53 protein-coding genes, 3 tRNA genes and 1 other RNA gene (2 of these 57 running past the window's edge) are annotated in these 54,927 nt (G+C 62.1%); 32 read left to right on the forward strand and 25 right to left on the reverse strand.

Annotation, left to right across the window (positions count from 1 at the left end; translation table 11 throughout):
• The 3 genes from ABEA02_RS00285 to ABEA02_RS00295 all read left to right on the forward strand — a co-directional run.
• A protein-coding gene (locus ABEA02_RS00285; RefSeq protein WP_345530816.1) for an alpha-D-ribose 1-methylphosphonate 5-triphosphate diphosphatase crosses the window boundary here: on the forward strand, window positions 1-1,065 show its 3' portion. 84 nt of this gene lie to the left of the window's left edge; the window shows 1,065 of its 1,149 coding nt (coding positions 85-1,149); its start codon lies off the left edge, out of view; its stop codon occupies window positions 1,063-1,065.
• A 103-nt stretch (window positions 1,066-1,168) separates the two neighbouring features.
• Complete coding sequence (locus ABEA02_RS00290) at window positions 1,169-1,831, forward strand: pyridoxamine 5'-phosphate oxidase family protein (protein WP_345530817.1); 663 nt, start codon at window positions 1,169-1,171, stop codon at window positions 1,829-1,831.
• Window positions 1,832-2,086: 255 nt separating this feature from the next.
• Window positions 2,087-3,322 carry an MFS transporter gene (locus tag ABEA02_RS00295; protein ID WP_345530818.1) on the forward strand — a complete coding sequence of 412 codons (1,236 nt, stop codon included), beginning with the start codon at window positions 2,087-2,089 and terminating at the stop codon, window positions 3,320-3,322.
• Between the two features lie 212 nt (window positions 3,323-3,534).
• Here ABEA02_RS00295 and leuS read toward each other — a convergent pair whose 3' ends face one another.
• From leuS to ABEA02_RS00310, 3 genes are all read right to left on the reverse strand, one after another.
• Window positions 3,535-6,171, reverse strand: coding sequence for a leucine--tRNA ligase (leuS, locus tag ABEA02_RS00300; RefSeq protein ID WP_345530819.1), 2,637 nt, complete (start codon window positions 6,169-6,171; stop codon window positions 3,535-3,537).
• 67 nt (window positions 6,172-6,238) lie between these two features.
• On the reverse strand, window positions 6,239-8,785 hold the full coding sequence (locus ABEA02_RS00305; RefSeq protein WP_345530820.1) for a PAS domain-containing protein: 2,547 nt from the start codon (window positions 8,783-8,785) through the stop codon (window positions 6,239-6,241).
• A 127-nt stretch (window positions 8,786-8,912) separates the two neighbouring features.
• Window positions 8,913-11,726 carry an ATP-binding protein gene (locus ABEA02_RS00310; RefSeq protein WP_345530821.1) on the reverse strand — a complete coding sequence of 938 codons (2,814 nt, stop codon included), beginning with the start codon at window positions 11,724-11,726 and terminating at the stop codon, window positions 8,913-8,915.
• 161 nt (window positions 11,727-11,887) lie between these two features.
• On the opposite strand from ABEA02_RS00310, the gene ABEA02_RS00315 reads away from it, so the two are divergent.
• Window positions 11,888-14,080 (forward strand): 3'-5' exonuclease, encoded by a 2,193-nt coding sequence (locus ABEA02_RS00315; protein WP_345530822.1) that lies wholly within the window; start codon window positions 11,888-11,890, stop codon window positions 14,078-14,080.
• 7 nt (window positions 14,081-14,087) lie between these two features.
• Here the strand turns inward: ABEA02_RS00315 and ABEA02_RS00320 are convergent, their stop codons facing one another.
• The 5 genes from ABEA02_RS00320 to ABEA02_RS00340 form a co-directional block, all read right to left on the reverse strand.
• Complete coding sequence (locus ABEA02_RS00320) at window positions 14,088-16,382, reverse strand: sensor domain-containing diguanylate cyclase (RefSeq protein WP_345530823.1); 2,295 nt, start codon at window positions 16,380-16,382, stop codon at window positions 14,088-14,090.
• 67 nt (window positions 16,383-16,449) lie between these two features.
• A complete protein-coding gene (locus tag ABEA02_RS00325) occupies window positions 16,450-17,907 on the reverse strand; it encodes an NAD-dependent succinate-semialdehyde dehydrogenase (RefSeq protein ID WP_345530824.1) in 1,458 nt (485 codons plus the stop codon).
• A complete protein-coding gene (locus ABEA02_RS00330) occupies window positions 17,897-18,682 on the reverse strand; it encodes a FadR/GntR family transcriptional regulator (protein WP_345530825.1) in 786 nt (261 codons plus the stop codon). The genes ABEA02_RS00325 and ABEA02_RS00330 overlap by 11 nt, the downstream gene beginning before the upstream one ends.
• Window positions 18,683-18,772: 90 nt before the next feature.
• Window positions 18,773-18,973: a hypothetical protein gene (locus tag ABEA02_RS00335; RefSeq protein ID WP_345530826.1), complete on the reverse strand. Its 201-nt coding sequence runs from the start codon at window positions 18,971-18,973 to the stop codon at window positions 18,773-18,775.
• A 119-nt stretch (window positions 18,974-19,092) separates the two neighbouring features.
• Complete coding sequence (locus tag ABEA02_RS00340; RefSeq protein WP_345530827.1) at window positions 19,093-20,223, reverse strand: JmjC domain-containing protein; 1,131 nt, start codon at window positions 20,221-20,223, stop codon at window positions 19,093-19,095.
• A gap of 62 nt (window positions 20,224-20,285) precedes the next feature.
• Here ABEA02_RS00340 and rlmD point away from each other — a divergent pair, with 62 nt between their 5' ends.
• Complete coding sequence (gene rlmD / locus ABEA02_RS00345) at window positions 20,286-21,593, forward strand: 23S rRNA (uracil(1939)-C(5))-methyltransferase RlmD (RefSeq protein WP_345530828.1); 1,308 nt, start codon at window positions 20,286-20,288, stop codon at window positions 21,591-21,593.
• A 58-nt stretch (window positions 21,594-21,651) separates the two neighbouring features.
• Here rlmD and ABEA02_RS00350 read toward each other — a convergent pair whose 3' ends face one another.
• The gene (locus ABEA02_RS00350) at window positions 21,652-22,335 is read right to left on the reverse strand and encodes a Bax inhibitor-1 family protein (RefSeq protein WP_345530829.1); all 684 of its coding nucleotides are present in this window, start codon (window positions 22,333-22,335) and stop codon (window positions 21,652-21,654) included.
• Between the two features lie 163 nt (window positions 22,336-22,498).
• Between ABEA02_RS00350 and ABEA02_RS00355 the strand changes: the two genes are divergently transcribed.
• Window positions 22,499-22,588, forward strand: a tRNA-Ser gene (locus tag ABEA02_RS00355).
• A 98-nt stretch (window positions 22,589-22,686) separates the two neighbouring features.
• Here ABEA02_RS00355 and ABEA02_RS00360 read toward each other — a convergent pair.
• The 3 genes from ABEA02_RS00360 to ABEA02_RS00370 form a co-directional block, all read right to left on the reverse strand.
• Window positions 22,687-23,334 (reverse strand): DUF922 domain-containing protein, encoded by a 648-nt coding sequence (locus ABEA02_RS00360; protein ID WP_345530830.1) that lies wholly within the window; start codon window positions 23,332-23,334, stop codon window positions 22,687-22,689.
• The gene (queD, locus tag ABEA02_RS00365) at window positions 23,303-23,761 is read right to left on the reverse strand and encodes a 6-carboxytetrahydropterin synthase QueD (protein WP_345530831.1); all 459 of its coding nucleotides are present in this window, start codon (window positions 23,759-23,761) and stop codon (window positions 23,303-23,305) included. Before queD ends, ABEA02_RS00360 begins: the two co-directional genes overlap by 32 nt.
• Window positions 23,762-23,872: 111 nt before the next feature.
• The gene (locus ABEA02_RS00370; protein ID WP_345530832.1) at window positions 23,873-24,166 is read right to left on the reverse strand and encodes a helix-turn-helix domain-containing protein; all 294 of its coding nucleotides are present in this window, start codon (window positions 24,164-24,166) and stop codon (window positions 23,873-23,875) included.
• A 407-nt stretch (window positions 24,167-24,573) separates the two neighbouring features.
• Between ABEA02_RS00370 and ABEA02_RS00375 the strand changes: the two genes are divergently transcribed.
• The 4 genes from ABEA02_RS00375 (at window position 24,574) to ABEA02_RS00390 (ending at window position 26,891) form a co-directional block, all read left to right on the forward strand.
• Complete coding sequence (locus ABEA02_RS00375; RefSeq protein WP_345530833.1) at window positions 24,574-25,803, forward strand: aspartate kinase; 1,230 nt, start codon at window positions 24,574-24,576, stop codon at window positions 25,801-25,803.
• A gap of 80 nt (window positions 25,804-25,883) precedes the next feature.
• Window positions 25,884-25,976 (forward strand) — tRNA-Ser (locus tag ABEA02_RS00380).
• A 51-nt stretch (window positions 25,977-26,027) separates the two neighbouring features.
• Window positions 26,028-26,104, forward strand: a tRNA-Arg gene (locus ABEA02_RS00385).
• A 220-nt stretch (window positions 26,105-26,324) separates the two neighbouring features.
• Window positions 26,325-26,891, forward strand: a complete 567-nt coding sequence (locus ABEA02_RS00390; RefSeq protein ID WP_345530834.1) for a prepilin-type N-terminal cleavage/methylation domain-containing protein — start codon at window positions 26,325-26,327, stop codon at window positions 26,889-26,891.
• A gap of 53 nt (window positions 26,892-26,944) precedes the next feature.
• Here ABEA02_RS00390 and ABEA02_RS00395 read toward each other — a convergent pair whose 3' ends face one another.
• From ABEA02_RS00395 to ABEA02_RS00415, 5 genes are all read right to left on the reverse strand, one after another.
• Window positions 26,945-28,195, reverse strand: coding sequence for a pseudouridine synthase (locus ABEA02_RS00395; protein WP_345530835.1), 1,251 nt, complete (start codon window positions 28,193-28,195; stop codon window positions 26,945-26,947).
• A complete protein-coding gene (locus ABEA02_RS00400) occupies window positions 28,192-28,926 on the reverse strand; it encodes a pseudouridine synthase (protein WP_345530836.1) in 735 nt (244 codons plus the stop codon). Before ABEA02_RS00400 ends, ABEA02_RS00395 begins: the two co-directional genes overlap by 4 nt.
• Before the next feature lie 7 nt (window positions 28,927-28,933).
• Complete coding sequence (locus tag ABEA02_RS00405) at window positions 28,934-29,836, reverse strand: putative signal transducing protein (RefSeq protein WP_345530837.1); 903 nt, start codon at window positions 29,834-29,836, stop codon at window positions 28,934-28,936.
• Window positions 29,837-31,669 carry a DNA mismatch repair endonuclease MutL gene (gene mutL, locus ABEA02_RS00410; RefSeq protein WP_345530838.1) on the reverse strand — a complete coding sequence of 611 codons (1,833 nt, stop codon included), beginning with the start codon at window positions 31,667-31,669 and terminating at the stop codon, window positions 29,837-29,839.
• Window positions 31,670-31,753: 84 nt separating this feature from the next.
• On the reverse strand, window positions 31,754-32,194 hold the full coding sequence (locus ABEA02_RS00415; RefSeq protein WP_345530839.1) for a hypothetical protein: 441 nt from the start codon (window positions 32,192-32,194) through the stop codon (window positions 31,754-31,756).
• Window positions 32,195-32,347: 153 nt separating this feature from the next.
• Here ABEA02_RS00415 and ABEA02_RS00420 point away from each other — a divergent pair, with 153 nt between their 5' ends.
• Complete coding sequence (locus tag ABEA02_RS00420) at window positions 32,348-32,692, forward strand: hypothetical protein (RefSeq protein ID WP_345530840.1); 345 nt, start codon at window positions 32,348-32,350, stop codon at window positions 32,690-32,692.
• The gene (locus ABEA02_RS00425; protein ID WP_345530841.1) at window positions 32,692-33,060 is read left to right on the forward strand and encodes a hypothetical protein; all 369 of its coding nucleotides are present in this window, start codon (window positions 32,692-32,694) and stop codon (window positions 33,058-33,060) included. Before ABEA02_RS00420 ends, ABEA02_RS00425 begins: the two co-directional genes overlap by 1 nt.
• Before the next feature lie 52 nt (window positions 33,061-33,112).
• Here ABEA02_RS00425 and ABEA02_RS00430 read toward each other — a convergent pair whose 3' ends face one another.
• Window positions 33,113-34,438 carry an N-acetylmuramoyl-L-alanine amidase gene (locus tag ABEA02_RS00430; protein WP_345530842.1) on the reverse strand — a complete coding sequence of 442 codons (1,326 nt, stop codon included), beginning with the start codon at window positions 34,436-34,438 and terminating at the stop codon, window positions 33,113-33,115.
• 20 nt (window positions 34,439-34,458) lie between these two features.
• Complete coding sequence (gene tsaE, locus ABEA02_RS00435; RefSeq protein ID WP_425584644.1) at window positions 34,459-34,962, reverse strand: tRNA (adenosine(37)-N6)-threonylcarbamoyltransferase complex ATPase subunit type 1 TsaE; 504 nt, start codon at window positions 34,960-34,962, stop codon at window positions 34,459-34,461.
• Between the two features lie 12 nt (window positions 34,963-34,974).
• Here tsaE and queG point away from each other — a divergent pair, with 12 nt between their 5' ends.
• Together queG and ABEA02_RS00445 are read left to right on the forward strand one after the other, a co-directional pair.
• A complete protein-coding gene (queG, locus tag ABEA02_RS00440; protein ID WP_345530843.1) occupies window positions 34,975-36,051 on the forward strand; it encodes a tRNA epoxyqueuosine(34) reductase QueG in 1,077 nt (358 codons plus the stop codon).
• Window positions 36,052-36,185: 134 nt separating this feature from the next.
• Entirely contained in the window at window positions 36,186-36,638 is a 453-nt protein-coding gene (locus ABEA02_RS00445) for a c-type cytochrome (RefSeq protein ID WP_345530844.1), read from the forward strand.
• A gap of 67 nt (window positions 36,639-36,705) precedes the next feature.
• Here ABEA02_RS00445 and ABEA02_RS00450 read toward each other — a convergent pair whose 3' ends face one another.
• Window positions 36,706-37,377, reverse strand: coding sequence for a cytochrome b/b6 domain-containing protein (locus tag ABEA02_RS00450; RefSeq protein ID WP_345530845.1), 672 nt, complete (start codon window positions 37,375-37,377; stop codon window positions 36,706-36,708).
• Between the two features lie 75 nt (window positions 37,378-37,452).
• On the opposite strand from ABEA02_RS00450, the gene ABEA02_RS00455 reads away from it, so the two are divergent.
• The 9 genes from ABEA02_RS00455 to ABEA02_RS00495 all read left to right on the forward strand — a co-directional run bounded on the left by ABEA02_RS00455 (window position 37,453) and on the right by ABEA02_RS00495 (window position 43,835).
• A complete protein-coding gene (locus tag ABEA02_RS00455; RefSeq protein ID WP_345530846.1) occupies window positions 37,453-37,770 on the forward strand; it encodes a DUF2322 family protein in 318 nt (105 codons plus the stop codon).
• Window positions 37,771-37,797: 27 nt separating this feature from the next.
• The gene (gene ccoS, locus ABEA02_RS00460; protein WP_345530847.1) at window positions 37,798-38,004 is read left to right on the forward strand and encodes a cbb3-type cytochrome oxidase assembly protein CcoS; all 207 of its coding nucleotides are present in this window, start codon (window positions 37,798-37,800) and stop codon (window positions 38,002-38,004) included.
• A gap of 356 nt (window positions 38,005-38,360) precedes the next feature.
• On the forward strand, window positions 38,361-39,791 hold the full coding sequence (gene ccoN, locus ABEA02_RS00465; RefSeq protein WP_345530848.1) for a cytochrome-c oxidase, cbb3-type subunit I: 1,431 nt from the start codon (window positions 38,361-38,363) through the stop codon (window positions 39,789-39,791).
• A gap of 13 nt (window positions 39,792-39,804) precedes the next feature.
• On the forward strand, window positions 39,805-40,416 hold the full coding sequence (gene ccoO, locus ABEA02_RS00470) for a cytochrome-c oxidase, cbb3-type subunit II (protein WP_345530849.1): 612 nt from the start codon (window positions 39,805-39,807) through the stop codon (window positions 40,414-40,416).
• A 10-nt stretch (window positions 40,417-40,426) separates the two neighbouring features.
• Window positions 40,427-40,609 carry a cbb3-type cytochrome oxidase subunit 3 gene (locus ABEA02_RS00475; RefSeq protein WP_345530850.1) on the forward strand — a complete coding sequence of 61 codons (183 nt, stop codon included), beginning with the start codon at window positions 40,427-40,429 and terminating at the stop codon, window positions 40,607-40,609.
• Complete coding sequence (gene ccoP, locus ABEA02_RS00480; protein WP_345530851.1) at window positions 40,606-41,502, forward strand: cytochrome-c oxidase, cbb3-type subunit III; 897 nt, start codon at window positions 40,606-40,608, stop codon at window positions 41,500-41,502. Before ABEA02_RS00475 ends, ccoP begins: the two co-directional genes overlap by 4 nt.
• A 143-nt stretch (window positions 41,503-41,645) precedes the next feature.
• A complete protein-coding gene (gene ccoG / locus ABEA02_RS00485) occupies window positions 41,646-43,028 on the forward strand; it encodes a cytochrome c oxidase accessory protein CcoG (protein ID WP_425584645.1) in 1,383 nt (460 codons plus the stop codon).
• A gap of 10 nt (window positions 43,029-43,038) precedes the next feature.
• Window positions 43,039-43,584, forward strand: coding sequence for a FixH family protein (locus ABEA02_RS00490; protein WP_345530852.1), 546 nt, complete (start codon window positions 43,039-43,041; stop codon window positions 43,582-43,584).
• 14 nt (window positions 43,585-43,598) lie between these two features.
• A complete protein-coding gene (locus ABEA02_RS00495) occupies window positions 43,599-43,835 on the forward strand; it encodes a hypothetical protein (protein ID WP_345530853.1) in 237 nt (78 codons plus the stop codon).
• A 15-nt stretch (window positions 43,836-43,850) separates the two neighbouring features.
• Here ABEA02_RS00495 and ABEA02_RS00500 read toward each other — a convergent pair whose 3' ends face one another.
• Together ABEA02_RS00500 and fnr are read right to left on the reverse strand one after the other, a co-directional pair.
• Window positions 43,851-44,300: a universal stress protein gene (locus tag ABEA02_RS00500; protein WP_345530854.1), complete on the reverse strand. Its 450-nt coding sequence runs from the start codon at window positions 44,298-44,300 to the stop codon at window positions 43,851-43,853.
• A gap of 118 nt (window positions 44,301-44,418) precedes the next feature.
• Window positions 44,419-45,153 carry a fumarate/nitrate reduction transcriptional regulator Fnr gene (fnr, locus tag ABEA02_RS00505; protein ID WP_345530855.1) on the reverse strand — a complete coding sequence of 245 codons (735 nt, stop codon included), beginning with the start codon at window positions 45,151-45,153 and terminating at the stop codon, window positions 44,419-44,421.
• A 128-nt stretch (window positions 45,154-45,281) separates the two neighbouring features.
• On the opposite strand from fnr, the gene hemN reads away from it, so the two are divergent.
• The 4 genes from hemN (at window position 45,282) to ppa (ending at window position 48,316) form a co-directional block, all read left to right on the forward strand.
• Entirely contained in the window at window positions 45,282-46,679 is a 1,398-nt protein-coding gene (gene hemN, locus ABEA02_RS00510) for an oxygen-independent coproporphyrinogen III oxidase (protein ID WP_345530856.1), read from the forward strand.
• Between the two features lie 45 nt (window positions 46,680-46,724).
• Window positions 46,725-47,447 (forward strand): sulfite exporter TauE/SafE family protein, encoded by a 723-nt coding sequence (locus ABEA02_RS00515; protein ID WP_345530857.1) that lies wholly within the window; start codon window positions 46,725-46,727, stop codon window positions 47,445-47,447.
• A gap of 2 nt (window positions 47,448-47,449) precedes the next feature.
• Window positions 47,450-47,656, forward strand: coding sequence for a heavy-metal-associated domain-containing protein (locus ABEA02_RS00520; RefSeq protein ID WP_345530858.1), 207 nt, complete (start codon window positions 47,450-47,452; stop codon window positions 47,654-47,656).
• Between the two features lie 111 nt (window positions 47,657-47,767).
• Window positions 47,768-48,316: an inorganic diphosphatase gene (gene ppa, locus ABEA02_RS00525; RefSeq protein ID WP_345530859.1), complete on the forward strand. Its 549-nt coding sequence runs from the start codon at window positions 47,768-47,770 to the stop codon at window positions 48,314-48,316.
• A gap of 24 nt (window positions 48,317-48,340) precedes the next feature.
• On the opposite strand, the gene ybiB is transcribed toward ppa, so the two are convergent.
• Entirely contained in the window at window positions 48,341-49,252 is a 912-nt protein-coding gene (gene ybiB / locus ABEA02_RS00530) for a DNA-binding protein YbiB (protein WP_345530860.1), read from the reverse strand.
• A gap of 145 nt (window positions 49,253-49,397) precedes the next feature.
• Between ybiB and ABEA02_RS00535 the strand changes: the two genes are divergently transcribed.
• The 4 genes from ABEA02_RS00535 to ABEA02_RS00550 are packed head-to-tail and all read left to right on the forward strand — an operon-like array spanning window position 49,398 to window position 53,010.
• Window positions 49,398-49,814, forward strand: coding sequence for an LEA/WHy family protein (locus ABEA02_RS00535; RefSeq protein ID WP_345530861.1), 417 nt, complete (start codon window positions 49,398-49,400; stop codon window positions 49,812-49,814).
• Between the two features lie 30 nt (window positions 49,815-49,844).
• Window positions 49,845-50,087, forward strand: coding sequence for a PP0621 family protein (locus ABEA02_RS00540; protein ID WP_345530862.1), 243 nt, complete (start codon window positions 49,845-49,847; stop codon window positions 50,085-50,087).
• On the forward strand, window positions 50,084-51,628 hold the full coding sequence (locus ABEA02_RS00545) for a two-component system sensor histidine kinase NtrB (RefSeq protein ID WP_345530863.1): 1,545 nt from the start codon (window positions 50,084-50,086) through the stop codon (window positions 51,626-51,628). The genes ABEA02_RS00540 and ABEA02_RS00545 overlap by 4 nt, the downstream gene beginning before the upstream one ends.
• Entirely contained in the window at window positions 51,625-53,010 is a 1,386-nt protein-coding gene (locus tag ABEA02_RS00550) for a sigma-54-dependent transcriptional regulator (protein WP_345530865.1), read from the forward strand. The genes ABEA02_RS00545 and ABEA02_RS00550 overlap by 4 nt, the downstream gene beginning before the upstream one ends.
• Before the next feature lie 12 nt (window positions 53,011-53,022).
• Here ABEA02_RS00550 and ABEA02_RS00555 read toward each other — a convergent pair whose 3' ends face one another.
• Window positions 53,023-54,141, reverse strand: a complete 1,119-nt coding sequence (locus tag ABEA02_RS00555; RefSeq protein ID WP_345530866.1) for an ABC transporter substrate-binding protein — start codon at window positions 54,139-54,141, stop codon at window positions 53,023-53,025.
• Between the two features lie 152 nt (window positions 54,142-54,293).
• Between ABEA02_RS00555 and ffs the strand changes: the two genes are divergently transcribed.
• An RNA gene (gene ffs, locus ABEA02_RS00560) (signal recognition particle sRNA small type) lies at window positions 54,294-54,391 on the forward strand.
• A gap of 87 nt (window positions 54,392-54,478) precedes the next feature.
• Here the strand turns inward: ffs and katG are convergent.
• Window positions 54,479-54,927, reverse strand: the end of a protein-coding gene (gene katG / locus ABEA02_RS00565) for a catalase/peroxidase HPI (RefSeq protein ID WP_345530867.1). It continues 1,753 nt past the right edge of the window; only the last 449 of its 2,202 coding nucleotides appear in the window; its start codon lies off the right edge, out of view; the stop codon is at window positions 54,479-54,481.

Genomic DNA, 54,927 nt, shown 5'->3' on the forward strand with positions numbered 1-54,927 from the left:
ATCCGTGCCATCAATCCCGAACAGGTGTCGGGCGCGACCGAGATCAATCTCGCTGGCCAGTGGCTGATGCCCGGCATGGTCGACCTGCACTGCGATGCCATCGAGAAGGAAGCCGAGCCGCGTTCGCGCGTGCTTTTTCCGCAGGACTTCGCGTGTCTGAACATCGACCGCCGCAACGCCGCTGCAGGCATCACCACGCCGTACCACGCGATGTCTTTCGCGCATGCCGAGTGGGGCGTGCGCAACAACGATACGGCGGCTGATCTGGTGCGCGCGGTCAAGCGCTTCAAGGCGAACGAGCTGGTCGATAACCGCATCCACGTGCGCTACGAGATCACCGACATCACGGCCATGCCCTACATCCTCACGCTGCTCGACGAGGGCGGCGTGGACCTGCTGTCGATCATGGATCACACGCCGGGGCAGGGGCAGTTCAAGCATCTCGAAACCTATGTGGCCTACATGATGGGCAACCACGGCAGCAGTCGCGAGGCGGCCGAGCAGATTGCCGAAGAGAAGCGCCGCGCGCGTGAGACGGCTGATGAGCGTGTGCTGGCGGTTATGGCCAAGGCGCGTGAGCTGGGCGTGCCGACGGCGAGCCATGACGACGATGATCCGCTGCGTGTCGCGACCATGAAGGAGCTGGGGGCGACGATGAGCGAATTCCCGATCAATCTCGACACGGCGCGCGCCGCACACGAGGCGGGCCTCGCAACGATTCTCGGCGCCCCTAACGTGATGCGTGGCGGCAGCCAGAGCGGCAACATGCGCGCCTTCGAGGCGATTGCCGCCGGTGTCTGCGATTGCCTGTGTGCCGACTATGCGCCGGCCACCATGCTCGCCGCTGTCGCCAGCCTCGTGCAGCGCGACGGCCTGGCCCTGCACGATGCAGCACGCCTGGTAACACTTGGCCCGGCACGCGCCGCCGGCCTCACGGATCGCGGTGAGATCGCGGTGGGCAAGCGCGCCGACCTGATCAGTGTGGCGCATCCTGGCGGGCAGGCGGCGGTGAGTGGCACCTGGGTGGCGGGGCGGCAGGTGTTTGCGGCGAACTACCCGGCCTGACGCAGTGTGGGCACGTCGCCGTCATTCCCGCGAAGGCGGGAATCCAGCGACTTTACGAACGCCACTGGGTTCCCGCCTTCGCGGGAACGACGGTACAGAATGCATGATGGCTATTGGTCCGACAGCACGTGAGGCGGCGATGATGAACCAGACAGACGATCCCCACCGTATCCAGACCCTTGAGCAGTTGCTCGCCCTGTTCGACACGCCCGGCGAAGCCTCGCTGCGCAAGCAGATCGACTGGCTGCATCCGCTTTACCAGCAGCTCATTGCCGCTTCGTCTTTCGTGGCGCTGGCAACGAGCAACGGTGCCGAGCTGGATGTGTCGCCGCGTGGCGATCCGGCAGGTTTCGTTCAGGTACTCGACGAGCGCACCCTGCTGCTGCCGGAGCGACGCGGCAACAACCGCCTCGACACCTTGCGCAACCTGATCGCTGACCCGCGCTGTGCGCTGCTGTTCCTGATTCCTGGCCTCGGCGAGACGCTGCGTGTGAACGGCCGTGCCGAAATCAGCGTGGCGCCCGAGTTACTGGAGCGCTGTGCGATGCAGGGCAAGCTGCCCAAGTGCGTGCTGCGCATTCACGTTGAGAACGTCTATTTCCAGTGCGCGCGTGCCATCGCGCGTTCGCAGCTGTGGCAGCCTGCGAGCCTGCCTGCGGGTTTGCCCAGCGCTGGCCAGATTCTCGCTGCCATGGGTGAAGGCTCGTTCGATGGCGAGGCCTACGACCGCGCCTTGCCGGCGCGGCAGAAAGCCACGCTGTACTGACGCTCATGGGCAACCACTTTCCGAACGAGCCCCTTTACGTCCGATACCGTCATTCCCGCGAACGCGGGAATCCAGAGGCGAGCCGCAGGCGAGAGCTTTTACTCGACGCTGCATTCCGGGCCTCCAACGAAACTGCCTTCGCTCGCGCGAAGGCCCTGTGGATTCCCGCGTTCGCGGGAATGACGTCGATGAAAGCTGCGTCTTGTGGCAACGGCAGGGGCCCTGCCCGACGAAGCTTGCCAGGCAGATGACTGAATGAACGCAGTGCTGATCCGCATCGTCTGCGCGCTGGGCCTCACGCAGATCATCGGCTGGGGCAGCCTCTATTACAGTGTTGCCGTGCTCGCCAAGCCGATGGCAGACAGCCTGCAGTGCGATGTGAGCTGGGTGTTCGGTGCCTTCTCGGCGGCGCTCGTCGTATCCGGGCTGTGCGCGCCGCATGCGGGTCGCGCCATCGACCGCTTCGGCGGGCGTGCCGTGCTAGCAGCGGGCTCGGTGCTGGCGGCGGCGTCGCTGCTGATCATCGCGCTGGCGCCTGCGCTGCCCTTGTTCATCGTCGGCTGGCTGCTCGCCGGGGCGGCAATGTCGGCCACCCTGTATGACGCTGCGTTTCCCGCGCTCAGTCAGCTCTCGGGCACGCGCTACCGCAGTGCGCTGACGGCGCTCACGCTGTTCGGTGGTCTGGCCAGCACGGCTTTCTGGCCGCTGGCCTGGCGTCTGCATAGTGCGTTCGACTGGCGCGTGGCACTCATCAGCTTCGCAGCCCTGCAGTTGTTCATGTGCTTTCCGCTGCACCGCTGGGCACTGCCGCGTGCCCAGCTGCGCACACAAGCCGAGCGAGATTCGGCGGCCCTGCGTGCCCGCGTCGCCATGCCGCGCAGTCTGCTTTGGCTGGGCATCGCATTTGCACTCAATGCTTTCGTGTTCTCGGCGATTGGCGCGCACATCGTGGCGGCACTCAGCGAGGCGACAGCTTCGGTGGCCGACGCGGTGTGGATCGCTGCGCTCATCGGCCCCATGCAGGTGACCGGGCGCATCATGGAATTCGTTTTCGCGCGCCGCGTGGCTGCGACGCGAGTGGGCGTAGTCACCTTCATGCTCACCGCCGGGGCCATGCTGCTCTTGTGGCAGGCCGGCGCAGCGGGCTGGGTGCCCTGGGTGTTCGCGCTGGTCTATGGCGCGGCGAATGGGGTAACAACAATAGTGCGCGGCAACGTGCCCGCAGAGTTGTACGGGCGCGAGGATTACGGCGCGCTGATGGGGCGGCTGGCCCAGCCCTCGTTCTTCGCCAAGGCACTGGCACCGGTGATGGTCTCGCTGCTGCTCAGTGGCGGCCTCTCATACGCCGGCGTGGCCTTGCTGCTGGCCGTGCTGAGCCTGCTCGCACTAGTGACCTACCTTGCGGCTATCGGGCCCGACCGGCACGCGGGCGAGCAGTCTCAAGTGCTCGTGGATACACCGCAGCGCAGTCAGCATCGCGGAGCCGTTTGAGGCAAGCGCGAGCGTTTGCATCGTCATTCCCGCCAGCTTTACGGGTGGCGTAGCCGCACTGCGGTCCCCTCTCCCGCTAGCGGGAGAGGGGTTGGGGGAGAGGGGCGGCGGGAATCCAGTGACTTTCCGCACACCGTCAAAGCTGACAGCGATTTAACGCCGCTGGATTCCCGCCTTCGCGGGAATGACGGCGTTGGTGGTGGTAAATGGGCTCACACCACGATATTCACGAGTCGGCCCGGCACCACGATCACCTTCTTCGCGGGCTTGCCTTCCATGAACTTTTGCGCGGCTTCTGACGCAATTGCCAGCGCTTCGATGGCCTTGTTGTCGGCGCCGGCCGGCACCTTCACCGAGCCGCGTGTCTTGCCCAGCACCTGCACGACGAGTTCGATCTCGTCCTGCGCGAGCGCGGCGTCGAGCGGTTCGGGCCAGGCGGCTTGCAGGATGTCTTCGCCATAGCCCAGATCGGCCCACAGCGTGTGGGTGATGTGCGGGGTGATGGGCGAGAGGACGCGCAGCAGGATGCCGAAGCACTCTTCGATGACTTCCGCCGCGATGGCGGAATCGCGTGGCGCCTTTTCAAGCGCGTTGAGCATCTTCATGCACGACGAGGCCACGGTGTTGAACTGCTGCTTGCCGAGGTCGTAGTTGGCCTGCTTGAGGTTGAGGTGGATTTCGCGGCGCAGGCTGGCGAGCTTGTCGTCGAGCTTGGTGCTGGCGAGGGTGCGCGTGGTGGGCAGTTGCGGCCGGATCTGTGTTGCGAAGACATGGCCGAAAGCCCACACACGCTTGAGAAAGCGGTAGGAGCCTTCGATGCCGGCGTCTGACCACTCCAGCGTCTGCTCGGGCGGCGCGGTGAACATCATGAAGAAGCGCGCGGTGTCGGCACCGTATTGTTCAATCATGGCATTGGGGTCCACACCATTCAGCTTGGTCTTGGACATTGTGCCGTAGCCACCGTAGTCGACAGGCTGGCCGTCGCGCTTGGCGGTGGCGCCAGTGACGCGACCGCTTGCATCAAGGATCAGATCAACACTATCGGGAGAAAACCATTCGATGCCGGTCTTGTCGGAACGACGTGAAAATATGTGATTCAGCACCATGCCCTGCGTGAGCAGGCGCGAGAAGGGTTCGCGGTATTTCACGAGGCCGACGTCGCGCATCACCTTGGTCCAGAAGCGCGAGTAGAGCAGGTGGAGGATGGCGTGCTCGATGCCGCCGATGTACTGGTCGACGGTCATCCAGTAGTCGGCACGTTCATCCACCATGGCCTTGTCATTGCCGGGCGTGGCGAAGCGGGCGTAGTACCAGCTGGAATCCACGAAGGTGTCCATGGTGTCCGTCTCGCGACGCGCGGGCTTGCCGCACTTGGGGCAGGCGCAGTTGAGGAAGTCGGAACGCTTGTGCAGCGGGTTGCCCGAACCATCCGGCACGCAGTCTTCGGGCAGCACGACGGGCAGCTGATCGTCGGGCACGGGCACCGAGCCGCAGTCATCGCAATGGATGATGGGGATCGGACAGCCCCAGTAGCGCTGACGCGAGATGCCCCAATCGCGCAGGCGCCACTGGGTTTTCTTTTCGCCGATGTTCTTCGCGACGAGGTCGTCGGCGATGGCGTCGACGGCGGCTTTGTAGCCGAGACCGTCGTACTTGCCGGAGTGGATGGTGACGCCGTGTTCCTTGTCGCCGTACCACTCCTGCCAGGCATCGGTGGAGAAGATTTTGTCGCCGACGGCGATGACCTGTTTGATCGGCAAGTTGTATTTCTTCGCGAAGCCGAAGTCGCGTTCGTCATGCGCGGGCACGGCCATCACTGCGCCATCGCCGTAGCTCATCAGCACATAGTTGCCGACCCACACTTCAACCTGTTCGCCGGTGAGCGGGTGCGTGACGAAGAGGCCGGTCGGCAGGCCTTCCTTTTCCATGGTCGCCATGTCGGCTTCCATCACCGAACCGCTCTTGCACTTCTGGATGAAGGCGGCGAGTTCCGGATTGTTCTTCGCGGCGTGCGTGGCGAGCGGGTGCTCGGCGGCGACGGCGCAGAAGGTGACGCCCATGATGGTGTCGGCGCGGGTTGTGAACACCCACAGCTTGCCGTCGTTGATCAGCGAACCGCTCTCATCCTTGATGTCGTGCGGGAAGGCGAAGCGCACGCCGGTGCTCTTGCCGATCCAGTTGGCCTGCATGAGGCGCACGCGTTCGGGCCAGTTCTCCAGCGTATCGAGGTCGCCGAGCAGTTCTTCGGCGTATTGCGTGATGGCGAGGTAGTAGCCGGGAATCTCGCGCTTCTCGACCACCGCACCGGTGCGCCAGCCGCGGCCATCAATCACTTGCTCATTGGCGAGCACGGTCTGGTCGACCGGGTCCCAGTTCACGGTCTGGGTTTTCTTGTAGGCGATGCCTTTTTCGAGCATGCGCAGGAACAGCCACTGGTTCCACTTGTAGTAGTCGGGCTTGCAGGTGGCGAGCTCGCGGCTCCAGTCGATGGCGAAGCCCAGCGACTTGAGCTGGCCCTTCATGTATTCGATGTTGGAGTAGGTCCACTGCGCCGGCGGCACCTTGTTGGCGATGGCCGCGTTTTCGGCAGGCAGGCCGAAGGCATCCCAGCCCATGGGCTGCATGACGTTGTAGCCACGCATCTTGTGGAAGCGGGTGAGCACGTCGCCAATGGTGTAGTTACGCACGTGGCCCATGTGCAGCTTCCCGGACGGGTACGGGAACATGGACAGGCAGTAGTACTTGGGTTTTGCCGTGTCCTCGACGGCGCGGAACGCGTCGGTCTTGTCCCAGTACTGCTGGGCGGTTTTTTCGGTGGCGGTGTGGTCGTACTTCTCGGGCAAGGCCATGGCGGAATCGTGCGTGAAAATCGAAAGTCCGCCATTTTAGCAGGCCGCGAAGGCTTGCCCCGCAGGCTCAGTCGGGGCGTTCTGCGGAGGCGGCCGGGGCTTCGCTTTCGATGCGCGCGATGACACGTGCTATGACGGCGTGCAGATCGCGCTCCGACACGGGTTTGGTGAGGTATTCGTCCATTCCCGCAGCGAGGGTCTTCTGCTTGTCCTCTTCGCTGGCGTTCGCGGTCAGGGCCACGATGGGGATGCGCGGGTTGCGCACCCGGATGTCGTCGAGGCCGCCAGCGCGAATGGCGCGTACGGCTTCCGGGCCGTCCATGCGGGGCATGCGGCCGTCCATGAGCACGAGGTCATAGTCATCGCTGGCGAGAGCTTCGATGGCCGCCAGGCCGTCCTCGACGATATCAACGGGGTGGCCCATGTGGGCCAGCTGGGTGCGTACGATGAGCTGATTGACCGGCACGTCTTCGGCACACAGGATGCGGATCTTGCGCGGATGGGGGATCAGCGGTGCGTTGGCTTCCACGATCTTCTGGCCGGGCTCCAGCCAGAGCTCGACGCGGAAGGTGGTGCCCACGCCTTCCTGACTCTCGACGTGGATGAGGCCGCCCATGGCTTCGACAAGCTGCTTGCAGATGGCCAGCCCGAGGCCTGTGCCGCCGAAGCGGCGAGTGGTGGAGACGTCGGCCTGCTGGAATTTCTGGAACAGGCGTTCGAGCGCTTCCTTGGGGATGCCGATACCGGTGTCGCGGACTTCGCAGACGATGTGGTGGCGCCCGTTGTTGATGCCAGGTGACTGCAGCAGCACGCTGACAGAGCCTGTCTCGGTGAACTTGACGGCGTTGCCGACGAGGTTGCTGATCACCTGGCGGATGCGCGTGGGGTCGCCGCGCAGCACTTCGGGCGTGCCCGGGGCGAAGTCGAGGCGGAAAGCGAGGCTGCGGCTGGCCGCGTGCGCCTGGAAGATCTGTACGCAGTCGCGCACATGGGTGAAGAGGTTGAAATCGATGTGCTCGAGCTTGAGCTGGCCCGCTTCGATCTTCGAGAAATCGAGGATGTCGCTGATGATGGTCAGCAGCGACTCAGCATTCGAAAGGCTGGTCTCCAGGTAGTTGCGGGTCTCGGGGGCGAGGCTGTCATCCATCAGCGACAGGCGCAGGGTGCCGATCACGCCTGAGAGTGGCGTGCGGATCTCGTGACTCATGCTTGCGAGGAACTGCGACTTGGCGGCGCTGGCCTGCTCGGCTGCCTGTTCGGCGGTGCGCCAGGCCGTAATGTCGAAGTTGGCACCGACGATGACGGGGCGGCCTTCGGCATCGAGACAGGTGCCCTTGGAGATGAAGCGGTAGCGCATCTCGTTGGTGACAGGGTGCGGGCGGTGCTCTTCCTTGGAGATGACGACGCCGGCCAGGGCCTGGGCGTCTTCGGCCAGCACGGAGACGTGGTTTTCCTGACTGGAGCCGAGTTCGCGCGGCAGCTTGCCAACAAAGTGCTCGCGCGAGGCGCCGCGGTCTCTGGCGAAGGCGTCGTTCACCATGATGTAGCGGCTTTCGGCGTCCTTGACGTACACCGGTTGCGGGATCACATCGATGAGGCGCTGCATGTAGCGCTGCACGCGCAGGCGCAGTGCGACCTCCCGTTCGAGCGCGTTCTGCAGCGTACGCTCGGCGCGCCGCAGGTCGGTGATGTCGAAGTGGGCGCCAACGATGATGGGATTGCCTTCCGCGTCGAGGCAGAAGCGCTTGTGCACGAGGCGGTAACGCTCTTCGCCGGTGTCGGGTGTGTGAGCGAGGTATTCCTTGAAGATGCTCTTGCCGGTGGCGAGGATCTCGGCGTCTTCCTCGGCAACCATGTGTGCAGTCTCGGGATTCGGCGCCAGGTCAAACGATGTCAGGCCCAGCAGCTCGGCCGCACTGCGGCGGCGCTCGCGTGCGAAGGCTTCGTTGACCATCAGGAACCGGGCATTCGAATCCTTGATGTAGATGGGCTCGGGCATCACGTCGATAAGACGCTGCATGTAGGCCTGTGTGCGTTCGCGATGGCTGCGCTCACGGTCCAGGGTTTCGTTGAGGGCGCGTTCGGTCTGACGCCAGCGCGTTACATCGAGGTTGATGCCGATGATGATCGGGATGCCGCGGCTGTCGTTCGACAGGGTCTTGGTCACGAGCTGGTAACGCTCGACGCCCGTGATGGGGTTGGGCGAGTGTTCCTCCTTGGCGACCTGCAGGCCTTCGAGCACGCGACGGTCTTCCTGTCTGACCATGTTGGCGTAGACGGGATCGACGAAAACCTGTTCCGGGGTCAGCCCGATAACGTCTTCCGGCGTCAGGCCATGCCGCGCTGCGAAGGCGCGGTTGGCGACGATGTAGTGGCTATCCGCGTCCTTGATGTAGAAGGGCTCGGGCAGGGCATCGACGATGCGCTGGATGAAGGCTCGATGGGCGTCGTCTCGCTGCGACTGGCGACGCAGCCCCCACACCGCGGGCGTAATGGCGGCCAGCGCGGTCAATAGCAGGGCGGCTGGCCCGGACATGGCCAGGGCTTGCGACAGCAGCGCGGCCAACAGGGCCAGGATTGCAGCCGCAAGGAGTTCCTGGACACGGTCTTTCATGTGGTCGATGTGATGCGGGGCTGATCGCGCCTCGTGGGACGCGATTCGGAATGGAGGCACATTGTCGCGACATTCCCTGCTCTTTGCCAGGGTTTGTTCTGTCGCTCTGCAGCACGATCCGTCACGATCAGCCCCTGGAGATGAGGGCTTCGAGCCCGGCACGCAGGTTGGGCCATTCGCGCAGCACGGTATCTCGGTCGTTGGCCATCACTGCGGCCTCCAGTGCTGCAGCGCGGGGTGCCAGGGTGTCATCGCCGCCGAAACTCACGTTGCCTTTGAGTCCGTGAAACAGGTGCATCAGCCCCGTCATGTCGTTACAGGTCAGCGCATCGTCGATGGCGACGATGCGCCCTGGCAGGCTGCGAATGAGCATGCTGCGCAGCCGCTGCGCCATGTCGGGCCGGGCGGCTGGTGCGGCACTATCGATAGCGGGAGATGCTGCAGGTTCCTCGCTCGCAGACAGCCGAGCCATCAGCTCGGTGAGCTGCCGGTCGTCGACGGGTTTGGCGAGAAAGTGATTGGCACCGGCTGCGCGGAAGGCCGCCATGTCTTCGTCACTGACGTTGGCGGTGAGGGCGATGACGGGGATGCGGGGATTGCGGATGCGTAGTGTGCCGTGGCTGCCAGCGCGGATGGCACGCGTGGTCTGCAGCCCGTCGAGTTCGGGCATGCGGCCATCCATCATGACAGCGTCGAAATCCTGTTCGGCCAGCTGTTGCAAGGCCTGCAAGCCGTTGTCGGCAAAGTGGACGCGGTGCCCCAGGTCTTCAAGCAGGCTACGGATGATGATCTGGTTGGTGGCGTTGTCCTCGGCGCACAGCAGGTTGAGGCAGCGCATCTGGATCGGCAGGGCCTCCGTCTTGCCGCTGGTGTTGCGCGCTTCACCGGCGGGAAGTGGCAACACGAAGCGGAAGGTGGTGCCGATGCCGATGCTGCTGTGCACGCTGATCGTGCCCCCCATGGCTTCGACGAGCTGCTTGCAGATTGCCAGCCCCAGCCCTGTGCCCCCGTACTTGCGTGTCGTCGAGCTGTCGGCCTGCTGGAAGCGCTGGAACATGCGTGGCAGGGCCTCGGCCGGTATGCCGATACCCGTATCGATGACCTCGCAGGCAAAGCCTGGTTGCGCAGCTGCGAAGCGCACGGTCACCGTGCCCTGCCGGGTGAACTTGAGTGCATTGCCGATGAGGTTGACGAGGATCTGGCGCAGGCGCGTCGGATCGCCGCGGAAGAAGTGGCCCACAGAAGCGGGAAGGTCGAGCGCCAGCGCAACACCACGCTCGCGGGCGTTGAGGGCAAAACTCTGCATGACGTCCTGTGCGGTTTCGACGAGATCGAAATCGATGGTTTCCAGTCTCAGCTCACCGGCTTCGATCTTGGAGAAGTCGAGCACATCGTTGAGGATCACGAGTAGGGCCTCGGCGTTGCGCAAGCCGATGTTCAGCTGCTCGCGCACGGCATCTTCAATGGGCTGGCGCAGGGCCAGTCGCAGCATGCCGATGACGCCCCCAAGTGGCGTGCGTATCTCGTGGCTCATGGTAGCGAGGAACACCGACTTCGCCTCGCTGGCTGCCGCCGCGGCACGCTCTGCCTGACGCAGTGGCGTGATGTCGAAGTTGGTGCCAACGATCACGGCGCGGCCTTCGGGGTCGATGCAGCTGCGCTTGGAGATGATGCGGAATACCTCCTTCCCCGAGTAGGGGTGGCTCATGTGCTCTTCCTTGTAGATGACTTCGCCAGCGGCAATACGCTGGTCTTCCTTCATCACAAGCGATGCATAGTCGGGGTTGGCGCCCAGATCGACCGGGTTCTTGCCCAGCAGATCGTCGGGCTCGCGATGCATGTCGTCTAGCATGGCGCGATTGACGAGCATGTAGCGGCTGTCGGCGTGCTTGACGTACACCGGCTGCGGGATCACATCAATGAGGCGTTGGGTGAAAGCGGCGACGCGTTCGCGCAGGGCGATTTCGCGTTCCAGCGCGGCGGCGGTAGCTTGTTCCGCGCGCCGCCATTCGGTCAGGTCGACGGTGGCGCCGACGAGTACGGGCTGACCGGTGTGGTCAACGCAGCGGCGTTTGCCGACCCAGCGATACCTCTCCTCCTGCGTTACCGGGTGGAGGCCGTGCTCTTCCTTGCTGATGACGATGTCGTTGTCGAGCACTTCGCGGTCTTCGGCGATGACGAGGGCCGCTTTCGCATCGTCCTGGGTGAGATCGTTGGGCGCGCGGCCGATCAGCTGTTCGGCTGAGAGCATGCGCAGCTTGCAGAAGGCTTCATTGACGATGACGTAGCGGCTTTGCGCATCCTTGACGTAGACCGGTTGTGGAATCGCGTTGATGAGGCGCTGCGTGTAGGCGGTGAAGCCGGCGTGCAGCGACTTTTCCCGCTTGAGCGTCTCTTCGATTTCGCGTCGTACAAGATTCAGTTCTGTTGTGTCGAACTGGGCGGTGACAATGACGGGTTCGCCATACAACCCCGTGCTGCGGCCCTTGACGATGACCTGGAAGAGCTCTTTGCCGGTGGCAGCATGATCTGCCACGTGCTCCTCCTTCCAGATCGGCAAGCCGGCCAGCACCATGCGGTCTTCTTCGAGGCGCTGTCTGCGCAGTTCGGAGTTTTCGTTGTCGAGGTGGCCTTCAGTGCCCAGCAGGGCTTCGCGCGACATGCGCTTGTACTCAGCCATGGCGTCATTGACGACGCGCAAGCGGCTATCTGCGCCCTTGATCGATACGGGGTAGGGAATCACGTTGAGGATGCGTTGGCTGTAGTCCAGCGCCAAGTTGCGACCGTTGATCACCATGAGCGGGTACATGACCACCATGGTGAGCAAGGTTGCGCCGGCAGCGGCCCAGGGGGCTGGCAGGCCTAGCAGTCCGGCCAGCAAGGCCGATAGCACCGGAAGTGCAGGGCAGACTGCAAACAGGATGAGGCGCGATTTGCTCATGAAACTCCCTTGCAGGGGCTGCCGGCAACGGCCGGACGAGGCCCCGCCGGTTCTACCGGCAACCGAAATATCGACATCTCAATGCACTGGCTTTAACCAGGCGCGGTCGGGGTTGGCAACGTAGAATGTCGGCCTGCCAACTGCCCTGATGCTTTGCTGCAATGTCCCGCCTGCTCGACAACCTGAATACCGAACAACTCGCGGCAGTGACGCTGCCTGCGCAATCCGCACTCATTCTCGCGGGCGCCGGCTCGGGCAAGACGCGTGTGCTGACCACCCGCATCGCCTGGCTGCTGCAGACGGGGCAGGTCAGTCAATCCGGCATCCTTGGCGTCACTTTTACCAACAAGGCCGCCAAGGAGATGTTGACACGTCTTGGGGCCATGTTGCCGATCAATACCCGCGGCATGTGGATAGGCACCTTCCACGGGCTGTGCAATCGCTTCCTGCGGGCACATTACCGCGAGGCAGCACTGCCGCAGACCTTCCAGATTCTCGACACGGCTGATCAGCTGGCCGCCATCAAGCGCCTGCTCAAGGCTCTGAACGTCGACGACGAGAAGTTCCCGCCACGCGAACTGCAGCATTTCATCAATGCACAGAAGGAGGCGGGCTATCGTGCGAACGCTGTAGAGGCCTGGGACGAATTCACGCGTCGTCGTGTCGAGCTGTATGCCGAGTACGATGCCCAATGCCAACGCGAGGGGGTGGTCGACTTCCCCGAACTCTTGCTGCGCGCCTATGAGCTGCTGGAGCGCAACGAGCCGATCCGTCGCCATTACCAGCTGCGTTTCCGCCACATTCTCGTCGACGAATTCCAGGACACCAATCGCCTGCAGTACCTGTGGCTCAAGCTGATTGCCGGTTTTGCTAGCGAAACGCCAGCTGCCGTGTTCGCTGTCGGTGACGATGACCAGAGCATCTACGGATTCCGCGGTGCCGAGGTCGGCAACATGCGCGACTTCGAGCGAGAGTTTCGCGTTGCCAATGTTATCCGCCTGGAGCAGAACTACCGCTCGCACGGCAATATCCTTGACGCAGCCAACGCCATCATTGCCAACAACAGTCAGCGTCTCGGCAAGAATCTGTGGACGGACCAGGGGGCGGGCGAACCGATCCGTGTTTACGAGGCCGTGGCGGACATGGACGAAGCGCGCTGGGTGGTCGAAGAGATCCAGCAACTGGTACGTGAGGGGGCTGCGCGTGGTGACATCGCACTGCTCTATCGCAGCAACGCGCAGTCACGTGTGCTCGAGCACCAGCTGTTCTCGACCGGTCTGCCATACCGGGTGTATGGCGGATTGCGCTTCTTTGAGCGTCAGGAGGTCAAGCACGCACTGGCCTACCTGCGGCTGATCGCGAATCCGGACGATGACACGGCGTTTGCGCGCGTCGTCAATTTCCCTACGCGTGGCATTGGCGCCCGTTCGCTGGAGCAGCTGCAGGATGCGGCGCGCATGTTCAACACCAGTCTTTATGCGACGGTGCCACACCTCAACGGCAAGCCTGCTCAGAGCATCGGTGCCTTCGTGAAGCTTGTCGAGGAGCTGCGGCGCGAGACGGCGGACCTGTCCCTGCCCGAGATGATTGATCACGTGCTTGAGGTGTCGGGCTTGCGCGCGCACTACCGTGCCGAGCGTGAGGGACAGGAGCGCCTGGAAAACCTTGATGAGCTGATCAGCGCCGCGACCGGCTTCCTGCATGATGACAGCGCGCCGGTGGAGGGTGAAGAGAGCTTGCCCGGTGACCCGTTGTCGCGCTTTCTCGCACACGCCTCGCTGGAGGCGGGTGAGCATCAAGCCGATGCGGGACAGGATGCGGTACAACTGATGAGCGTGCATGCGGCCAAGGGCCTGGAGTTTGACGTGGTGTTCATCACGGGCCTTGAAGATGGCTTGTTCCCCCACGAGAACAGCATCCAGGAGCATGAGGGGCTGGAGGAGGAGCGACGCCTGATGTACGTCGCGGTGACGCGCGCCCGCAAGCGCCTGTACCTGTCGCTGGCGCAGAGCCGCATGCTGCATGGCCAGACGCGTTACGCCGTCAAGTCACGGTTCTTCGACGAGATTCCCGAGGGCTTGCTGAAGTGGCTGACGCCGCGTGTGCAGCAAGGCTTCGGTCAGCACTACACGCCCTCGCGTGGCGACAGTTTCACGACGTCTGCTCCGCGCCAGCCCTCGCGTGACCTGATCGGATTCCGCATTGGTCAGCAGGTGCGCCATGCCAGGTTCGGTGCCGGGGTGATCGTGTCGGCCGAGGGCAGCGGACAGGACGCACGTGTGCAGGTGAACTTCGGCTCGGGCGGGGGCATGAAGTGGCTGGCCTTGTCGGTGGCCAAGCTCGAAGCGGCGTGATTGCCGCTCAGGCCGCGTGTGTCTGCACGTCGGCTTCGGCGCTCAAGATGGCGTTGCGTCCGCCAGTCTTGGCGCGGTAGAGCGCAGCGTCGGCACGCGCAACCAGCTCGTCGAGCGACTCGCCAGCATGCCATTGGGCGAGGCCGCCGCTGAGTGTCACGGATACGGCACCCGCACTGGTGGCAATCGGGTTGGCGGCAAGCAGGATGCGCAGGCGCTCGCTGACCTGCAGGGCATCACGGATACTGGTCTGTGGCAGCAACACAACGAATTCTTCACCCCCCCAACGACCCGGCATATCGCTCTGGCGCAAGGTTTCGCGACAGCGGCGCACGGTTTCGACGAGTACTTCGTCACCGGCCTGGTGACCAAAGTGATCGTTGACGTGCTTGAAGTGGTCGAGGTCGAAGATCAGTAGCGACAGAGGTTGCGCATGGCGCGCTGCGAGTGACAGCGCGCGCTCGGTTTCCTGGCGGAAGTGACGACGGTTGGCAATGCCGGTCAGTACGTCCTCTGCGGCGAGGCGCTTGAGCTCGCGTTCGGCTTGCCGCCAGCGCGTGATGTGATGGTCGATACCGACCACCACGGGGTCGCCATCCACATAGACGCTGCGGCGCTTGGTGACGATGCGGAAGACCTCTTCGCCCGAGGCGCGGCGTACCGTGTGCTCTTCCTTGTTGATTTCACCGCCGGCCAGCACGGCTTCGTCTTCCTGCATGGAAATGAGAGTGGTGGTGGCGGGTGAGGTGGGTAGCGGAACGGGGGCCTGGACAATCTGTTCCTTCTTGCGGTCGTGGTAGTCGGCAAAAGCCTGGTTGACCATCACATAGACGCCGCCACCCTTCTTGATGTACATCGGGTCGGGGATGACGTCGATGAGGCGCTGCACGAATTCCTGGGTGCGTTCGCGAAGCTGGACTTCGCGCTCCAGCGACGATTTCAGCTCGTTTTCGGCTTTGCGCAGCTCAGTCAGATCAATGTGGGCGCCAACGATGACCTGGTTGCCTTCTGGGTCGAGGCAGCAGTCTTTGGACAGCACGTGCCAGTACTCGCGGCCGGTGTAGTCATGGATGCCGTTTTCTTCGCGCAGAACATGCTGGCCCGCGAGCACGGCGCCGTCTTCTTCGAACAGCCGGTATAGCGCTTCGGCGCCACTTTCCTCGGGCATGCCGGTGCGCCCCAGCAGCTGTTCGCGCGGTATGGCGCGGTTGCGGACCATGGCTTCGTTGACCATCTGGTAACGGCTCTGTGCGTCCTTGACGTAGAGCGGGAAGGGCACGAGGTCCATGATCCGCTGCACGAACTCCTGGGTGCGGCGGTGCTGTGTTTTCTCTTGTTCCAGCTTGGCCTCAAGCGCCTGCTCGAAGAGGCGACGCTGGGTGATGTCGAAGTTGGCGCCGATGATGACCTTCTGGCCCTCGGCGTTCATGCAGCTGCCCTTGGTGACGATGCGGTAGCGAGGTTCTCCGGTGATCGGGTGGGGGGAGACGTCTTCCTTGTACACGCTGGCACCGGCCAGTACGCTGAGGTCTTCATCGCTGACGGATCGTGCGACGTGGTTGTCTGGTGCCAGGTCCTTGGCTGTGCGCCACAGGATGTCGTCCGGGTTCTGGCTGCGCTGGCGGGCGAAAGCTTCGTTGATCATCACGTAGCGGCCGCGTTCGTCCTTGACGTAGACGGGCTCGGGAATTACGTCGATGAGACGCTGCACGAAGTGATTTGTGTGCTGCAGGAGCTCCAGCTGCTGCGCCAGTACGGATTGCAGGCGGGCTCTTGCCTGGCGTTCGGCAGTGAGATCGGTAACGGTGACCAGCACGAGGGGCTCGTCATCGACGTGGATGCATTGCTTGCGCACAAGGTAGTAGCGACCTTCCATCGTCGAGGCGCCGGCGCAGAAAAGCTCCGACTCGACCAGCTCGCCGTTCAAGGCGCTGGTGTCTTCGATCTGGTTGCGGCGCAGCGCGGACGCGCTATGGATTTCGGCCTGGTTTTCGGTGACCCAGGCGGCGTGCAGCGCGTTGGCAAAGCGCTCGCGGCCAGCGGCGTCGCGCATGGCGACAGGAAAGGGAAAGGCTTCCAGCATGGGCCGAATTTCGGTGAGTCCGGGCGCAGGGCGCGGGCGCAAACGCTCGATGGTGCCGCTGTTGAGCAGGGCGGCGACGGTGGTCGAGAGCACGACGGCGATCACCGGGGATGCAGTCTCGCCAGTCAACAGCAACAGACCGGCCAGTAGCCCGGCAAGGGGGCCGATGAGATGAGAGGGGCGTCTCAGCAGGAAAGGGCGTTTGGCTTGAGGGCGCATCCCCCTTTTACGGCAGCCAGTTTCCTGAACTGGAGGCGTTGTAAGGCAGTGGTTGCTGGTGGCGTCTTCAGCCAGGCAAGCCGGCCATGCAGAGGTATTTCAGGGATACGTACTCTTCGAGACCGTAGCGCGAACCTTCGCGCCCGAAACCGGACTGTTTGATGCCGCCGAAGGGTACCGTTTCGTAGGAGATGGCTGCCGTATTGATGCCGATCATGCCGTATTCGAGCTTTTCAGCCACCTGCCAGACCTGGCCGAGGTCGCGACTGTAGAAGTACGCCGCCAGACCGGATTCGCTGGCGTTCGCCAGTGCGATAGCTTCCTCGACCGTTTCGAACTTCATGATCGCAGCCACGGGGCCGAAGGTTTCCTCACGGGCGATCAGCATGTCCGGGGTGACGCCGGACAGGACCGTGGGTTGAACGAACCCGGTCCCCGAAGTCTTGCCGCCAGTCTCGATACGGGCCCCCATTTGCCGTGCGTCTTCGATATGGCGCATGACCTTGGCGACCGCAGCGTCGTCGATCAAAGGCCCTACCTGCACGCCCGGTTCGTAGCCGGCGCCCGTGATCAGGCGAGCCGTGCGTTCGGTGAGGCCACGTACGAAGGCGTCGTGCAGGCCGGCCTGAATCAGGAAGCGGTTGGCGCAGACACATGTCTGGCCGGCGTTGCGGTACTTGGCGAGCATGGCCCCGTCCAGTGCGGCTTCGAGGTCTGCATCATTGAAGACAATGAATGGGGCGTGACCGCCAAGCTCCATGGCAAGGCGTTTCACGGTCGGTGCGCATTGCGCCATCAGCAGGCGACCGACTTCGGTTGAGCCCGTGAAGGAAAGGTGACGGACCACCGTGCTGGCGCAAAGCAGGCGGCCGATTTCTACTGAACGTGCGCTGTCTGCAGGCAGTACGTTGAAGACGCCGGCCGGAATGCCTGCCTCCAGCGCCAGTCTGGCGAGCGCGAGGGCGCATAGAGGGGTTTGCTCGGCAGGCTTGAGCACAATGCTGCAGCCTGCAGCCAAAGCTGGCGCAATCTTGCGGGTGACCATGGCAACCGGGAAGTTCCAGGGCGTGATTGCCGCGCAAACCCCGACGGCCTGACGCAACACCAATGTGCGGCGGTCGCGGCCGGCGGATGGAATGATGTCGCCTTCGACGCGACGTGCTTCTTCGGCGAACCACTCTACGAAGGCCGCACCGTATCGCACTTCGCCGCGCGCTTCGGCCAGCGGTTTGCCTTGCTCGCTGGTCAACAAGCGGGCGAGCGCCTCCTGGTTGGCGATGATCAGGTCGAACCAGCGGCGCAGCAGTGCAGAGCGTTCATGCGCGGGGCGATCACGCCAGTCGGGCAGGGCTCGTTCTGCAGCGTCGATGGCGGCTTGCGCTTGCGCGAGGCTGGGCTGTTCCACGCTGGCCAGTCTTTCGCGGCTGGCCGGGTTGATCACGTCGAAGGCACTGTCACCGGGCTGCCAGCGGCCGTCGATAAAAGCCTGGGTGCCTAGAAGCGCCAGGGTAGCTTCAGTGCTCATCACCGTTCTCCGCGCTGGCTTCCGGCTCCTTCCCTGCGTCGGCAGCGTCGAACAAAGCTGCGGCGCGGTGGGCGCTGTTGCTCAGGTGCAGCTGCATGGCCGAGCGCGCTGCGTCGGGATCCTGGCGTTCGATGGCCTGCACGATCATAAGATGTTCTGTACGGATGATCTGCACGCGCTTCTTGCGTGCTTGCAGGCTGTCGGTGCGGCGCAACGGGCGGTCCGCGCGCAGTTGCAACAGGGCGCCGAATACGTCTTCGAAATAGGCATTGTGCGTGGCGCGCGCAATGGCGAGATGAAAGTCGACGTCCTTGCGGCGCAGGTTGCCGCCGCCGTCCAGTGCGATCGACAGCGATTCGCGCGCTTGCTCGATGGCCCGCATTTCCTTGTCGGTACGGCGTCGCGCCGCAATGGCGGCCGCCTCGGCTTCGACCGCATTGCGGACCTCCAGCAGGTGCAAGTGGGTCTGGCGGGAGGTGGCCCGCTCCGTGGTCAAGGGCAGTTTGCGTACCATCAGGCCGGTCGTCGCCAGCACAAAGGCGCCACGACCTTGCTGGGTTGCCACGCGGCCTGAAGAACGCAGGCTGGAGATCGCTTCGCGCACGACGGTGCGGCTGACGCCGTAACGCGCCATCAGCTCCCGTTCGCTGGGCAAGCGGGAGCCGGGTGTGAGTTCGTTGCCTTCGATGCGGCGCAACAAGTCTGTAGAGACAAGTGTCGCCAGGCTGTCATTCGGACTTCTTTTCGCCTGGAGGCTTTCCTTGGGATCACTCACGGATGCCCCTTTGGAGCAGGTTATGCAGAAAGGAACGCAGCACAAACAAAAAAGCCGGCCAAGAGGCCGGCTTTTTTCTGAAACCAGATATTACTTGGCTGCAGATTGGTCGGCGGGAGCCGAAGCGTCAGCCGGAGCCGAAGCGTCAGCGGGTGCCGAAGCGTCAGCGGGGGCGGAAGCCTCAACAACGGGAGCCGAAGCCTCGACGGGAGCAACGGGAGCTTCTTCCTTCTTGGAGCAGGCGGAAGCAGCCAGAGCGATCAGAGCAGCAACGAGGAGAGACTGTTTCATCGTGAGTTTCCCTTACGAAATATCGTGAGTTCAGTGAAGTGCACAAGCCAGAATTTTTGAATCGGCTTCGCGAGCCGATTTCACATCATAACATTCAATCTTGAAGAACGGAAGTCGCTTCAGGCTTTCCGCCCACCGCCTTGCAAGTGGAGAAAACCCTCGTCATACCACTCCCAGAGCAGCGACCAGCTGTTTACGGAGAGGCCATCAAGCTCCGTCGCCGTGCGTTCGTTGGCAAGCCGGCGGAACAGTTTTGCGTCGTTTTGAGGCACGACAAAGATCTCGCCGTTGAGATAGAAACGCCCCGGGCGATAAAGCATCTGGCTACGCAGGTCGAGACGGATGCCTCGCTTGAGTGCTGCGCGCCGGAATGCGGTGGGCGAGAGTTCTTCGCGCGGCGGGTCGAAGAACACATGTTGTTTCGGTTCCGACAGGTAGGTGCCGAGGAAGTCGCCGACGTCGCGCTGCGCCCACTTGATGCGGGCCAGCATCGCCGCGACACGTTCGCTCATCTGCTCCGGCAGTTTGGCGGGCGTGGCTGTCGCGCGCAGATCAGGGTCGCTGTACATGCCTTCCTGCGAGAGCTTTTCTTCCAGGTAACCGAGAAAGGCTGTTGTCAGCTCGCGCGCCGATGGCGCGCGGAAGCCGATCGAATAAGTCATGCATTCGCCGATGGCAACGCCGTCGTGCGCATATTTTGGGGGCAGGTAGAGCATGTCGCCCGGCTCCAGCACCCATTCTCGTGTCGCCTTGAAGTGCTGGAGGATGCGCAGTGGCGCATCTTCCACAAGTGTCAGATCAGTCTGCGCGCTGACGCGCCAGCGTCGCTTGCCCATGCCTTGCAGCAGAAATACGTCGTAGGAGTCGAAGTGTGGCCCCACGCCGCCGCCGTCCGTTGCGTAGGAGACCATCAGGTCATCGAGCCGGGCGTACGGAATGAAGCTGAACTGACGCAGCAGTTCGTCCGCTTCCGGCAGGATCAGGTTAAGGCCTTGTAGCAGCACCGTCCAGGGACCGGATTTCGGGAAGTCACGCTTGCGCAACGGTGCGTGCAGCATGTGCCATTGGCTCTGGTCCTTCCACACAAGCCGCGCCTCCTGATCCTCCTGACAGGCAAAATTGCGGGTATCGGCAGGGCTGATCAGGCCCTGGAAGCCCGGGACAGCCTGACGCACCAGCAGCGGTTGTTTCTGCCAGTATTCATCAAGAAATTGTTGGGGCGAGATGCCGCCCAGCAGTTGTGCATTCATGGCTCGATTGTAGCCTGCACGGTAAAATCCGCGCCCTTTACCCTGTTTGTCACGAAAGCTGCATGACCACCGCCTCCATCGCCACTATCGAATCCCTTGAGCACGAAGGCCGTGGTGTGGCGCGCGTCGACGGCAAAGCCATCTTCATCGAAGGCGCTTTGCCGCGCGAGACTGTCGAATATTCCAGCTACCGCAAGCGTGAGCGCTTCGAGCAGGCCGGTACCGTACGCGTTATTCGGGCGAGCGCACAACGTGCTGTGCCGGGCTGCAAATACTATGGCGTGTGCGGTGGTTGCAGCATGCAGCACGCCGAGTTGGGGCTGCAAGTGGCGACCAAGCAGCGCGTGCTGGAGGACGCCTTGCGGCATATCGCCAGGGTGCAAGCCGACTGTATTTATCCCGCCATCTACGGACCAGCATGGGGTTACCGCTATCGTGCGCGCATAGGCGTGCGTGTGGTTCCCAATAAAGGCGGCGTGTTGATCGGCTTCCACGAAAAGAAGAGCAGTTACATAGCAGACATCGATAGCTGCGCGGTATTGCCCCGACACGTATCTGATTTGTTGCCGTACTTGCATGAACTGATTGCGGGGATGTCCGTGCCTGATCGCATTCCGCAAATCGAACTGGCGGTCGGGGATGACCGGACGGTCATCGTGCTGCGCAACCTGACACCATTGACTTCAGCCGACATTCATTTGCTTCAGGTATTTGGCGCGCAGCATCGCGTCTCGATGTGGCAACAGCCCGGCAATCCGGAAACCGCGCGCCCGGTGCGCAGCGATGAACCTGCTTTCCTCGAGTACAGCCTGCCTGAATTCGATATACGTCTGAAGTTCCGCCCCACCGACTTTACGCAGGTCAACGTGCATACCAACCGTTTGTTGATACGGCGTGCGATGCAATTGCTCGACCCACAGCCGGGCGAGCGCATTGCCGATCTGTTCTGCGGCTTGGGCAATTTTACTTTGCCTATCGCACGCTGCGGAGCGAAGGTCGTTGGTGTGGAGGGGAGCGCAGAGCTCGTGCAGCGTGCGCGTGACAACGCTGCCGACAATGGTCTCGCCAAATTGTGCGAGTTCAAGGTCGCCAATCTGTTTGAAGCCAGCACGGCCAGTCTCAACAAACTGGGGCGGCTGGACAAGATGCTTGTCGATCCGCCGCGCGATGGCGCCATGGCTGTCATCAGGGCGCTGGACGAGCATGCGCCAAAGCGCATTGTCTATGTCTCGTGCAACCCGGCGACGCTGGCGCGTGATGCTGCCATCCTGTTTCACGAAAAGGGTTACATCATGAAAGGTGCGGGCGTGGCCAACATGTTTCCCCAGACTTCCCACGTCGAGTCCATAGCCCTGTTCGAACGCGCATGAAAGTGACTCAAATGAAAAAGCCCGCATGCGCGGGCTTTTTCACTGAGGGGGAGGATACTCAGTCGCGTTCGCCACCAAAGATGCCCAGCAGCGAAAGCAGACTCTGGAAGATGTTGTAGACGTCGAGGTAAATAGCCAGTGTTGCGGAGACGTAGTTCGTTTCACCGCCCGTCACAACACGATTGATGTCATACACAAGCCAGGCGCACGAGAGGCCAAGCAGAACGACAAGAATGGTCAGCGTCAGCGCCGGAACATTCAGGAAGATGTTGGCGACGATGGCAGCGAGCAGGAGCAGGGAGCCGATGGTCAGGAACTTGCCCATGCCCGACAGATCGCGTTTGGTCGTACTGGCGACTGCAGCCAGACCGAAGAATGACAGGGCTGTGCCACCGGCGGCCAGACCGATCAACGACGCGCCGTTGGAGTAGCCCAGGACTGCGCCGATCAGTCGTGACAGCATCAGGCCCATGAAGAACGTGAAGCCCAGCAAAAGTCCAACCCCGATGCTGCTGTTCTTGAAGCGTTCAATCGCGAACATGAAGCCGAAAGCGACGGCCATGAAGATCACGAAGCCCATGATTCCGGACAGCTTGAAGCCCATCTGGACGCCGACAAAGGCGCCGAGGATTGTGGGCAACATGCTCAGTGCAAGTAGTGCGTACGTGTTGCGCAGAACCTTGTTCTGTACAACGGCCGCATTGCCGCCAAACGTGTCTATGCTGTAGGTCCTGTTGTCCATTTCAGAGTCCTTGAAGTAGAAGCGCCGCTGCGCCAGTAGGTGCTATGACTGATAATCGTGCCGTGGGTTCCCCTTGCTGGCAAGTGCTTGCGCCGGCCTCTGCGGGCACGTACACTCCGCGACCTGCCCTGCAAGCCTTATCGTTACCGGGTTGCGGGCTCAGGGAGGTGTGGCCGAGTGGTTTAAGGCACCGGTCTTGAAAACCGGCGATGCAGCGATGTATCCGTGAGTTCGAATCTCACCGCCTCCGCCAGATCAAGCTCCATGAGCTTCCAGAGAAGGCTGGAAACGCCCTGCCAATACAATCAAGGCTCCGCGGGGAGCCTTTGTTTTTCTAGTCATGGACAGGCTTTATTGCGTCAGCCAGGCCCCCTGTGTCTTGCCGTGTTCCGTTTGCTGGTCATACGTCAGGTTCCTGCTGTTGAAGCCGGCAATCAGATCTGTCGCCCGTTGGTTGATCGTTTGCTCAAGCAGCTTGCAGGTGCGCATTTCAGGTTGGGAGAGAATTTCCTGTTCCACGGCCTTTGCTGCATCCCGGCCGATCTGGTGATGCCCCAGCTCATGCTTGCGCAATGATTCCAGGTAGCGATCAAATAGTTGCTGGCGCTTGAGCGAATCGGCTCGCAGCAGGGGTAGGCGGATCACGCTCTTGAGCGTCACAGTTGCAGCCGTAATGTGGCAACGGCCATCGGATTCGTTCGCCCACCGGAAGTGCCAGGTCACGTCCCAGCGTGTATGACCATGGAACACCAAGTCGTTTTCGCGAATGGGCGATGCCGCATCAAGGGCTCCGTGGAGCGGCTGACCGGCCGTGGCGACAGCCGTGTAGTAGTTATATGTCAGTTCTTCGAGGATCTCGGCATGGGCAGTGATTGATGCAGCGATAGCGAAGGCTATTGTTGCGAGCCGGAGACTCATCGACAGGCAGATGCCAGAGGCGACATCCCGTGTCTTCATCGCGTGACCGTCAGATCGTGGTGTAGGCCGCCCTTGTTGCATCCGCCCAGCAGTTGGGTGTTTCGAAGATGCGCACGTTTTCCAGGGTCAGCGTCTTGTCGCACAACCCGGCAATGCCGGGGGCCAGCAGTCGGAATGCTTCGGCGGCGAGATTCTCGGCCGTGGGGACAACGTTCAGAACCACGGTCCGGTGGTCCGGCATGCTGTCTAGGAATTGCCGCACTGTCAGGTCGCCGCTGTACACGAGAAAGGCGTGGTCCCATACATCGACAATGGTGCTACGGACGAGTGTCTTGATTTCAGAGAAGTCGAGCACCATGCCGTTTCGCGGATTGCCATCCTGGCGCGTGATGTCGCCGGAAACCGTGACTTCGATGGCATAGCGGTGCCCATGCAGGTGTCGGCACAGGCTGCGATGATCCGGAATGCGGTGGCCCGCATCGAATTCGAGTCGTCTGGTGATAAGCACGAAGTGAGAGCGGCGGGGCTGTTCGGGCGCCTATTGTAGCGATACCGCCTGATGTTCGCCGGAAGACTGGCGCGTGCGATCGGATGGAGGCCCGACCGCACGAAGAGGAAATTACTTTTCCTTCTTCTTTGCCTTGGCTTCTTTCTTGAGGTTCTTGTACAGCTCGGACTTGTGCGCGCGCAGGTATTCGATGACTTCGAAGTCATCCTTGCGAATCTTGTTCAGATCAATCTGCTCGATATGAACAATGCGCAACAGTGCTTGCACCGGGCGCGGCACGTTGCGGCCGCTTTCGTAGCGGGAGCCGCCGCTCTGGGTAACGCCGATCTTCGACCAGAACTGGGATTGGTTCAGGCCAAGCTTGCGGCGGATTTCGCGGACGTCCACGTTTTCAAGTGTTTTCATGTCTCATTTACCTATGAATAGCAACAGAACCTTCAAAAGATCTTGACCTCGGCTCCCGCATGCAGGCCTGAGCATGTCCTGAAATCCTGATCTGTCGTCCAGCGCAGGAAGTTTGCCCCCGGCAGGAACCGGCTTTTGGCTGGTATTCCTCCCGGCGTCTGGCGGGGTTTATAGAATTTTATCCCTATAACTTTAGTTATAGGTGCTTAAAGTATAGATCAATATTTCGGCAACATACAACGTTGCACAACGCGGCTTGTGAAGTGGTTGACACAAGTTTGCAGTGCTTGGTTCTTGGCTACGACATGCTGCACACCGAGGGGCTTTACCGCAAAGTGGATGCTGCAGTCGGTGCGTCTAATCAGCTAAAATGATCGGCTTTTCAACCCTAGGCAGGTTCCAGCAAGATGGCCCTGATTGTTCAGAAATACGGCGGTACCTCGGTCGGCAACCCCGAGCGCATCAAGAACGTTGCCCGGCGTGTGGCGGCGGCGCAGGCTGCGGGTGACCAGATCGTCGTTGTAGTGTCGGCCATGAGTGGCGAAACCAATCGCCTGATCGCGCTGGCCAAGGAAGTGCAGGCCAACCCAGATCCGCGCGAGCTTGATGTCATCGTGTCGACCGGTGAGCAGGTCACCATCGGTTTGCTGTGTATGGCGCTGCTGGAGATGGGCGTCAAGGCGCGCAGCTACACAGGCGGTCAGGTGCGTATCCTCACCGACAATTCCTTCACCAAGGCGCGCATCCTCAAGATTGACGAAGACCGCATGCGCCGCGATCTGGAAAGTGGACACGTCGTCGTGGTTGCAGGTTTCCAGGGTGTGGATGACGCCGGCAACATCACGACTTTGGGTCGCGGTGGTTCTGACACCACGGGCGTTGCGCTCGCCGCAGCGTTGCGTGCCGACGAGTGTCAGATCTACACCGATGTCGACGGGGTCTACACCACGGACCCGCGGATCGTGCCGGAGGCGCGCAAGCTCGATCGCATCACCTTCGAAGAAATGCTGGAAATGGCCAGCCTCGGCTCCAAGGTGCTTCAGATCCGCTCGGTCGAGTTTGCTGGCAAGTACAAGGTCAGATTGCGGGTGCTGTCCAGCTTCCAGGAAGGCGGCGAGGGCACCCTGATTACTTTCGAGGACGACATAAAGATGGAACAACCGATCATTTCCGGCATCGCATTCAACCGCGACGAAGCCAAGCTCACCGTGCTGGGCGTGCCAGATCGCCCGGGTATCGCCTACCAGATTCTTGGCCCGGTGGCAGAGGCGAACATCGATGTCGACATGATCATCCAGAACGTCAGTCACGATGGCACGACCGACTTCTCGTTCACGGTTAACCGTAACGAGTTCGACCGTGCGACCAAGATCCTCGAAGATGTCAAGGCGCATGTCGGTGCCCGTGAGATCCGTGGTGATCGTTCGATGGCCAAGGTGTCTGTGGTGGGTGTGGGCATGCGTTCGCATGTGGGCATCGCCAGCAAGATGTTCCGCACGCTGGCGGAAGAGGGCATCAACATCCAGATGATCTCTACCTCGGAAATCAAGATTTCCGTGGCCATCGACGAGAAGTATCTGGAGCTCGCCGTGCGCGTACTGCACAAAGCGTTCGAACTGGATCAGGTTGGTGCCTGACCCGGCGCAGACCGGTTGCGGCAAAGGAAGCAGCCGGTTTGACGCAAGAGTGTGCTGTGTATAGAATGCGCGCTCTTCGCGGAGAGTTGGCCGAGTGGTCGAAGGCACTCCCCTGCTAAGGGAGCAGACGGGCAAAACCTGTCTCGAGGGTTCGAATCCCTTGCTCTCCGCCATAGAAAACAGTTGCAGCATTGGTTTGTTGTGATTACAATGCTGCTCCTTTAGCGCCCGTAGCTCATCTGGATAGAGTACTTGGCTACGAACCAAGGGGTAGGAGGTTCGAATCCTTCCGGGCGCGCCAGATGTGTGAAAAAGGGCCAGTCGAAAGACTGGCCCTTTTTCTTTACCCTTTCTCTTTGCCCTCTCGCCCCTTTTGTTTTCTCTGCGCGGCAGCCCTTGCTTCTACGGGGTTGTCCGTGACGTGTGGCACGCCGTTGCCGGGGCCCGTCTCAAGATTTGTCCTGCAAGTGACGTAGACCCCGCTGTGAGTGCGAATTCGTCGCACGTTAAGAGGGTCTGTCATGCACCGCAACAAGGGCTTTACCCTTATCGAACTCATTGTTGTCATTCTGATTCTCGGCATACTTGCCGCGGTGGCCTTGCCGCGCGTCGTCAATCTGCAGTCGGATGCCCGCATTGCCAAGCTCAATGCCGCACGCGGTGCGGTGGCAGCGGCGGCCGGCATGATCAACGGCGCAGCCCAGGCACGCAGTGGCACTACCCAGCCGACCTGTCCTGCCTCCGGTACCGTGCCGAACGTGACGGCGGCGGGTACCGGCACGCTTTGCACGCAATCGGGCCTGATCAACATCATCAACTGGAACGCTACGGCGAACCTGCCCGCTGCGAGCCCGGGCGGCATCGTGGATGCGGCCGGTTTGACGAGCACGTTCCCGGCTACGGCAGCACAGCTCACTACTGACGGTTATGCCGTGACTGGCGGCGGCACGCTGATTGGAAGCACGCTGACCATCCAGGTCACTGGAGGCACGAATGCGGCCAACTGCTCTTTCACCTACACGCCCTCGACCGGCGGCGGAGCAGGAACCTCGGCAACGGTCAGCGCAGTCGTCACCAGCGGCTGTTGAGCGGGAGAGCGCAGTCCGAAAAAAGGCCGACGGTATGTCGGCCTTTTTGTTTGTCAGAATTTCTCGTGATCACCGAGATAGCGCCACTGCCCTGGTGGCAACTTGGCAAGATTGATGGAGCCGATGCGGATGCGTTTGAGTGCGGTGACGCGGAGTCCGACCAGTTCGCACATGCGGCGGATCTGACGCTTGCGGCCTTCGCGTAGCACGAAGCGCAGCTGGTGTTCGTTCTGCCAGCTGACCTTGGCGGGTTGCAGTTCGACGCCGTCGAGCATCAGCCCGTGGTTGAGCAGGGCGAGGTCGTCGTAGGAGAGTGGGCCTTCGACGCGCACCAGATACTCTTTTTCGATGTCGCTGTCTTCGCCGATGAGGTGCTTGGCGATGCGGCCGTCCTGCGTCAGCACGAGCATGCCGGTTGAATCGATGTCCAGACGGCCGGCGGGCGCGAGCTTGCGCATCAGGCGGGGATCGAAGGGGCGCTTGATCGGATCTTCGCTCCAGTGGTTCTCGTTGGTGATCAGCACGGCGGCGGGCTCGTAGTCGTCTTCGGCCTGGCCGGAGACGTAACCGATCGGCTTGTTGAGGATCACGGTGACGCGTTTCTGCTGCGTATCTTCTGCTTGGCGATTCAACTCGATCTTCTGGGTCGGCAGGATTTTGCTGCCCAGCTCATCGACGACCTTGCCATCGACCTTGACCCAGCCGCGCTCGATGTACTCGTCGGCTTCGCGGCGCGAGCACAGGCCCAGTTCGGTCATGCGCTTGGACAGGCGCACGGCACCGTCGGCGTCGCGCGGTTCGCTCTTCTGCATGCGTGGCTTGAAGGCCGGGCGTTCGCTGCCGCGTGCCGGGCCACGGCTGACGCCATCGGCGCCACGTGAGCGGCGCTCGTAGGGTGCGTCATTGTTTGCATCGTCGCGGCGTGCGTAGTCGGCCCGTGGCGCACGCTGCGGACGTTCGCTGTGGCCGCGATCAGATTCGAAGCGCGGGGCGGGTCTGCGTGGCGCATCACCGTCATCACGTCGCGGCGCGCGCGGGCGCTGCGGCGCGTCGGCATCGTTGCGGCGCGGACGGCCCGCGTCTGTGCGACGTGGCGGGCGATCGTCGTCGCTGCGTGGGGTGCGTGCTTCAGTGTTGCGGCGTGCCGGTCTGGCAGGGGTGTCCGTTTCGGGAGTTGCAGGGCGTGCCTTGACGCGTGGCGTTGCGGCACTGGTGCTACGCACGGGCGGACGTTTGGGTTCGCGTACGGGCTTGCTGCCGGTTGTGGTGCTGGGCAGGCTGAGTTTCTTTTTCGATTCGGTCATTTGCTCTGCTCCGCAGCGTTGTAGCCCAGCAGGGCGAGGTGTTTCGGTCGCAGGTAGCACCAGTCGCCCGGCTCCATTTCGGGCAGGCTGCCGTCTTCAAGCGAGAGGGCGCCGACCCCGGTGCGATGCAACTGGCTGACGTGGTTGCCTGCCGCCGCGATGATACGTTTGACGAGGTGGTATTTGCCCTGGTCGACAACGAGCTCAATGAGTTTGTCGTCCAGCTTGCGCGCCTGCAGGGCACTGACGGGTTCACGCTCGTCGACAAGCATGACACCAGCCAGCAATTTTTCAATCTGTTCAGCGGTAACCTCTTCGGCCGTGGTGGCGCGATAAGTCTTGGTGACCTGGCGTTTGGCAGACGAAATGGCGTGGATGAACATACCGTCGTCCGAGAGCAGTAGCAGGCCGGTCGTGTCGACGTCGAGACGCCCGACACTTTGCGCACCGCGTGCCACCACCGGATCGGGAAGCAGGTGATAGACGCTTTCGTTGTGCTTCGGCTTGTGCGAACACTCGTAGTTCGCCGGCTTGTAGAGGGCGATGTACACCAGATCGCTGTACTCCCATTCCCACTCGTCAATTTCGAACGTCAAGCCCGCCGGGTCGTATTCGGCAAACGGATCGTCGACGACAACGCCGGCAATTTTCACGAGACCGTCGCGCACCATGGCGCGGCATTCCTTGCGCGAGCCGAAGCCCTGGGACTGGAGGAGTCTGTCGAGTTGCATGAGTCAATCAGATAGCGAGTTTCGCAGCCCAGTACGTAACGAGTACGCCCAGCGCAGCGGGAAAGTTGATGCCACCAAGTCGCCGCAGCGCGCGTTGCAGGGTGGCTTCATCGATGTGTTGGTCACGGGCGCGCTGGATGCCGGCGAGCGCGGCCTTGTGCAGGAGCACGTCTGCGAAGCTTGCAGCGCCAAGGCGCACCAGCAGCAGGAACATGAGCAGGCGCTGCGGGGTCAGAGCCGTGTCGGCTTCCGGTGTGAGGGCGCGTTGTGCGAACGCCAGCAAGCCGATTTCCAGAAGCAGAAGCAGAGCGCCTGGCAGGTAGAGCTTGCGGAAAAAGAACCAGGTCGGGCCGAAGATCAGTGGCTGCAGCATCAGGTCTGGCCAGCGTGGGCTGCGGGCAAGCCAGCGCCTGGCGATCTGAGGATCACCGGTCCAGGCGGTGAAGCGCTGCTCTTCCAGACTCACCGGCGCCTCCGAATCATCGGCATCAATCAGCGTGAGTTTGCCCTTGCTGAATTCCTGCAGGATCTCGCGAGCCGCCAAAGCCTGGCTTTGCGGAACGCGAACCCGGACGCCCTGGATGGTGATTGCCAGATGGCCGAAGGCATTGGCCGTGTTGAAGTCGTCGACAAGAGCTGGAATATTTTCAGACTCCAGCAGGGAAAACAGGACTTTGGCTTCGGTGGCGTCCAGGTTGTTCTCCAGGATCACCCAATCTTCCGCTTCCACTGATGGATCGACTTCCGCAGAGGGTGGCTCCGCCGGCAGAGGCACGCCACGGGCGCGCAATTCGTCCCGCGCTACCTCAGCGGCCTGGTCGCTGAACTGCGCAGCGCGCAGGCGAGCGAGGATGTCGTCCGATTCCATGCCATGCAAGTTCTGCCGTACGGTGTCCAGATCGCTCTGCATTTATTGCCCCCGCATGAAGAGCTTGTCGAGATCGTTCATCGTCAGTTGCACCCAGGTTGGGCGGCCGTGATTGCACTGGTCAGCGCGTTCGGTGGCTTCCATGTCGCGCAACAGGGCGTTCATCTCGGGAATCGTCAGCTGCCGGTTGGCACGCACGGCGCCGTGGCAGGCCATGGTGGCGAGCAATTCATTGCGACGCGCGGCGATGACTTCGCTGGCCGGAAAATCTCGCAGCTCGGCGAGCAGGGCGCGCAACAGGTCAGCGGTATTGGCACGGGCGAGCAGGGCCGGAACGCTGCGCGCCGCGAGTTCGCTGGGGCCAGCCGGTGCGACGTCGAAGCCCATGCGCATGAGGACGTCGGCCTGTTCTTCGGCGGTCGCCATTTCCATCTTGCTGGCATTGAACACGGCCGGGATCAGCAGGCGTTGTACGCCTGGCGTGCCATCGAGAACAGCTTTCAACTGTTCGTAGAGGATGCGCTCGTGGGCGGCGTGCATGTCGACCAGCACGAGGCCGGCTTCGTTCTGTGCCAGTACGTAGACGCCATGCAGCTGCGCAATGGCATAGCCAAGTGGCGCACCCTGCGTGGTTTGCGGCAGGCCTTGCGGTGCGTACTGTGCGCTATTGAAACGCGACGACAGATTGCTCAGCGCGTCCAGACTGGGCGGACGCTGGCTCGCTTCATGGCGCGGCTCGAAGGGCGTGGGGGCAAAACCTTGGATCGGCAGCGTGCGCGCGAAACCGTCTGTCCTCGTGTAAGCAAACGTACCGGGTTCTTCGACAGCCAGCGCCGTCTGCTCGGTCGGACCGAAGTAGCGCAGCGCTGTTCCGACCGGCGCGATCACGGCCGCCTGTACGGGCGAAGCCAGGGTGTGCGTTACAGCGTGGAAGACGAACTGATGGATGGCCCGGCCTTCGCGGAAACGGACTTCGGTTTTTGCCGGGTGTACGTTCACGTCGACACCGGCCGGATCCATGTCGAGGAACAGTGCGAAAGCCGGGTGGCGGCTGCCATGCAGGATGTCAGCGTAAGCCTCGCGAAGTGCATGCTGGATCAGCTTGTCGCGCACGAAGCGGCCATTCACGTAGAAGTACTGGGCGTCTCGATTGCTGCGCGCATAGGCAGGCAGCGAGACGTAACCGGACAGGCGAAGCGGGCCGGCTTCAGCGAGCAAGGGGCGTGCTTGCGCCATGAAGTCATCGCCGAGAATCTCGCGTGTGCGGCGCTCGGTGTCGCCCGCAGCAAGACGCATGTTTACGCGGCCGTGGTGGCTGATCTGGAAGCCGATGCTCGGCCGAGCGAGTGCCACGCGACGGAAGACGTCGTCGCAATGCCCATACTCCGTGCTGTCGGATTTGAGGAACTTACGCCGTGCGGGCGTGTTGTAGTAGAGGTCTTCAACCTCCACGACCGTACCAGTATTGAGCGCAGCCGGTGCAGGTTCGCGTTCGCGTTCGGTCACTCGCCATGCATGCTCGGCGCCTGTGGCGCGGCTGGTAATGCGGGTGCGGGCCACCGAAGCGATGGCGGCCAGCGCTTCGCCGCGAAAGCCCATGGTGCCAACGGCTTCGAGGTCTTCCAGCGTGGCAATCTTGCTGGTCGCGTGCCGCTCCAGCGCCAGTGCCAGATCGTCCTTGTCGATGCCACAGCCATCGTCACTGATGCGCAACTGCTTCACACCGCCCTGCATCAGCTGTACTTCGATGCTCTGGCTGCCGGCATCAAGGCTGTTCTCCATCAACTCCTTGAGTACCGAGGCCGGGCGTTCGACGACCTCGCCAGCGGCGATCTGGTTGATCAGGACTTCGGGGAGTTTATGGATGGCGGGCATGCGGGGAGGGGTAACTGCGGCAAGCCGCAATTATCCCGGAAAGCGCTCCCCACAGCCTAGTGCAACTTTATCGCCGGCTATCTATCAGTTCTCTTTGAAGATCGCCACGATTTTTCCGTCGCGTACTTCATAGACCGTAGCCGGGCAGTACGGCAGGCGGAAGGCCAGGCACTGGAACGTGTAGGACTTGATGACCGGAGAGCCGGGTCTGCTTCGGGGCTCATCGATATCTGCGTCTTCCGACGGGAAGGCTGCGAGCAGGGCGCATTCGCTCATGCCGACTTCAACGCTGCGGCGATCCACCTTGTTGAGTTCCTCGGGGGTGAAAAGCTGCCTACGCAGCATCTCGGCGCGGATCTCAGCGACGCGAATCTGGCGCATGCCGTAAGTCTCACAAAGTTCGTTGGTTGGCGCTTGCTTGAGGTCGTCGGTTTCGATGTCGTACTTCGGCTGCCTGGAGCCTCTGCTTGCACAACTGGCGGTCACGACGGCGAGGGCAAGAAACAGCAGGGCGGAACGGATCATTGTGCGCGTCCTTGTGATGTAAGCGGCGAGCATTATGGCATCCGGGCAATGTGCGTCTCCAGCCTTGCGCAAGATTTGCCGTTATCATCCCTCGTCGGACGGCTGACAATGGCTTCCGGACGTCTCATGCAAACTCATCGAGAAAGGGAAGGGATGAAGATCTTCAACAAGAACGTGACGAGGACGATTGGCTTGCTTGCCGCGGCCTTGCTGATGCAGGCGTGTAGTGGCCCTTTGACGCTGGTGGCGCCTACGCCACCCATGAAGTATGAAAAACTCGGTCGAGTGGAGGGCACTGCTTGCGGGGTCATCCTGGGGCCGCTGATTCCCATCACCCTCAATGGACGTGTTGGCGAGGCGCAACGTCTGGCGCTCGAAAAAGCTCCCGGTGCCAGCTCGCTGATCAATGTAGACATCAAGGAAGAATGGGCCTGGTTCGGGATCGGGATTTCGCGTTGCACGACTATCAGCGGTGATGCAATCAAGGAGGTGAAGTAATGAACAAGTTGATCACTGCATGTGCTGTCGTTTGTGTGATGCTGCTCTCTGCCTGCAGCAGCGCGCCGGTGCGTCTGGGCAATGTGACGGATGCATCCCAGATTGATTTCAGCAAGGGGGGCGAGCGTATCGAGGTTTTCTCGCGCGGCTTCCAGCTTTTTGGCTTCATTCCCCTCAACATCAACACCCGTCACGAAGTGGCGTATGAGGAGCTGAAGCAACTCGCCGGCGACCGCTTTATTACGGACGTGCGTGTAGAGGAGAGCTGGAAATACGCCATCGTGGGCACCTTCTTCACGACGGTGATTCGTGCGACGGTCTATCCGCGGCTGCCGCAAGCGGCAGCCCAGTCGGCGCCCGCCAAGTAGTCGGTACGGTAGCCACGAAATGAAGAAAGCCCGGCGAAAAGCCGGGCTTTCTTCATTCCAGCATGGCCAGTTTCGACTTCGCCAGCGGCGGATTCTTCGCGAAGTATTTCTTGATGCCGCGCAGCAGGGCATCGGCCATCTTGTCCTGGTAGGCCTCGTCGGCGAGCTTCTTTTCTTCTTCGGGGTTCGAGATGAAGGCGGTCTCGACGAGGATGCTGGGGATGTCAGGCGCCTTGAGCACGGCAAAGCCGGCTTCTTCGACGGCGTTCTTGTGCAGGGTGTTGATGTCGCCGATCTCTCCGAGCACGGCCTTGGCGAGCTTGTTGCTGTCCTTGAGCGTGGCAGTCTGCGAGAGGTCGAGCAGGGTGCGGGCGAGGTGGGCGTCGCGGGTTCTCACGTTGATGCCGCCGATGAGGTCGGACGCGTTTTCCTTGTTGGCGAGCCATTTGGCTGCCGTGCTGGAGGCGCCGCGCTCGGACAGGATGAAGACCGAGCTGCCGCGTGCTTCGGGCTTGATGAAGGCGTCGGCATGGATCGATACGAAGAGGTCGGCCTGCACGCGGCGGGCCTTGTTGACGCGCTGGCCGAGCGGGACGAAGAAGTCGGCGTCGCGGGTGAGCATGGCGCGCATGTTGGGTTCATTGTCGATGCGGGCCTTGAGGCGTTGGGCGATCGACAGCGTGACGTCTTTTTCGAGCGTACCGGCGCGGCCAACGGCACCGGGGTCTTCGCCACCGTGACCGGGGTCGAGGGCGATGGTGATCATGCGCGTGACCTTCGGCCTCGTCAGGCCGTCGCGGTCGGTTGGCGGTGCCTTGTCGAGCGCACGCGGTGGTGTGCGGGCGAGCTCGGGCTGGCGTTCCGAGCGGGTCGGCGTGGTGTCAGGGGCGTCGGCTGTCTGGCCGGCCGCGGCACTCTCAGGGCTGGATTTCTGGATCAGGGCCAGCAGGGGGTCGACCTCTTGCACGGGGAAGAGATCGAGGACCAGTCGATGGCCGTAGTTGCCTACCGGGGGCAGAGTGAAGAGCTGGGGCTTGATCTCGGTCTTGAGTTCGACGACCAGTCGCACGACGCCGGGGCGATTGCGGCCGGCGCGGATCAGCTTGATGTAGGGGTCGCTGTCGAGGATCTTGGAGGGGAGGCTTTGCAGCACGCTGTCGAACTCGATGCCTTCGAGATCGACAACGAGGCGTTCGGGATTCTTGACGATTTGCGAGCTGAACTTGAGGGCGTCGGCGCCTTCGAGGGTAATGCGGGTGTAGTCCTGCGCCGGCCAGACGCGCACAGCGAGAATGCGCGTGTCGGCGGCCAGCGAGACGGGCGAGACGAGCAGGGTCATCAGTGCGCCGCCGGCTTTCAGCAGCTGGCGACGTGACATGGATTCGAGCAGGGGATGAGTCAAGTTTGGCGGGCGCTCAAACATGTACGCCCTCGTTCGGTGAGAGCCTGGATCTGGGCCAGACGGCCAGTGCCTGCAACGCTGAGATGGATGTCGATGTCGGGCTGAGGGACGTAGGGCAGGGCCTTGTCGGCCCATTCGACGAGACAGATGCCTCCATCGGCGAAATACTCTTCCAGTCCGGCTTCGAGGAATTCGTCAGGCGCATTGAATCGATAAAAATCAAAGTGATACACCGACATTCTAGAAACTACATAAGGTTCAAGCAAGGTGTATGTGGGACTTTTGACGCTGCCGGTGTGGCCCAGTGCACGCAACAGGCCGCGCGTGGTGGTGGTCTTGCCGGCGCCGAGGTCGCCCGATAGCCAGATGACGAGGCCGGTTGCGGCGGGATGGGCGAGGACCGGGGCGAGCGAGGCGCCAAAGGCTTCGGTGGCGGCGGCGTCGGCCAGATCAAGGCGCAGGAGCGCGTCGTGGTGCGGGTTTGGTGGCATATCAGGCATATCATCCGCAGCGTGACGGGACATGCGGAAAACTCTCTCGATCTGTTGGCGCTCAAGGCGCGGGTGAAGGACTGGGCGCGCGAGCTGGGCTTCGCGGCCTGTGGCGTGGCGGGCATTGATCTGGGCGCAGCCGAATCCCATTTTCTCGACTGGCTGGCCGCCGGCTTTCACGGCGAGATGGATTATATGGCGCGCCATGGGGTGAAGCGGGCGCGGCCGGCCGAACTGGTGCCGGGTACGCTGAGCGTGCTGTCGCTGCGCATGCCGTATTGGGCTGAGCAGGATCGTGCGCAAACCGAGGCAGCGCTGGCCGACGGTGAGCGGGCCTATGTTTCGCGTTATGCATTGGGGCGCGACTATCACAAGGTGTTGAGGGGGCGCCTGCAGCAGCTGGCAGATCGCATCGCGGGCGAGATCGGGGCCTTCGGCCATCGGGTGTTCGTCGATTCGGCCCCGGTGCTGGAAGTGGAGCTGGCCAGGCAGGCAGGGCTGGGCTGGCGCGGCAAGCACACATTGATGCTGACGCGCGAAGCGGGCTCGCTGTTCTTCCTCGGCGAGTTGTATGTAGACCTGCCACTGCCGCCGGATGAGCCGGTCACGGAACACTGTGGCGACTGCACGCGCTGCATCGATGCCTGTCCCACGCAGGCCATCGTGGCCCCGTACAAAGTGGATGCGCGGCGCTGCATTTCGTATCTGACCATCGAGCTGAAGGGGGCGATTCCGGAGGCGTTTCGGCCACTTATCGGCAACCGCATCTACGGTTGCGACGACTGCCAACTGGTGTGCCCCTGGAATCGATTTGCGCGCGTCAGCGAGGATCCGGACTTTGCGGTGCGCAATGGGCTGGATGCGGCCACGCTGGCGGCTTTGTTTGCCTGGACGGAGGAGGAGTTCGTCACGCGCATGGCGGGCAGCGCGATCTACCGCATCGGCCACGAGCGCTGGCTACGCAATCTGGCCGTCGGTCTGGGCAACGCGCCGTCAACGCCGGCTGTGCTGGCTGCGTTGGAGGCGAGGCGCGAGGATGCGTCGGCCCTCGTGCGCGAGCATGTGGCCTGGGCTCTGGCGCGTCATGCAGGACGTTGAAATTTCTGGCAGTGTGAGGCCCAGTGCAAGATTTTCACTTGGCGAGCCGATATTCCATGAGGCACGGAATAATCCGGCTCCGCATGTGTTTAGCAGTGTGTTGTACCGACCAATCCCGAAATGGAGATCAGAATATGAAAATCCGCAACGTCGTCGTGGCTGCCCTGGCAGCTCTTACCGCTTCGGCGGCATTTGCCCAGGCAAAGCCTGAAGACCAGATCCGTCTGCGTCAGGGCGGTCTGCAACTGCTGGCGAAAAACGTGGGCGCACTGGCCGCAGTTGCCAAGGGCGATGTGCCGTTCAACAAGGAAGCCGTGACGGCACGTGCCGAGTACGTGAACATGCTGGCGCAGGACATTACCAGCTCCGGGTTTGGCGCTGGTTCTGACAAAGGTTGGCAAACGCGAGCCAATCCCAAGATCTGGTCTGACGCCGAGGGCTTCAAGGCTGCAGCAGGCAAGCTGACGGCCGCTACCGCCAAACTGGCGACCGTGGCAGACCTCAATGGCCTCAAGGCCGCCGTGAGCGAATTGCAGGGCACCTGCAAGAACTGCCACGACAACTATCGCGACAGCTCGTATCACTGAGCCGCGACAGCGGAACAACAAAAAGGCCAGCGCATGCGCTGGCCTTTTTGTCTGGTTCAACGGTAGTTCAAAGTCCGGCCGTGATGTACCAGATGACGCCCAGCCCAACCGCCAGCGCGATGAGTCCTAGCCACCATCTGCCGCCCGTTGCATCAGGGGTTGTGGCGTCGGCCGGGACATCCTTGCTGCCCGTGATCATCGGTTTGACCAGGTTGTCGCGTTTGACAAACCGGTAGAACAAGATGGCTGCAATGTGCAAACCGATCAGGGCGAGGATGACGACTTCCAGAATTTCGTGAACTTCGTTGAGCTGACCGAACAGCTCGGAACCGATCTTGTTGTACAGCGGGCCATCGAAGAAGTAGTCGTCGCTGTGGTTGAACAGGCCGGTGATGGACTGCACCAGCAGCACGCCAAGCAGGCCCAGCACGGATAGCGCGCCCAGCGGGTTATGGCCGGTGGCGTTCGGGTCCGTCTTGCCGCGCAGGTAGGCGAGGATGGCGCCCGGACCCTTGATGAAGTTGAGGAAGCGAGCATTGCTGCCGCCGATGAAGCCCCAGATGATGCGGAAGATCAGCAAGGCCAGAACGCAGTAGCCGGCCTTGGCATGTAGTTCGATATTGTCGGTCTTGATGGCGTAGAACGCGGTCGCCACAGCCGCCAGCAGCAGCCAGTGGAAGAAGCGCAGGGGCAGGTCCCAGACACGGACGCGGCGGGTGGGAACTGACTTGTCTTCCATGTGTACTCTCCTGGTGACTGGCGGCGGTGCCGCAGAGCGCTGCGTTACACTGCCGATTTTTATCGGTGACGAATGATGGCATTTTCCGACAACCTCAAACAACTACCGGGCGTCTCGCATCTTGCCGGCCTCTATCTTGTTGACCAGACGGATGCGGTGATCGCCACAATCGAGAACAAGCCGGGCCAGGCGGGCTCGCTGGCGGTGTACAACCACCTTGCGCAGACGTTCGGTGCCATCACGCCGGAAGCAGCGCAGCGAGGCCTTGAGCTGTACGCCGAGCACACGCTGGATGCGCAGACCAACCCGGGCAAGCACCCGAACATTGATCGGCTGATCGGCTTGCGCGAGCGCGGGGAAACCTTGCGCGTCAAGCAGCTGTTCGCTGATTGACGTTCGCTGACCGAGTCGCCTCCTCATATGGAAAGCAGCCTTGCCATACTCATACCTGTCTCATTGGTGCTGGTATTCGTGATCGGTGGCGTGCTGTGGTGGTCGGTGCGCAGTGGCCAGTTCGAGGACCTTGAGGGTGAGGCGTTCCGCGTGATCATGGACGACGACCGCACGCCTGCAATGTCCGATAAGAAGACTGAGCAGACAGCAGAACAGGAAACTCCGAAAGATTGACTGCGATCAAGGCCCGCCGCAGTGTCGGCGCGTATAGTGCAGCCATGCCAGTGATCAGCGCTGGCGACAGAGCAGATCCGGGAACGCCGGGTTTGATCTGTGCAGTCTCTCTGTTGGGGTTGGGGGTGCGCGTGCCGCACCCTTTTTTTTGCCGTCGATTGCCCTCGCCCCGGCGAGACGGCTTCGGTTGGGTGAAATGCGCCGCGTTGTGCCCTCCGACGTATCCCAATTGATATACATCAAGTGCTCCGGCCATAGGTTTAACTAATCTGCGCCCTGAGCGGCGATTGTTTGCCGTGCGGGCTCCGCACGGGCGCATCCATGCATCCGCAGCCTATTGATCCAGGGAGTGCTTAATGCAAACCACACAAGCCACAACGACATACAGCTACCAGGTCGTCCGGCAGTTTTCAGTGATGACGGTGGTGTGGGGGATAGTCGGCATGCTGGTCGGCGTCATCATCGCTGCCCAGCTCGTCTGGCCGGAACTGAATCTGGCCGAGTGGTTGCACTTCGGGCGCTTGCGCCCGCTGCACACCAATGCCGTTATCTTCGCCTTCGGGGGCTGTGCGCTGTTCGCCACGTCTTACTACGTGGTGCAGCGTACCTGTCACACCCGGCTATTCGCGCCATGGTTGGCCAGTTTCACGTTCTGGGGCTGGCAGGCTGTCATCGTGGCTGCGGCGATCACCCTGCCACTGGGCATCACGACCGGCAAGGAGTATGCCGAGCTGGAGTGGCCGATCGACATCCTGATCACCCTGGTGTGGGTCGCCTACGCGGTGGTGTTCTTCGGCACCATTGCCAAGCGCAAGACGCCGCATATCTACGTGGCGAACTGGTTTTACGGCGCCTTCATCCTCGCCGTGGCCTTGCTGCACCTCGTCAATTCGGCCGAAATTCCGGTTAGTCTGTGGAAGTCCTACTCGGCCTACTCTGGCGTGCAAGATGCCATGATCCAGTGGTGGTACGGTCACAACGCAGTGGGATTTTTCCTCACCGCAGGCTTCCTGGGCATCATGTATTACTTCGTGCCCAAGCAGGCCGGGCGGCCCGTGTATTCGTATCGGCTGTCGGTGGTGCACTTCTGGGCGCTGATCTTCACCTACATGTGGGCCGGCCCCCACCATCTGCACTACACCGCACTGCCTGACTGGGCGCAGTCGCTGGGCATGGTGTTTTCGCTGATCCTGCTGGCACCGAGCTGGGGCGGCATGATCAACGGCATCATGACCCTCTCGGGCGCCTGGCATAAGTTGCGCACCGACCCCATCCTCAAATTCCTCATCACCTCGCTGTCTTTCTACGGCATGTCGACCTTCGAGGGGCCGATGATGTCGATCAAGACGGTCAACGCCTTGTCCCACTACACCGACTGGACCATCGGCCACGTGCACTCCGGCGCGCTGGGCTGGGTGGCCATGGTGACCATCGGTTCGATCTACTACCTGATCCCGCGCATGGTGGGCAAGACCGAGATGTATTCGACGAAGCTCATCTCGATGCACTTCTGGATCGCCACCATCGGCGTTGTGCTCTACATCGCCTCGATGTGGATCGCCGGCGTCATGCAGGGCCTGATGTGGCGTGCGACGAATGCGGACAGCACGTTGACCTATTCCTTCGTCGAAAGCGTCAAGGCGAGCTATCCGTTCTGGACGATACGTCTCGTAGGTGGCGTCCTGTTCCTCGCGGGCATGTTCATCATGTTCTACAACATGGTGCGCACGATGGCAGGTTCAAAGGCAGTGGATGCGCCGGTCCTGGCGCCGGCAGCGGCTCACTGAGAGGGCAGAGGCGATGAAACTCAACAATGAACTGATTGAAAAGAACGTCAGCCTGCTGATCATCTTTACGCTGCTGGTTGTCAGCGTAGGCGGGTTGGTCGAGATCGTACCGCTGTTCTTCCAGCATTCGACGACGACACCTGTCGCAGGCGTGAAGCCTTACGAGCCCTTGCAGCTTGCTGGACGCGACATCTACATCCGCGAGGGTTGCTACAACTGTCACTCGCAGATGATCCGTCCGCTGCGTGCCGAGACCGAGCGCTACGGTCACTACTCGGTTGCAGGTGAATTCATCTATGACCATCCCTTCCAGTGGGGGTCGAAGCGCACGGGTCCGGATCTGGCGCGCGTCGGTGGGCGCTACTCGGACCAGTGGCATCGCGTGCACCTTCTGAACCCGCGTGACGTTGTGCCGGAATCGAACATGCCGGCCTTCACCTGGCTGAATCGTCCGCTGAAGAGTGATGACATTGGCAAGAAGATGGCCGCGCTGCGCGCTGTCGGCGTGCCCTACACCGACGCACAGATCGCTGAGGCACCCGCCGCAGTGGCCGGCAAGACGGAACTTGATGCGCTGATTGCTTACCTGCAGGGTCTGGGTACGGCGCTCAAGGGCGTCAGGTAAGGGGGCGACGATGGAAGACACATTGCATCTGCTGCGCTCGGTGCTGACGGCACTGGCCTTGCTGAGCTTTCTGGGCATCGTGGCCTGGGCGTATAGCCGGCAGGCACGCAAGGGCTTTGAAGAGGCCGCACAACTGCCCTTCACCGAAGACGGTGAAGAAGGCATCACGCAACAGGACAGGGGGGCAGCATGAGCGATTTCGTCAGTAGTTTCTGGCACTACTACGTGCTGGGGCTGGTGATCCTGAGCCTGCTCTATTGCGGCTGGGTATTGGTGTCGAACATGAGCCGCCGCAAGCCAGGGCCGGTCGAATTGCATGATCACGTGTGGGACGAAGACCTGCAGGAGTACAACAATCCGTTGCCGCGCTGGTGGTTGTACCTTTTCTGGGCAACGTTGATTTTCGGTGTTGTGTACTTCGTGCTGTATCCCTCGCTGGGCAATCTGCCGGGCAAGGCGGGCTGGACCTCAGCCAACCAGTACGACGCTGAAGTGAAGAAGGCCGAAGAGCGGTATGCCCCGTTGTTCGCCCGTTTCGAAAAACAGGATCTGGCCGAGCTGGCCAAGGACCCGGAGGCGCAGGCGACGGGGCAGCGACTGTTTCTCAACTACTGCGCGCAGTGTCATGGTGCTGACGGGCAGGGTTCAAAGGGTTTTCCCAACCTTACTGACGCGGACTGGCTCTACGGTGGCGAACCGGCAACGATCAAGACGACCATCCTCGGTGGGCGTCAGGGTGTGATGCCGGCGCTGGGCGCAGCCATCGGCAGTGATGGCACCAAGGATGTGGCGAACTACGTGCGCTCGCTGTCCGGACTGGCCAATGATTCGCTGCGCGCGGCGCGCGGGCGCGAGATCTTTGCTGCCAATTGCGTGGCGTGTCACGGGCCCGAGGGCAAGGGCAATCCAGCGCTGGGTGCGCCGAATCTGACGGACAAGACCTGGCTGTACGGATCGTCGGAAGCCACCATCGTCGAGACCGTGACCAAGGGGCGTCAGAACCAGATGCCGGCATTCAAGGATCTGGTTGGCGAGAGCCGTGTGCATGTGCTGGCTGCTTATGTACTGAGCATCAAGAAGCAGTAGGCCATCGGCAGCAGCAGAGAGCAGGGCGGCGGCATCGCCGCTCTGGATAGCGGCAGAAGGGCAGAGCGCCAGTGAGCGACGAGCAGATCGAGTACAACGCGGTCGGCAAACCGAAGATCCGGGCCAAAGCCCGAGTCGTCCCCATCACGCCGGCCGAGGACGATTCGCTGTACGAGGTGCGCCAGAAGGTGTATCCCCGTGCAGTGAGCGGTGTCTTCGCCAACTGGCGTTGGGCCATGGTGTGGCTCACGCAGATCGTGTTTTACGGCTTCTGCTGGCTACCCTGGAATGGTCGTCAGGGCGTGCTGTTCCACCTTGCCGAGCGCAAGTTTTACATCTTCGGTTTCGTATTCTGGCCGCAGGATGTTTTCTATCTCGCGGTGCTGCTGATCATCAGTGCCTATTCGCTGTTCCTGTTCACAACCGTGGCGGGGCGTTTGTGGTGTGGATTCACCTGTCCGCAGACGGTCTACACCGAAATGTTTCTGTGGATAGAGAAGATCGTCGAGGGGGACCGTGCCAAGCGCATGAAGCTTGATCAGTCCGGTGGCGCGCGCAAGTTTGGCCTCAAATCGCTCAAATACTTCCTCTGGTTCGTCTTGTCGGCGTGGACGGGCATAACCTTCGTCGGCTATTTCACGCCCGTGCAGGGCTTGATGCACGACATCGCGAACTGGCAGCTCAGCGGTTGGGAAATCTTCTGGGTGCTGTTCTACGGCGGCTTCACTTACCTGATGGCTGGCGTGATGCGCGAGCAGGTGTGCAAGTACATGTGCCCCTATGCACGCTTCCAGAGCGTGATGTTCGACCAGGACACGCTGATAATCACCTACGATCAGGAGCGCGGGGACCCGCGCGGCAGTCGGCGCAAGGGCGAGGACTACAAGGCTGCGGGCAAGGGGGATTGCGTCGATTGCGGCATCTGCGTTCAGGTATGTCCCACAGGCATCGACATTCGCAATGGCCTGCAGTACGAATGCATTGGCTGCGCGGCTTGCATCGACGCCTGCGATCAGGTGATGGAGAAGATGGATTACCCGAAGGGGCTGATCCGCTACTCGACCGAGAACGCTGTGCGCAAACATTGGGTACGTGCCGACATCCTTCGTCATGTCATGCGACCGCGCGTGCTGATCTACTCGGCCATATTGTGGGCGATCATTGGCGCCTTCATCTGGGGGCTGGCGACACGTTCGCCGGTGCGCGTTGATGTCATCAAGGATCGCACGACGCTGGCCCGCGAAGTCGAGGGCGGCTTCATCGAGAACATCTATGTGTTGCAGCTCATGAACACGAGCGAGATCGCGCGCGAGTTCCGCATCAGTGTCAGTGGCCTGTCCGATATCCGGCTCGATGGCAACGCCAGCCAGCTTGTGCAGGCTGCCAGCAACCGCACGCTGACCGTGCATGTGCGGGCGCCGGTCGAGGCGGCCGAGCGCGGCTCGCATCCCATCTACTTCGACGTCAATCTCGACGACCCGGAAATCCGGCCGCTGCGCGAGAAGAGCGTCTTCATCATGCCCTGAGGGAGAGCCCATGAGCGCCACATCGCCCCTGCACCATAGCGCCGCGACGAAGCCCTGGTACCGCGAGCCCTGGCCCTGGTTTCTCATGAGCCTGCCGGTCACTGCCGTGCTGGCGGGCATCGTGACGACGGTCTACGCGGTTCGTACCAACGATGGCGTGGTAGCCGACGACTATTACAAGCAGGGGCTGGCTATCAACCAGACACTTGCGCGTGACGACATGGCGGCGCAGTTGGGCCTGCGAGCCAGTCTCGACGTGGTCGATGGCATGGCGCAGGTGAGCCTCAGCGGCAAGGATGGTGTGACGCTGCCCACCGAATTGCGCCTCACCTTGAGCCATCCAACGCGGCAGGGCGGTGACCAGCAGGTGGTACTGAAGCGCACGGGGGCTGCCTATCGGGGCGAGCTCGTGCTGCAGGGCAGCGGGCTGCGCACAGTGATTCTTGAGGACGCCATGCGCAGCTGGCGTCTCAGTGCCGGCGTGCAGTTGCCTGCCACAGGCACTGAGCTGTTGCCGCGTACGCCCGCTACGGCATCTGTCGTCACAGCGCCCTGACACAGGAGGGCCGAATGCGCCGCTTGATCCTGATTTTCTGGCCGTCATTTCTCGCCGCAGGCGTGGCAGAGGTGGTCTTCTTCACGCTCATCGATCCGCAAACGCTTTACCTCTTGGGCGAGCCGGTGCATGCATCGCGGATTGCGACCTATTCGACTGGTTTCTTTGCATTCTGGGTGCTTTGCGCGGCGTCAAGCTGGGCAACGCTTTTCTTTGCGCGCGGTCGCGACGACATCAATCAGCCGCACTGATCACGCGGCACTCATTCAGGCTTCGCGGTACACCAGTACCGGGATGGTGGTGTGGGTCAGCACCTTGTGTGTCTCGGATCCGATCAGCAGGCCAGCTAGCCCACGCCGGCCATGCGAAGCCATGAAAATCAGGTCGCAGCCGGCCTTGGAGGCCGTGTCGATGATCATTTGCCAGGGCGTGTCGCTGATGTCGGTGTGCGTCTCGGCGATCAGGCCAGCGGCGACAGCTTCGGCGCGTACCTTGCCGAGAATGGTTTCGGCCATTTCACGGGTGTCGCGCTGGAAATCGTCGCGGCTTTCCGGCGCAATGAGGGCGCCTTCACCAACGATGGGCAGCGGATAGTCCGGCTGCACATGCAGAAACGTGATGCGTGCCGCGAGTGATTGAGCAAAGGCAACGGCCTTGCTGGCTGCGTGGGCCGACAGGGGTGAGCCATCGACCGGTACGAGCAGGTGTTTGTACATGATGCTTACCTCCTGCATGAAACCATGAGGGAACCCATGGTTCATGCTAGACCCCGGCAAGGCATCCTGCCCGCATGGCGGCGGGCATGTTTGATGCAGGTAAAACCCGGGGCGGGGGTCAGCAGTTATTGTGGTCCAGCAGTTTGCGCAGACCGTCGCCATCCAGGATGCGGATGTGCTTCTGCTGCACGCCGATCAGCCCTTCGTCGTGGAAGCGCGAGAAGGCGCGGCTGACCGTTTCGAGCTTGAGACCGAGGTAGGAGCCGATTTCCTCGCGCGTCATGCGCAGGTGGAATTCGGACGAGGAGTAGCCGCGCAGCTTCATGCGCTGCGACAGGTTGATCAGGAAAGCGGCGATGCGTTCTTCGGCGCGCATCGAACCGAGCAGGATCATGAGGCTCTGGTCGCGCACGATCTCGCGGCTCATGAACTTGTGGAACTCGCGTTGCAGCGAGCGGATCTCGTGTGAAAGCACCTCAAGCTGGTCATAGGGCATGACGCAGACTTCACTGTCTTCCAGCGCGGTGGCGTTGCAGACGTGGGTGTCGTTGCTGATGCCATCCAGACCGAGGATCTCGCCCGCCATCTGGAAGCCGGTGACCTGTTCGAGACCTTCCTCGGTGAGGATGTCGGTCTTGAAAAAGCCGATCTTGATGGCGTAGAGCGCGTTGAAGGGATCGCCTGCGCGGTAGAGCGGTTGGCCACGCTTGATCTTGCGGCGTGCCACCAGGCTGTCGAGCTTGTGCAGGTCGTCGTCTTCGAGTCCGACGGCGAGGCAGAGCTCACGCAGGTTGCACTGGGAACATGCGGTACGCATGTTGTTCGCGGTGATGGGGATGATTTGCTGATCCATTTTGCTTTCCTGCGTTGCTGATCAGGAGCTTATTGGCAATAGCTATCAAGTCTCTTGATCGTCATCAAAGTTTCAGACTGGAAACTCTGCAAAGGTCCGATACAGATGATCGTAACAGAGGCCGCAGCATGCCGAAGAATATTAGTTTCAACCCCGACCTGATCCGGCGCTACGACCTGCCGGGTCCTCGTTATACCTCATTCCCGACTGCAGACAGGTTTGTCGATGTTTTCGACTCGACCGCGCTGGAGCAGCATCTGGCCCGTCGCGCCAGCGACGGCGTTCTGGGCGGCATCGAGCGAGGGCTGTCCCTGTATTTCCATATCCCGTTCTGCAATACCGTCTGCTACTACTGCGGCTGCAACAAGATCGTCACGAAAGACCGCTCGCTTGCGGACCGCTACATTTCGTATCTTGATCGCGAAATGTCGATGCAGACGGCCTTCCTGTCCGGTTCGCGCCAGGTTTCGCAAATGCATTGGGGCGGCGGCACGCCGACTTTTCTCGATGGTCGCGAGATCGTGCGTCTGATGCGTGCCATCCGCGAGCACTTCCAGCTCAAGCGGGATGGCGAGTACTCGATCGAGATTGATCCGCGCAAGGTCAGCAACGACAAGGTCGCCCTGCTGGCAGATGAAGGCTTCAACCGCATGAGCATCGGTGTACAGGACTTCGATCCGCTGGTGCAGATGGCAGTCAACCGGGTACAGAGCATCGCAGAGACGCGTAGTGTGGTTGATTCGGCGCGCACCAACGGTTTCCGCTCGGTGAGCATGGACCTGATCTACGGTTTGCCCTTGCAGGATGTGTCACGTTTCGCCAATACGCTCGATTCAGTGCTGGAGATGCAGCCGGATCGCCTGGCGCTGTACAGCTATGCCCATTTGCCCGCGCGGTTCATGCCGCAGCGGCGTATTGATGCCGGGCAGCTCCCGGCGCCGGAGGAAAAGCTGGCCTTGCTCGCGCTGGCCATCGAGAAGCTGGGCGAGGCGGGTTACGTCTATATCGGCATGGATCACTTTGCCCGCCCCGACGACGAACTGGCGGTCGCCCAGCGGCGTGGCAGCCTGCACCGCAACTTTCAGGGCTATTCCACGCATGCCGAGTGTGATCTGCTGGCGTTTGGTGTTTCTGCCATCAGCAGTGTCGGCGGCGCCTACAGCCAGAACGAGAAGGATCTTGCCCAGTACTACGCAGCAATCGACCGTGGCGATCTGCCAGTGATGCGCGGGTGGGTGATGAGTAGTGATGACATGATGCGCCACGCCATCATCCAGTCGCTGATGTGTCACTTCGAATTGTCGCTGGAGGCGATAGAGCAAGCTTTTGGCATCAACTTCCGTGAAACATTCGCGTATGAGATTGCGGCTTTGCGGCCGCTTGAAGATGCGGGACTGGTACGTCTCGATGGCGACTGGCTGAGCGTGACGGAAGCCGGGCGCATGCTGGTACGCGTAGTGGCCATGGTGTTCGACAACTACCTGCGGCGCGACAGCGCCCAGCCGCGCTATTCGAAAGTTATCTGAGCCTTGTCGGCGCTAAGATCGGCGTTTTGATACGCGGGGCCTGACATGCCGGACGCCGGGTTGCTGGCTGTATTCCTGATTGGCCTGCTGGGTGGCACGCACTGCGTCGGCATGTGCGGCGGCATCGTCACGGCGCTCAGTGGCCCGGTCATCCAGCCGGGTACGCGGCTTCGTGCACGTCCGGACTGGCGTTTGCATCTGGCATACAACGGTGGGCGCATGCTGACGTACATCTTGCTGGGTGCGGTGTTCGGTGCGCTGGGCTCGGCCACTTTGCTGTTCAACCATGTGTTGCCGGTGCAGCTTGCCCTGTACGTGCTGGCCAACCTGCTTTTGCTGGCGCTTGGCGCCTATCTGCTGGGCGTGACCGCTTTGCTGGCTCCGCTGGAACACATCGGCGGCAAGCTATGGCGGAGAATCCAGCCGCTGGCAGCGCGGTACCTGCCGGCACGCAGCTGGCAGCAGGCCCTGCCGCTGGGTATGCTGTGGGGGCTCATTCCATGTGGGCTGATTTACAGCGTGCTGTCGACGGCCTTGCTGAGCGGCTCGGCGACGCAGGGGGCCTTGCTGATGGGCTGCTTCGCGCTGGGCACTCTGCCCAACCTGCTGTTGGCCGGGCTCGCGCTGGCGCGTTTCCGCGAGGTGTTGCGGCGGCAGTCTGTGCGCTGGCTCGCCGGTTCGCTGATCATTGCCTTTGGCCTGCTCGGCTTGTGGCGTGCGCCGGATCTGGGTGGCCGGCTGTGGCAGGGCATCATTTGCGAGGTGTGATCATGATCGAGACGAAACTGGCCGTGAAAGGCATGACTTGCGGGGGCTGCGTGCGCTCGGTGGAGCGTGTGCTGACGGCCTTGCCCGGTGTGACGCGGGTCGAGGTTTCGCTGGAACTGGCGTCGGCCACCGTGCAGCATGATGAGGCGCGTAGCGGCAAGGCCGAACTGGCGCGCGCCGTGCAAGAGGCGGGCTTCGAGGCCGCCTGATTGCGGGTGATGGGCGGATCGGGCCAGATGGGCTATCGGTTTTCCGCAAGCCTGTCGTAAGGACCGGGCCGATATAATCTGCCCGGACTTCCAGATAAGCAGAGAGAACCCATGAGCTTCAAATATGTGACGCCCGGCGTCGACGTGCCCAATGACATCCATGTGGTCGTCGAGATCCCGGCTCGCGCCGACCCCATCAAGTACGAGATCGACAAGGACAGTGGTGCGGTGTTCGTCGATCGCTTCATGGGCACGACCATGTACTACCCTTGCAATTACGGTTACGTGCCGGGCACGATCTCTGGCGACGGTGACCCTGTGGATGTGCTCGTCGAGGCGCCATTCGCGCTGATTCCGGGCGTGGTGATCCGCTGCCGGCCGGTGGGTGTGCTGCACATGGAAGACGAAGCCGGCGTGGACTCCAAGGTGCTGGCCGTGCCCGTGGCCAAGATTTCACCGCTCTACGAGAACGTGAATACCTACACCGATCTGCCGCCGCTGCTGATCCGTCAGATCGAGCACTTCTTCCAGCACTACAAGGATCTGGAGAAGGGCAAGTGGGTCAAGCTGCTGGGCTGGGAAGGCCCGGACGCCGCCAAGCAGGAAATCTACGCCGGCGTGGCGGCCTATCAGGCCACTTCGGGCCACTCAACTGACTGAGCCCGGGGCAGCCTGCGCTGATGATCAGGCGCACGCCAGTTCCACGAGCGCGCTGACCTGATCGCGTATCGGTTGCGGCACGGGCTGCGTACCGTCGAGCATGGCGCGAATCGTTGCGACGTTGTTGGCAATGCTGCAGGCGTCTTCGGCGATTGCTTCGGCTTCGAGGCTTTCCTGTTCGCACATTTCGCGCATTTCGCCGCGCACGAATCCCAGCATGCGCGGGCGACGGCGCGGTGCCGCGTACGCTTCACCTTCGGTGCCGCGCATCAGCATGCCGGTAGCTTGTTCAGCCTGCAGCAGGGTTTCCATCGTCTGCAGGTACTCGGGGTGGGTAACGGCGACGACACGCACACTGCGGCCCGGGGCGGGATCGAGCAGCTTGGCCACGGTATGGCCGCTGTTGCGGACTCCCAGGCGCGGTCGCAGAGCCAGCAGGCGGTCGAGACCCGGACACAGCACATCGACGGGCAGGCTGGCGATGCGGCGTGTCTGCAGTTGTTGTGCTGCCTCACCGAGTGTTGCCGCAGCAGGCAGATCGAGTGCAGCGAGCAGTTCGAAGGGGCTCACGCGTGACTCGAAATCGTGCCTGCCCTGCAGCAGTACCGGTACGCCCTCGCGAGCCAGCAGCAGCGCCACCAGAGGCGCAAGGTTGGCCTGCTTGCGTGCGCCGTTGTAGGTCGGCAGCACCACGCAGCGTGGACCGGCCGGGACGATGATCTGACGACAGCGTGCATTCAGTGCGCTGAGGAAACCGCGCAGTTCGCCTGGGTCTTCACCTTTCACCCGCATCGACAGCAGGATGGCGCCCAGCTCCATGTCAGGCACGACGCCGTCCAGGATGTCGGCAAACAATGCCTCGGCTTCGTCTTGCGGGAGTGAGCGTGCGCCCTTGGCGCCGCGTCCGATTTCCTTGATGATCCGGTCGTACTTCATGCTGCGATGATCTCTGTGTGCCCTGTTCCGGGCCTTGAGGTGAAGACAAATATTCTGCAGGAGGCACTTTATCTTGTTGCACGCCGTATCGGGTCGCTTCAAACGTTGGTTCCAGCCAATTCTTTGTGCGGTGCTGGTGATTACCATGGCAGGTTGTGCCAGCCTGCGCTGGCAGAAGCCGAAGATCGCGCTGGAGAGTGCCCGCGTCGCGGGCGGCAATCTGCAGGACACGCGCGTTCAGCTGACCCTGCGCATCACTAATCCCAATGCGCGCGAAATCATTGTGGACTCGGTGCGTTTCGACGTGCTGGTGGCAGGTGAGAAGGTTGGCAGTGGTCAGCGCGTGGAGCCCGTGACGATCGCGGCACAAGCTGAGACGCGCGTCGAGCTCGACACGCGATTCCGCACACTCGAACTGCTGCAGTTCATGCGTCAAGCGATGCAGGCGGACGGCACGCTGGCGTACACCGTGGTGGGTGAGGCCGAGGTGCGCGACTTCGGCCGCCAGTCCTTCAATCAGCCCGGCAGCCTTGCCGTGCCCAGATTGCTCCAATCGAAGTAAAGTCTTGCCTCCACCGCTATCGAGCTGCGCATGCGTAATCTTTTCCTGTTCCTCCTTCTGCTTGTCGCTGTCTACCTCGTCCGCCGCGCGTTGAGCCGCGCCGACGACGCAGCGGACAAACCTGCCGCCCAGCCGGAGGCCGCGCGTGATGCCGAGCAGGTGCTGCCCTGTGCGCAGTGCGGAGTCCTGGTACCGGCCAGCGAGGGAGTGATTCGCGGCGCCGGGTTTTTTTGCTCGACTGAACACGCGGACCTGGGGCCGCGCGCCGGATGACCCTCAGTCTGTCGCGTCTCGAAGGCGATACGACTCGCAGCGTCTCGCTGCGTTACTTCAATTTCTACCGTGTCGTCATCGCCAGTTTGCTGGCGATCTTCGGCAGCGTCTTCAGCATCGGCTCGTCGGCACCCCAGGCCTATGCTGTGGTGGCCATCGCTTACTGGTTTGCGGCGATTGCCTTCGCCGTCCTCACCCCGCGTTCCGGCACCCAGCTCAAGTTTCTGCTGACCTGGCAGGTAGCGCTGGACGTCGTCGTGCTGACCGGCATCATGTTCATCAGCGGCTCGCAGCGTGGCACTGTGCCTTACCTGCTGATGAGCACGCTGGCAGGTGCCGCGCTGGTCGCCGAAGGGCGGCTGGTGCTGGGTTTTGCGGCGATGACGACCATTGCCGTGCTGACCGAGCAGGGGCTCCAGGTCGTGCTGTTCGGCGTGAACGCAGACGACATGGCGCGCACCGGCATCATCTGCCTGGGCTACTTCGCCGTGGCACTGGTGGCGCGGCTGCTGGCACGCCGTGCCATCGAGAACGAGTTGCTGGCGCAGCAGCGCGGTCAAGCCTTGCAGCGGCAGATGCGCGTGAACCATCGCATCATCGAAGACATGCAGGACGGCGTGATCGTGCTCGACATCGATAACTGTGTGCGCCAGAGCAACCCGCGTGCGGTGGACCTGGTGGGCGTCGAGCTGGTGGAAGGCGAGCCGCTGGATCTGCGCGTACCGGCACTGGGCGCAGCCCTGCGAGCCGGTCAGCACTCGGTGCGTTTCGAGCAGACCGGCAAGCTCGTGAGCCTGCGCAAGGTGGAAGTGGAGGTGGAAGAGGGCGGCGATACCGTGCTCTACCTCGAAGATACCGACCGTATCGAAGCCCAGGCGCGTCAGCTCAAGCTGGCCGCACTGGGACGGCTGACGGCCAACATCGCACACGAGATCCGCAACCCCTTGGCGTCCGTCTCGCAGGCTGCCGAACTGTTGGTGGACGAGAAACGCGCCGCCATGCAGCAGCGCCTGTCACGCATCGTGCTCGACAACGCAGGGCGAATCGACCGCATCGTGCGCGACGTGCTGGAGCTGGGGCGGCGGGACCGCACGACGCCGGAGCTGCTGGACGCGACCCTGTTCGTGCATAACTGCGTCGAGGAGTTCGCGATGCACACCGAGTCTGCGCGTCGCTGCGTGGTCGTACAGAGCAGTGAACAACCACGCATACATTTCGACCGCGTGCATCTGACGCAGATTCTCGGCAACCTGCTAGGCAACGCCTTGCGGTATTGTCGCCAGGAGCCCGGTTCGGTCGAGATCCGCATTGCGCCGCTCGCCGAGGGCGTCGTGTTGATTGCCATCCGCGATGACGGACCGGGGATTCAGGAAAGTCAGCGCGAACAGGTGTTCGAACCTTTCCACACCACGGATCCCAAGGGCACCGGGTTGGGCTTGTATGTGGCTCGTGAGCTGGCCGTGGCCAATGCCGCGAGCCTCTCTCTGGTGGACTCCGCCGCGGGGGCCGAATTCCACCTGATTGCCAGGAGTGAAGAATGAGCGTTGCCCAAGAGCGTCGCAGCCGTCAGCGGGACGCTGACGTCCTCATCGTCGATGACGAATCCGATATCCGTGAATTGCTGGAACTCTCCCTGCTACGCATGGGGCTGGGCGCCGACAGCGCCGCCACCGTGGGCGAGGCGAAAGAGAAACTATCCAGCCGCCAGTACCGCCTGTGCCTGACCGACATGCGACTGCCCGACGGTGAAGGCCTGGAGGTCGTGAAGCACGTCGCTGCGCACTGTGTCGATCTGCCGGTTGCCGTCATCACGGCGCATGGCAGCATGGACAACGCGGTGGCCGCGCTCAAGGCCGGTGCTTTCGACTACCTCTCCAAGCCGGTGTCGCTTGAACAGCTGCGCGCGCTGGTGAAGTCGGCGCTCGATGTGTCATCGCCCAAGTCGGCCGACGCACCGAAGGACGGTGGCTTCCAGTTCACCGGTAGTTCGGCGGCGATGGATCAGGTGCGCGGCATGGTTGAGCGTCTCGCACGCAGTCAGGCGCCGGTTTATGTGTCAGGCGAGTCCGGCAGCGGCAAGGAACGCGCGGCGCGCATGATCCACACGCTGGGCCCGCGTTCCGCCTTGCCTTTCGTAGCCGTCAACTGCGGTGCGATTCCCGAGAACCTCATGGAGTCCGAATTCTTCGGCTACCGCAAGGGCGCTTTCACGGGCGCGGAGAGTGATCGGGACGGTTTCTTCCATGCTGCCAATGGCGGTACCTTGTTCCTCGACGAAGTGGCCGACCTTCCGCTGGCCATGCAGGTCAAGCTGCTGCGTGTGATCCAGGAGCGTCGTGTGCGTCGTGTGGGTGATACGCAGGAGCAGGCCGTCGATGTACGCATCATTTCGGCGACCCACCAGAACCTCAAGGAGCTTGTCGACAACGGGCGGTTCCGTCAGGACTTGTTCTACCGGCTCAACGTCATCGAGCTGCACATGCCTGCGCTGCGCGAACGGCGTGAGGACATTCCCGAGCTGGCCCAGGGCATTCTCGGGCGACTGGCTGGTGAGGCAGGCATGTCGACCCCGCAGCTCACTCAGGCAGCGATGGCCACGCTGCGTAACTACGCATTTCCCGGCAACGTGCGCGAGCTGGAGAACATCCTGGAGCGTGCGCTGGCCTTGTCACTGGGCGAGGATATTGACGCCGCCGATCTGCGCCTCGACCCCGAGCCGGGCAGCGTACCGACGCCGGTGTCGGGCGAACTGGCCGTGGCGGGTGGCAACCTGCAGGACCACCTCGACCATCTCGAAAAGCTCGCCATCCAGGAGGCCCTCAACAAGACCGAGGGCAACCGCACCCGCGCTGCGCAACTGCTGGGCGTGACCTTCCGCTCGCTGCGTTACCGCATGGAGCGGCTGGGCATGAAGGACAACTGAGCCGCAGTGCGCTCAGCGCAGGTGCTTGCCACCTGCGCCGATCATCGTCACATCGACGAACTTCGACCCCGCGCGTTGTTGCGGGCCGAAGGCGACCTTGAAGCCGCTGATGTCGGCCGTGGTGCTTTCCAACGCCTTGATCAGCGAAGCGCGCGTAGCAGCGCCGCCGGCTCTCTTCAGCGCAGAGATGAGCACGCGTGCGCCGATGTATTCCTCGAAGCTGGCGTACGACGGGGGCTGGCCCGGGGCGTGTGTTTTCAGCGCGTCCTGGTATTCGCGCACGACTTTCTGCGTGCCCGAGAAAGGTGAGGGCATGACTTGCGTAATGCCCACTCCACGTGCCGCAGACTCACCGGCAATGCGGTAGATGTCTTCACCACTGACGACCGAGATGGCGAACACCTGCAAGCCCGGCGAGCGTTCGATCATCTGTTTGACGAACAGCGCTGCGGGGCGTGTGATGGCAATCATGATGACGGCTTGCGGATTGCCCTTGAGGATGTCGTCGACGGCTTTGCCCACGTCTTCCGTGTTCTTCTCGTAGCTGCCGCGGCTGACAAGCTTGATGTCATGTGGGGCGAGTGCTTTTTCAACGCCCGCGAGGCCGGACTGACCGAAAGCATCGTTCTGGTAGAAGACGGCGATGCGCTTGACGCCCGTGCTGACGAACTGATCAACCATGGTGCGGGTTTCGTCGTCGTAACCGGCGCGAATGTGGAAGATCCAGGGATTGAAAGGCTCACGCAGCGCTGCGCCGCCGGTGTAGGGCGCCACGAGCGGAATGCCTGCGCTGCCCAGTACATTGCGCTTGAGCAGTTCGGCGATGTTGCCCGTGCCGGCATAGCCGATCAGGGCCACAGCCTTTTCCTTGTCGACGAGCTCCTGCGTGCAGCTCACGGTCTTGGCCGTGTCGTAGCCATCGTCTTTTTGTACGAGTTTGATTTTCTGTCCGTTGATACCGCCAGCGGCGTTGGCGGCCTCGACAGCGATGCGGACTCCCTGCGCCATGGCTTCACCGGTCTTGGCAAGCGAGCCAGTCAGCGGTGCGCACTGACCGATGACAACCTGGGCCTGTGTGGTACCGATGGACAGGGCGCAAGACAGCACCAGCAGTGCGAGATTCTTTTTCATGTTCCTCCCCCTTTGTTCTGTTTGCCGCAATGCAAAGATGGTAGCCGCATGCTGCAATGCGGCACCCGCGACTTTCGGGCAATACCGCACGCTGTGGCGGCCTCGCTGGAAGCCCGGCGGGAAGAGAGGGGCTGCGTGCTACAATTCATAGCGGCGGGTCTCCCCGCATTGCAGCGTGGGAATCTGGTCAGGTCCGGAAGGAAGCAGCCATAACCGCTCCCTGCAAGTGCCGGGGGTCGGGCTCGCCGCCTCGAACAAAAAACGGCGCACAGTCTTCTGGACTGTGCGCCGTTTGCTTTTGCGCGTGCTGCCTTGTGGGCGGTGGCGGGCGGGGGCGTTACTTCAGGTCGAAGCGGTCGAGGTTCATGACCTTTGTCCAGGCGGCCACGAAATCCTTCACGAAGCGTTCCTTCGCATCGTCCTGCGCATAGGCCTCGGCAAGGGCACGCAGCTGCGAGTTGGAGCCGAACACGAGGTCGACACGCGTTGCCGTCCACTTCACGGCGCCGCTCTTGCGGTCGCGACCTTCGAATAGCTGGGCGTCGGCAGAGGTCGGCGTCCAGGCCGTGGCGATGTCGAGCACGTTGCGGAAGAAATCGGTGCTGAGGGTGCCGGGCTTCTGGGTGAAGACGCCATGCTTGCCGTCGACTGTTGCGCCGATGGCGCGCAGACCGCCGACCAGCACCGTCATCTCGGGGGCCGTGAGCGTGAGCAGCTGTGCCTTGTCGACCAGCAGCTTCTCGGCGGGCACGCTGTACTGTGCCTTCTGGTAATTGCGGAAGCCGT

Source organism: Viridibacterium curvum, from assembly GCF_039544165.1.
GTDB lineage: Bacteria > Pseudomonadota > Gammaproteobacteria > Burkholderiales > Rhodocyclaceae > Viridibacterium > Viridibacterium curvum.

What these genes read in the sequence shown, in the direction of transcription:
- ABEA02_RS00290 (WP_345530817.1), top strand. Translation starts at nt 1,169, where the DNA reads ATGATGGCTATTGGTCCGACAGCACGTGAGGCGGCGATGATGAACCAG.
- ABEA02_RS00295 (WP_345530818.1), top strand. Translation starts at nt 2,087, where the DNA reads ATGAACGCAGTGCTGATCCGCATCGTCTGCGCGCTGGGCCTCACGCAG.
- leuS (WP_345530819.1), bottom strand. Translation starts at nt 6,171, where the DNA reads ATGGCCTTGCCCGAGAAGTACGACCACACCGCCACCGAAAAAACCGCC.
- ABEA02_RS00305 (WP_345530820.1), bottom strand. Translation starts at nt 8,785, where the DNA reads ATGAAAGACCGTGTCCAGGAACTCCTTGCGGCTGCAATCCTGGCCCTG.
- ABEA02_RS00310 (WP_345530821.1), bottom strand. Translation starts at nt 11,726, where the DNA reads ATGAGCAAATCGCGCCTCATCCTGTTTGCAGTCTGCCCTGCACTTCCG.
- ABEA02_RS00315 (WP_345530822.1), top strand. Translation starts at nt 11,888, where the DNA reads ATGTCCCGCCTGCTCGACAACCTGAATACCGAACAACTCGCGGCAGTG.
- ABEA02_RS00320 (WP_345530823.1), bottom strand. Translation starts at nt 16,382, where the DNA reads ATGCGCCCTCAAGCCAAACGCCCTTTCCTGCTGAGACGCCCCTCTCAT.
- ABEA02_RS00325 (WP_345530824.1), bottom strand. Translation starts at nt 17,907, where the DNA reads ATGAGCACTGAAGCTACCCTGGCGCTTCTAGGCACCCAGGCTTTTATC.
- ABEA02_RS00335 (WP_345530826.1), bottom strand. Translation starts at nt 18,973, where the DNA reads ATGAAACAGTCTCTCCTCGTTGCTGCTCTGATCGCTCTGGCTGCTTCC.
- ABEA02_RS00340 (WP_345530827.1), bottom strand. Translation starts at nt 20,223, where the DNA reads ATGAATGCACAACTGCTGGGCGGCATCTCGCCCCAACAATTTCTTGAT.
- rlmD (WP_345530828.1), top strand. Translation starts at nt 20,286, where the DNA reads ATGACCACCGCCTCCATCGCCACTATCGAATCCCTTGAGCACGAAGGC.
- ABEA02_RS00350 (WP_345530829.1), bottom strand. Translation starts at nt 22,335, where the DNA reads ATGGACAACAGGACCTACAGCATAGACACGTTTGGCGGCAATGCGGCC.
- ABEA02_RS00360 (WP_345530830.1), bottom strand. Translation starts at nt 23,334, where the DNA reads ATGCAACAAGGGCGGCCTACACCACGATCTGACGGTCACGCGATGAAG.
- ABEA02_RS00370 (WP_345530832.1), bottom strand. Translation starts at nt 24,166, where the DNA reads ATGAAAACACTTGAAAACGTGGACGTCCGCGAAATCCGCCGCAAGCTT.
- ABEA02_RS00375 (WP_345530833.1), top strand. Translation starts at nt 24,574, where the DNA reads ATGGCCCTGATTGTTCAGAAATACGGCGGTACCTCGGTCGGCAACCCC.
- ABEA02_RS00390 (WP_345530834.1), top strand. Translation starts at nt 26,325, where the DNA reads ATGCACCGCAACAAGGGCTTTACCCTTATCGAACTCATTGTTGTCATT.
- ABEA02_RS00395 (WP_345530835.1), bottom strand. Translation starts at nt 28,195, where the DNA reads ATGACCGAATCGAAAAAGAAACTCAGCCTGCCCAGCACCACAACCGGC.
- ABEA02_RS00400 (WP_345530836.1), bottom strand. Translation starts at nt 28,926, where the DNA reads ATGCAACTCGACAGACTCCTCCAGTCCCAGGGCTTCGGCTCGCGCAAG.
- ABEA02_RS00405 (WP_345530837.1), bottom strand. Translation starts at nt 29,836, where the DNA reads ATGCAGAGCGATCTGGACACCGTACGGCAGAACTTGCATGGCATGGAA.
- mutL (WP_345530838.1), bottom strand. Translation starts at nt 31,669, where the DNA reads ATGCCCGCCATCCATAAACTCCCCGAAGTCCTGATCAACCAGATCGCC.
- ABEA02_RS00415 (WP_345530839.1), bottom strand. Translation starts at nt 32,194, where the DNA reads ATGATCCGTTCCGCCCTGCTGTTTCTTGCCCTCGCCGTCGTGACCGCC.
- ABEA02_RS00420 (WP_345530840.1), top strand. Translation starts at nt 32,348, where the DNA reads ATGAAGATCTTCAACAAGAACGTGACGAGGACGATTGGCTTGCTTGCC.
- ABEA02_RS00425 (WP_345530841.1), top strand. Translation starts at nt 32,692, where the DNA reads ATGAACAAGTTGATCACTGCATGTGCTGTCGTTTGTGTGATGCTGCTC.
- ABEA02_RS00430 (WP_345530842.1), bottom strand. Translation starts at nt 34,438, where the DNA reads ATGTCACGTCGCCAGCTGCTGAAAGCCGGCGGCGCACTGATGACCCTG.
- tsaE (WP_425584644.1), bottom strand. Translation starts at nt 34,962, where the DNA reads ATGCCTGATATGCCACCAAACCCGCACCACGACGCGCTCCTGCGCCTT.
- ABEA02_RS00445 (WP_345530844.1), top strand. Translation starts at nt 36,186, where the DNA reads ATGAAAATCCGCAACGTCGTCGTGGCTGCCCTGGCAGCTCTTACCGCT.
- ABEA02_RS00450 (WP_345530845.1), bottom strand. Translation starts at nt 37,377, where the DNA reads ATGGAAGACAAGTCAGTTCCCACCCGCCGCGTCCGTGTCTGGGACCTG.
- ABEA02_RS00455 (WP_345530846.1), top strand. Translation starts at nt 37,453, where the DNA reads ATGGCATTTTCCGACAACCTCAAACAACTACCGGGCGTCTCGCATCTT.
- ccoS (WP_345530847.1), top strand. Translation starts at nt 37,798, where the DNA reads ATGGAAAGCAGCCTTGCCATACTCATACCTGTCTCATTGGTGCTGGTA.
- ccoN (WP_345530848.1), top strand. Translation starts at nt 38,361, where the DNA reads ATGCAAACCACACAAGCCACAACGACATACAGCTACCAGGTCGTCCGG.
- ccoO (WP_345530849.1), top strand. Translation starts at nt 39,805, where the DNA reads ATGAAACTCAACAATGAACTGATTGAAAAGAACGTCAGCCTGCTGATC.
- ABEA02_RS00475 (WP_345530850.1), top strand. Translation starts at nt 40,427, where the DNA reads ATGGAAGACACATTGCATCTGCTGCGCTCGGTGCTGACGGCACTGGCC.
- ccoP (WP_345530851.1), top strand. Translation starts at nt 40,606, where the DNA reads ATGAGCGATTTCGTCAGTAGTTTCTGGCACTACTACGTGCTGGGGCTG.
- ABEA02_RS00490 (WP_345530852.1), top strand. Translation starts at nt 43,039, where the DNA reads ATGAGCGCCACATCGCCCCTGCACCATAGCGCCGCGACGAAGCCCTGG.
- ABEA02_RS00495 (WP_345530853.1), top strand. Translation starts at nt 43,599, where the DNA reads ATGCGCCGCTTGATCCTGATTTTCTGGCCGTCATTTCTCGCCGCAGGC.
- ABEA02_RS00500 (WP_345530854.1), bottom strand. Translation starts at nt 44,300, where the DNA reads ATGTACAAACACCTGCTCGTACCGGTCGATGGCTCACCCCTGTCGGCC.
- fnr (WP_345530855.1), bottom strand. Translation starts at nt 45,153, where the DNA reads ATGGATCAGCAAATCATCCCCATCACCGCGAACAACATGCGTACCGCA.
- hemN (WP_345530856.1), top strand. Translation starts at nt 45,282, where the DNA reads ATGCCGAAGAATATTAGTTTCAACCCCGACCTGATCCGGCGCTACGAC.
- ABEA02_RS00515 (WP_345530857.1), top strand. Translation starts at nt 46,725, where the DNA reads ATGCCGGACGCCGGGTTGCTGGCTGTATTCCTGATTGGCCTGCTGGGT.
- ABEA02_RS00520 (WP_345530858.1), top strand. Translation starts at nt 47,450, where the DNA reads ATGATCGAGACGAAACTGGCCGTGAAAGGCATGACTTGCGGGGGCTGC.
- ppa (WP_345530859.1), top strand. Translation starts at nt 47,768, where the DNA reads ATGAGCTTCAAATATGTGACGCCCGGCGTCGACGTGCCCAATGACATC.
- ybiB (WP_345530860.1), bottom strand. Translation starts at nt 49,252, where the DNA reads ATGAAGTACGACCGGATCATCAAGGAAATCGGACGCGGCGCCAAGGGC.
- ABEA02_RS00535 (WP_345530861.1), top strand. Translation starts at nt 49,398, where the DNA reads ATGGCAGGTTGTGCCAGCCTGCGCTGGCAGAAGCCGAAGATCGCGCTG.
- ABEA02_RS00540 (WP_345530862.1), top strand. Translation starts at nt 49,845, where the DNA reads ATGCGTAATCTTTTCCTGTTCCTCCTTCTGCTTGTCGCTGTCTACCTC.
- ABEA02_RS00545 (WP_345530863.1), top strand. Translation starts at nt 50,084, where the DNA reads ATGACCCTCAGTCTGTCGCGTCTCGAAGGCGATACGACTCGCAGCGTC.
- ABEA02_RS00550 (WP_345530865.1), top strand. Translation starts at nt 51,625, where the DNA reads ATGAGCGTTGCCCAAGAGCGTCGCAGCCGTCAGCGGGACGCTGACGTC.
- ABEA02_RS00555 (WP_345530866.1), bottom strand. Translation starts at nt 54,141, where the DNA reads ATGAAAAAGAATCTCGCACTGCTGGTGCTGTCTTGCGCCCTGTCCATC.